The sequence below is a fragment of the Arthrobacter sp. B10-11 genome (assembly GCF_033142195.1).
In the GTDB taxonomy this organism is placed as follows: domain Bacteria; phylum Actinomycetota; class Actinomycetes; order Actinomycetales; family Micrococcaceae; genus Arthrobacter; species Arthrobacter oryzae_C.
The window spans coordinates 56,027-107,450 of sequence record NZ_JAWMTH010000008.1; the positions used below are offsets into that span (position 1 = coordinate 56,027).

Below are 51,424 nucleotides of genomic sequence, written 5' to 3' on the forward strand. Positions count from 1 at the left end.
AGGGTTTCGTGGTGGGACTCGGTGACGTCCAGGGCGGTGATGGCTGCTCCGGCGGCTCCGACGGCGGCGGCCAGCTCGCTTGTCGCGGTGAAGCTGGACGGCGCTTCCACGCGCAGGGTGATCGAATTTCCGGGGCTCGGGTTCGCCATTGAATGTTCCTCCTGGTCGGGCCCGGGACGCGCAGCGCCTCCGGACGTGGTGCTCAATCAAATGTTTTCGTATTATGGATATTATTATCTACTTTGTGGAAACACAAGCCCTGGTTGAACATCGACGGAGAACGATGCGTGCTGTATCTTGGGTCTTCTAAGCAATTTTTTTCACGATGTGGATAAGAGTTGTCGGAATCAATACCGCAGGAGACCACGGTTATGGCTGAAAAAGCCCCGGGAGGCGTGCAGTCCGTTGAGCGCGTCTTCGAACTTTTGGAACTGATCACTGATGCCGGCGGAGACGTCACGCTCAGCGAGCTCTCATCCTCCACCGATCTGCCGCTTCCCACCATCCACCGCCTGCTGCGCACCCTGGTCACGCTGGGCTACATCCGCCAGCTGCCCAACCGGCGCTATGCCCTCGGCCCGCGGCTCATCCGGCTTGGCGAAGGCGCCAACAAGCAGCTCGGCGCACTGGCCCGGCCGCAGCTCAAATCCCTCGTGGACCGGCTGGGGGAGACGTCCAACATGGCCGTGCTGGACTCGGACATGGTCATCTACGTGGCCCAGGTGCCGTCCCTGCATTCCATGCGCATGTTCACCGAGGTGGGCCGCCGCGCGCACACCCATGCCACCGGCGTCGGCAAGGCGATCCTGGCGCAGCTGGATGACGAGACCGTCCGCGGGATCGTCCAGCGCAGCGGCATGCCCACGCCGACGCCCAAGAGCATCGGGGACATCGATTCCCTCCTGCTTGACCTGAAGCTGATCCGGGAACGCGGCTACTCCATCGACGAGGAAGAGCAGGAGATCGGCGTCCGCTGCTTCGCGATGGCCGTCCCCAACGCGCCGACGCCCACCGCCATCTCGGTGTCCGGGCCGGTGTCCCGCGTGGACCAGTCCTTCGCCGAACGCGCCATCCCGCTCCTGCGCGAAGCAGCCCAGGCAATCTCCGACGAGCTCAACCAAAGCTGACCTCCCGCCGTCGAACTCGCGGCCGTGCGTCCAGCGCGAACGGACAGTTAAGCCCCCTCCTCCCAGCGCGAACGGACACTTGCGGGCCGTTTTCCTGACGGAAGTGGGCCGCAAGTGTCCGTTCGCGCCCAGACAACGTGAGGGTTCAGGGTTCGACGGCGGCGGCTGCTACAGCGGGCGGCTGTCGCTGAGCGTCCCGTCGCTGACTGTGCCGCCCCCGGCGGCGGGTTCGAGCGAGATCATCGGGGACCGGCGCTCCAGGGCACGGAAGACGACGAAGCCGAGCGCGCAGCCGAGGAACCAGCTGTAGTTGCCGATCCAGGCGGCGTTCACCGCCGTGGCGCCGGTGTCCAGCAGCATTTTGGGGATCAGCACGGAGGCGATGGAGATGGCGCCGCTGATGGCCACGGCCTTGACGGCGTTCGGGTTGTAGCCGTTCCGGAACCAGTACCGGCCGGTTGACTTCATCGTGTACATGTCGTCCACCCACACTTTCTGGCGGCTCACCACGTAGTACCCGGCGATCAGGATGCCGAACAGCGGGCCGATCAAGGCGCCCAGGACGCCGAGGGTGTAGTGGATGGCGTCGTTGTTGGAGTACCAGTTCCACGGGGTCAGGATGACGGAGCCGACGGCGGCAATCATGCCGCCTGCGCGCCAGCTGATTTTCTGCGGGCTGACGTTGGAGAAGTCGAACGCCGGTGAGATGAAGTTGGCCACGATGTTAATGCCCACGGTGGCGATGACGAAGGTGAGCCCGCCCAGCAGCACGGCGAACACCGTGTCGATTTCCTGGACGGTCTTCACCGGATCCGTGATGAGGCGGCCGAACACGGGAATGGTGGCGGAGGCCGTGATGACTGTCAGGAGCGAGAAGAACAGGAAGTTCACCGGCAGGCCCAGGAAGTTGCCCTTCTTAACGGCCTTGTAGCTTTTGCCGTAGCGGGCGAAGTCGCCGAAGTTGAGCATCGGGCCGGAGAAGTAGGACACCACCAGGGCGATGGCGGAGATCATGACGGGGATGGAGGCCGCGAAGTCCAGGGGCGGCCCGCTGGACAGGTTCAGGCTGATGTTGCCGATGCCCGCTTTGGAGACGAGGTAGATCGCGAGGATCAGCATAACCACGTACACAGCGGGGCCGGCGAAGTCGATGAACTTGCGGATGCTTTCCATGCCGTTCCAGAAGAGGGCGGCCTGGGCCACCCAGAGGATGCCGTAGCAGATCCAGCCCAGGGCGGAGAGGCCCAGGAAGTCGTTCTGTTCGACGTCGTACAGCGGTGCCATGCCGGGGAAGAACTTGAGGAAGACGATGACCAGGGCCTCGGAGGCGAGGAACGTCTGGACGCCGTACCAGGCCACTGCGATGAGCCCGCGGATGATTGCCGGGATGTTGGCGCCCTTGACTCCGAAGACGGCCCGGTTGATGACACGCCTTCAATTAGATGGAACCAATGTTTCAAAGCTGTTTCCGGCGCAACAAATCCTGTTTACTTCGCTGCGACCTACTTCGCCTCGATCTCGCCGAGGGTGTCAAACATGCCCGTGACCTCGCGGACCCGGTCGCGGCCCCTGCGTCCCAGTGCGATAAGTACGCCGTTGGCCAGGACGCTGACCAGGCTCATGGCCGCGGCGTAGCTGTCAAAAGCGTGGGTACCGTCCACCGGGCACTCGAGCCACAGGGTGGCGTCGGCGGCCAGCCGGCGTGCGCTCGGATCACCGATCAGAATGACCGTGGCCCCGGTGGCCGATGCGGCCTGGAGGATCTTGCGGAACCCGGCGGGCCGCCGTCGGAAGCCGAACAGAACCGCCGCGTCCGCGGGTCCCAGTCCGGCCAGTTCTTCGCCCAGGCTCTGGCCCGGCTGCGGCGCCAGGGAAACGCCCGGGCGGCACTGGAGGAGTTGCTGCCGGAAGTGCAGCGCCACGGGATAGCTGTTGCGGAACCCGAGCAGCAGCACCGTTCCGGCGCCGGCGAGTTTGTCGCCGGCTTCCGACAGCTTGTCCTCATCGAGCGATTCAGCCAGCCGGCGCAGGTTTTCCTGCTCCTGCGCCAGGTGGGCGGCCAGGCCGCCGTCGGACGACTGCGGACCCAGCGGCATGCCGCTGGAACGGATGGACCGGGTGTGTTCCTTGACCTCGTTGAAATCCTCGAAGCCGAGCCGCCGGAACAGCCGGCTCATGGTCGCTTTGGAAACACCGCTCAGGCGGGCCAACTCGGCGGCGTTGTAGACTGCGAGGTCGCCGAGGCGGTCCAGGAGCGTATCTGCGGCCTTCTGCTCCTGGGGGCTGAGCTCCGCATACTGCCGTTCGATTCGTTCATCGATCCTCATGAAACAACCGTCTCACAGCCCAGGCCAAGCGCGAACGGACAGTTGCGGCCCTTCGGAAAGGGGCCGCAACTGTCCGCTCGCGCTTTTGTGCCGGTATGCGGGCTTAGTGGTCAGACTTCGACGACGACTCCACCGGGACTTCCTTGCCGTCGCAGTCGATCAGCTTGCCGTCTTCGAAGCGGTCGCCGTGGGCCAGGCACTTGAGGTCCTCTTCACGGACAACGCGGCCCGTGCCGGCCACGAACACCGACTGGTTCTCGGAGTTGCCGGCCTTGAGGTGGTTGAAGAGCAGGTTCAGCAGGATGGCCATGACGGCGGCCGAGCTGATGCCCGAGTGGAAGATGGTGCCGAACCAGGACGGGAAGTTGTCATAGAACGCGGGCGCAGCGATCGGGATCATGCCGAAGCCGATGGACGCCGCCACGATGATCAGGTTCATGTTGTTCTTGTACTCCACTTTGGCCAGTGTCCGGATGCCGCTGGCGGCAACAGTTCCAAAGAGTACGACGCCGGCACCGCCCAGGACGGGAGTCGGCACCGCTGCGACCACCCGGCCAAGAACCGGAAGCAGGCCCAGGATCACCAGGATGAGGCCGCCGGCGCTGACCACGAAGCGGCTCTTGACGCCCGTGATGGCAACCAGGCCCACGTTCTGGGCGAACGCGCTCTGGGTGAAGGAGTTGAACAGGGGTGAGATGGCGCTGGAGAGCATGTCGGCCCGCAGGCCGTCGCCGATGCGCTTGGAGTCAACCTTGGTGCCCACGATCTCGCCCACGGCAATGATGTCGGCGGAGGTCTCGGTGAGCGTCACCAGGATGACGATCAGCATGGAGATGATCGCGGCAATCTCGAAGGTGGGCGGACCGAACGCGAACGGGGTGGGGAACGCGACGATCTCGCCCTGGCCCACCTTGGAGAAATCGGCCATGCCGAAGACGAACGCAATCAGCGTGCCGAGCACCATGGCCAGCAGGATCGAAAGCCGGGAGATTGCGGCGTTGCCCACCTTGCTCAGGAGCAGCACGATCGCCATGGTGGCTGCGGCCAGGCCGATGTTGGCCATGCTGCCGTAGTTCGGTGCCTTGCTGTTGCCGCCCATGGCCCAGTTGGCCGCGACCGGCATCAGGGTGAGGCCGATGGTGGTGATGACGGTACCGGTGACCACCGGCGGGAAGAAGCGGATGATCTTGGAAAACAGCGGGGTGATGAGCAGGCCGATCAAGGAAGCTGCGATGACCGAGCCGAAGACCGCCTGGATTCCGCCGCCGCCGTGGACAATCGCCACCATGGTGGAAACCCCGGCGAAGGAGACGCCCTGGACCAGCGGCAGCTTGGACCCGAAGAATGGAATGCCGATGGTCTGCAGGATGGTGGCCAGGCCGCCGACGAAGAGGCAGGCTGCAATCAGCAGGCCGATGTCCTGCGACGACATTCCGGCGGCTGCGCCGATGATCAGCGGCGGGGCGATGATGCCGCCGTACATGGTGAGGACGTGCTGGAAGCCGTAGGCGAAGGTGCTTCCGAGGGGCAGCCGCTGGTCTTCGGGGCGGTCGGACTGCTTGCGGCCGGTGGCGGCCGATGCAGCAGCCGTTTTCTTCTTGGTGTTCATGGCAGACTTTCTTGGTGTTCATGGCAGACGTCTTTGTCTGGCTAACGGTGTCTGGCTAACAGTTGTGGGTCGATAGGTGTGCTTGTACCGGAGTTTTTGTCCAGATAATGGGCGTTTGAGCGTGCCCAAGCCTCGATATCTGGACAAAAACTCCGGGCGGGGCGGGCGGGCGGGGTGTGGCTGGGGCCCGCTACTGGCCGTTTAGCAGAAGCCGGCGATGCCGGACCAGGCGATGTCTGCCGGGGCGGCGTCCTCGCGCTGGACCGTGGCCTCGATCAGGCCGTACGGGCGGTCTGCGGCAAAGAAGACCTCGTTGGGGTTGTCGAGGCCGAACGGCGAGAGGTCCACCAGGAAGTGGTGCTTGTTGGGCATCGAGAACTTGATCTCGTCGATCTCGCTGTGCGCTTCCAGGACCTTGGCGCCCATGTCGAACAGGGTCTGCTGCAGGGCGTGCGAGTACTTCTCGGTGAAGCCCTCCAGCAGCAGGCTCTTGACGTCTTCGTAGCTCTTGTTGAAGTCGAGCGAGGTGAAGTCCGTGTTGGCGTTGAAGCGCCAGCGTGCGGAGACATCCGTGGCCAGGATGCGGTCCGTGGTTTCCGGCAGGGTGGTGTACTTGTCACGCGGGTAGCCGACGAAGCCGGACTGGGTGGACTTGAGGACGGTAAGGTCCTTAAGGCCCGAGATGAGGTGCGTTGCCGCGCCGTCGCGGACCAGCACCGCAGTGCGGACTTCCTGGCCTTTGCGCACGAAGGAATGGTCGTGCTCGGCGCCGTGCGCCTGGATCCGGTCCCAGCTGTAGGACTCGGCTTCCCAGCGGCCCCCGGTGACCCAGTCGAAGCTGGACGTGAAGTGCTCGCCCAGCCGCAGGAGGAAGGCCTCCGGGGAGCCGACGCCTTCCCGGGCAAACGCGTAGATGGTGTTCTTCTGCGTGTCCGTGGCCACGACGTGGCTGTTGTCGCCTTCGAGGTGGGCGGCGGCGAAGTCACCGCGGAGCTGCGAGGTGACGTTCAGGTCTTCGATCTCGTGGCGGTCGGTGTCGCGGGTGATCTTGACGACCCGGACTTCGGCCTTGCCGTACTGGTTCTGGCCGAGGATGATTTTGCTGCTCATGGTCTGTTCCCAACTTCCGTGATGTGGAACCAAGGTTCCATCATTGAAATTAAGCGCGTGTTACACACGCGTTTCTGATGGAGCCGACCCAACAAAAAAAGAGCCGGCATCCAATGACGCCAGCTCATTACGACCCTGCCTGCTGCTCCCAGGTTACGTGACCTACGCCACGAGTTGTTTTAAAGCGTAGCCGAGCTTCGCCGTGGTGTACATCACTTGTTGAAAAATCCGACTGTGACCGGAGGTCTTCTGAACCATTGACGAACAGTCAGGCCGGGCTCTACGCTATTTCACATAGCAAAAGTTATTTTCCATTTTGCGGAATCTTGAGAGCGTGACCAACCACCTCGGAGGAGGATCAGATGTACCAGCAGGACACAACGCCGGTTGCACCGGCACAAACGGCGGCACCTTCAGTCCAGGAGTTCTACCTCCCCCTCGGAGGCGGAACGGATCCGGACTTCTACCTGCCCGCAGACCGGGAGCACGTCCCGGGCCGTTTCTCGCGCTGGGTCCACGGCCTGCCGGGCTTCGGCGGCCAACGTTCGTCGCGAGGCTGACGACGCGCATCTGCGCTGACGACACGCAAAAGGCCTGCCGACACCGGAATCCTGGTGTCGCCAGGCCTTTTGTGTGTCGACGGGCACTCTGCGTGTCCCCGGGATCAGGACCCCGGACGCCCCGGCCACTCCTTGCCGGCCCACGGGTCATAGTCGGCGAGCAGCTCCTCCTGCGGCGGACGCTCCGCTTCGGGGATGTGCTGCAGGTTCACGCGTACCCGGTACCAGAGTGAGCTCGATCCGCGCATTCCGTCGACGAGCACATCGGCGGGGTGCAGGGCCGGGACCAGGTCCGCATGCCGGGTCTTCCACTCCTCGAGCGCCGCCAGCGCCTCTGGCTTGGTCCTGGTGCGGGCCACCTCGATGAGCGGCATCACTGACTGCCGGCGGCCGGAGCCGTCACCGCTGCGCGGCGGTTTCTCGGCGGGTCCGAGGTCGGCCGCCAGTGCGAGGAGTCCGTCGAGGGAGCCCGCCGCGTCGTCGATCCCGGTGTGGGGGTCGCCCACCTCCGCGAAGCGCGAGGGCACCGTCAGTACCGTGAACTGTTCCGGCCGGGTGGAGCGGACCTCGTCCCAGGCCAGGGGCGTCGAGACCCGGGCATCGGGCAGGGGCCGGATCGAATACGCCGAGGCCACGGTGCGGTCCTTGGCGTTCTGGTTGAAGTCGACAAACACACTCTCGCCGCGCTCCTCCTTCCACCACCGCGCCGTGGCGAGGCCGGGGGCGCGGTTCTCCACCTCGCGGGCCAGGGTCTCTGCGGCCAGCCGCACGTCGCGGTATGACCACTGCGGCGCGATGCGCACCAGGATGTGGAGCCCGCGCGACCCGCTGGTCTTCGGCCACCCCACCAGTCCGACGTCGTCGAGCACCTCCCGCGCGACATAGGCGACGTCGACGATCTGGGACCAGTCGACCCCCGGCATCGGATCGAGGTCCACCCGGAGCTCGTCGGGATGCTCGAGGTCCTCGGCGCGCACGGGGTGCGGGTTGAGGTCGAGGCAGCCAAGGTTCACCACCCACGCCAGGCCGGCGGCGTCCCGGATGACGGCCTCTTCGGCCGACGTACCGGACGCGTAGTGCAGTGTTGCTGTGTCGATGAAGCCGGGGTGGTTTTCGGGCACGCGTTTCTGGAAGAACGGCTCGGCGTCGATGCCCTTCGGGAAGCGTTTGAGCACCATCGGCCGGCCGCCGGCGCCGCGCAGTGCGCCGTCCGCCACCGCGAGGTAGTAGCGCACCAGGTCCAGCTTCGTCAGGCCGGGCTCGGGGAACACCACCTTGTCCGGACTCGAGATGCGAACCTCGGTGCCGTCAATGGTGAGGATCTCGGCCGGGGCCTTCGACGGGCTCATTCCGCCACGCTAGCAACGATCGGTTACCGCGGCATAGCCCCGCGGCCCTAGCCGTTCACCAGCTTCCGGGCCGCAGCCGAATGCTCCGCGATGAGACCGGCAACGTCCAGCCCCGGAATCTGTCCGTCCACCACCCGCCACTGCCCGCCCACCATCACCCGGTCGGCCCGGTCCGCTCCGCACAGCAGGAGCGCGGCGAGGGGATCATGGCTGCCCGAGAACCGCAGCTCGTCCAGCCTGAACAGCGCCAGGTCAGCCTGCATCCCTGGTGCCAGCTGGCCAAGGTCGGAGCGGCCAAGCACGGCCGCCGACCCCCGCGTCGCCCAGCCCAGCGCCCGTTCCACCGGCACCTGCGCGCCATAGCGCAGGCGCTGCAGGTACAGCGCCTGCCGCGCCTCCAGGATCATGTTCGAGGCATCGTTCGACGCCGACCCGTCCACTCCCAGCCCCACGGGCACTCCCGCGTCTTCCAATTCGAGCACGCGGGCGGTGCCCGAAGCCAGCCGCATGTTGGACGTGGGGCAATGCGCGACGGCGGTGCCCGCGGCTCCCAGCGCGGCGATCTCGGCGTCGCTGAAGTGGATGCCGTGGCCCAGCCAGGTCCGGTTGCCCAGCCATCCCACGCTGTCCAGGTATTCCACCGTGCGCAGCCCGAACATTTCGCGGCAGAAGTCCTCCTCGTCCAGGGTTTCGGCGAGGTGCGTGTGCAGCCGGACGTCATGCCTGTCAGCCAAAACAGCGCTTTCGGCCATGATCTCCGTGGTCACCGAAAACGGCGAACACGGTGCCAGCGCGATCTGGATGACGGCGCCGTCGCCCCGCTCGTGGTACTCGCGGATCAGCCGTTCGCTGTCCGCCAGGATCACGTCCGGCGGCTGGACGGTGGACTGCGGCGGCAGCCCGCCGTCGTCCTGTCCGAGCGTCATGGAACCGCGGGTCAGCGTGGCGCGCATACCCAGTTCCCGCACTGCCCGGACCTCGATGTCGATGGCGTCCTCCATGCCTGCCGGGAAGAGGTAGTGGTGGTCCGCCGCGGTGGTGCAGCCGGAAAGCAGCAGTTCCGCGAGGGCAACCGTGGTGGCCAGCTCCAGGTCCCGCGGCGTGAGCCGGGCCCAGACGGGGTACAGGTTCTGCAGCCACGGGAACAACGGGGCGTTGGCCACCGGACCCCAGGCGCGCGTGAGCGTCTGGTAGAAGTGGTGGTGGGTGTTGATCAGGCCGGGCAGCAGGACGTGGCTGCCGGCGTCGAACGTTTCCCGGCAGGGTGCGGAGGGCAGCTGGCCGGCGGCGAGCACTTCCGTGATGACGCCGCCGCTCACCACGATTCCGCCGGCGGCGTCCAGCGCATTAGCGGTGAAAGCCGCGAGTGGATTACGGATCCAGAGCCGGGAATCGGCAGGGTGGTTGGTCATGGGGCGGGCTCCTGTCTGAGCGTGCAGAGGAAATGCCAGCTCAGTGAGGGCCTGTCTGCTGATCCAGGCGTCCCCGCGGAGGAAAGGTGCGCCGCCGGGTGGGCATCAGCGTAAGGCGCCAGGAAGTGCCGCGTCAACGCACCGTTTGTGACCGTCCGCATGGACCGCAGGGAATCAGTCAAATTTCACATCTCGAAATTAACTTTCCGAAAATCTATGGCGCAGCTCACGTTCCGGTGCTAATCTCGATCTTGCCAAAGGCGGGCCCCCGGACTCCGGGGAAGCTATCTACCAGGCGCAACTTAACCTTCAAAAGCACATGCTGAAGCCTGGTAACCGTCGCAACTGGCCCTTTCGTCCCACCTCGGCGTACCGGCTTCCCAGCAAAGGGAGTCGCATCATGAGTACCACCGTCACGGCCCAGGAATTCCTGGCCAGATCCATCGAGTTGGCCACTGCCAACGTCCTCAACAGCGGCGGTCCGTTCGGTGCCGTCATTGTCACGGCAGACGGACAAGCGTTCGACGGCGTCAACCGCGTCACCGCCACCAACGATCCCACTGCCCACGCCGAAGTCACGGCCATCCGCCGCGCCTGCAGCGAACTCGGCACCTTCGACCTCACCGGCGCCACCCTCTACACCAGCTGCGAGCCGTGCCCCATGTGCCTGGCCTCGGCGCTGTGGGCTCGGGTGGAGCGCGTGGTGTTCGCGGCGGACCGGCACGACGCCGCCTCCGTGGGCTTCGACGACGCCGTGTTCTACGAGTACTTCGAAAACGACCAGCGTGATGCGCTCATGCCTGTGGCCAGGCTGGACCTCGAGGACCCCCAGGCGCCGCCCGTCCTCGAACCGTTCACCACCTGGAACACGCTTGAATCCAGGATTGACTACTAGGGCCGGTGGCTGAGATGACAATCCTGGACACCACCTCCGAAGGGCATCCGCAGCACGGCGGGCAACAGCAGCCGGCAGCCCCCCAGCGCCCGAAGCCGTCGAATGCTTTCCTGGACCGCTTCTTCGAGATCACCAAGCGCGGCTCCACCGTGGCCCGCGAAGTGCGCGGCGGCCTGGTCACCTTCTTCACCATGGCATACATCGTTATCCTGAATCCGCTGATCCTGGGCGGCTTCAGCGCGGACAATGCCCCCACCGACGTTGCCGGGGGCTGGCTGTCCGCCGCGCAGGTGGGTGCGGTCACCGGCCTCACCGCCGGCGTCATGACCATCCTGTTCGGCCTGATCGCCAACCTGCCGTTCGGGCTGGCCGCGGGCCTGGGCATCAACTCCTTCCTGGCCGTGGCCGTGATCCAGGAAGTCACCTGGGCCGAGGCCATGGGCCTGGTGGTCATCAACGGCATCCTGATCGTCCTCTTCGGCGTCACCGGTGCCCGGACAGCCATCTTCCGGGCCGTGCCCAAGGAGCTCAAGGCCGCCATTACGGTGGGCATCGGCCTGTTCATCGCCTTCATCGGATTCGTTGACTCGGGCTTTGTCCGGGCCACGACGGCGGGGCCTCCGGTCCAGCTGGGCGACAACGGGTCCATCACCTCGGTTCCCACCCTGGTGTTCATCGTGGGCCTGCTGGTCATGGGCATCCTCGTGGCCCGCAAGGTCCAGGGCGGCCTGCTGATCGGCATCGTTGCCACCACCGTGCTGGCGGCAGTGGTGGAGGCGGTCATGAAGATCGGGCCCGGCAGCGCAAGCAACCCCGGCGGCTGGCACCTGAACACGCCGGTCCTCTCCGGCCAGCTTGTCTCCGCCCCGGACCTGTCCCTGGTGGGGCAATTCGACCTCTTCGGCTCCTTCGGCCGGATCGGCGCCCTGGCTGCGGTGATGCTGGTGTTCACCCTGGTGTTCACCAACTTCTTTGACGCCATGGGCACCATGACCGGCCTGGCCAAGAGCGCCGGCGTGGCGCACAAGGACGGCACGTTCCCGCGGCTGAAGTCGGCCTTCATCGTCGAAGGCCTGGGAGCCGTGGCCGGCGGCGCCACCTCCGGTTCATCCAACACTGTGTACATCGATTCCGCGGCGGGCATCGGGGAAGGCGCCCGCACGGGCCTGGCCTCCGTGGTCACCGGCGTGCTGTTCCTGGGTTCGATGTTCCTGACCCCGCTCACCTCCGTGGTGCCGCTCGAAGTCGCGGCAGCCGCCCTGGTGGTGGTGGGCGCCATGATGATGGCCCAGATCCGCGAGATCAAGTTCAGCAAGTTCTCCGTGGCGCTGCCGGCGTTCCTGACCATCGTCACCATGCCGCTGAGCTACTCCATTGCCAACGGCATCGGCGTTGGTTTCATCTCCTGGGCGGTCATCAGTGCCTGCTCGGGGAAGATCCGGAAGGTGCACCCGCTGATGTGGGTGGTCACGGCCGGCTTCCTGGTGTATTTCGCCCGCGGTCCCATCAACGCGCTGCTGGGCGCGTAGGGACCCGGGCGAAGGAACACCCTTAGACCGGACCGGGGCAGGCAGATGGGGCCGGCCCCGGTCCACCAGACCGCTGATCGACTCAGCTGCGACGAAAAAACTGCAATGAAACAGACGCAGGCGCCACAACCGCCGGTGCTTCCCCCGGCGCAGGATAGGAACGAGAATATGGACACCATCGCCGCACAGGAAAAGGGAGTGCAGCAATGTTGGATCTGATGCCTTCACTGAAGGAATGGCAGCCCGCCGTCTCCGGCAGGCGCTGCGCCGTGGCCACGGTGGTGGGTGCCGGCGGATCCGTGCCGAGGCCGCTGGGCACCTCCATGCTGGTGTCCGAATCCGGCGAGGTCCTGGGGAGCCTGTCCGGCGGCTGCGTTGAAGGCGCCGTCGTGGAGGCGGCGCTGGAGGCAATGCACGACGGCGGCATGCGCCGTGAGTTTTTCGGCTACAGCACCGAGGACGCGTTCGCCGTCGGGCTCACCTGCGGCGGGGAGCTGGAGGTCCATATCGAGCCGCTCGGCACAGCGCCCGGGGGGCTCCGGCTGGAGAACCTGCGAACCCTTGCCGGGAATGGAGCTGCCAGCGCCCTCGCACTGATCCGGCGGGTTGACGCCCACGGGGGCGGCGCCGTCGTGATTCCGGACCCGGCAACGTTTCTCCCCGGGCAATCAGCGGAACTGGCAGTACTTCTGGGCCTGCATGGCGCCAACGGGCCGGAAGCCCGCCGGCTGCTGCGGGCTGCCGCTGCCCAGCTGGAACCGCTGCTGCGCGGCGGCCGGACCGGCCTTGTCCGGCTCGCCCCGCCGGAGGGCTGCCTTTCCGATGCGGAATCAGGCGCCGGTGCCGGAGCCCGCCCGGGCACGGACGCCGGCCTGCCAGGAAACGCGGCCATCAGTCCGGAGCCCATCACCCTGCTCGTGGAGAGCCGGCTGCCACCGGCCCGGCTGCTGATCTTCGGTGCCAACGACTTCGGTGCCGCCCTGCTGCCAGCCGCCCAGCTGCTGGGGTACCACGTGACCCTGTGCGACGCCCGGCCGGCCTTCGCGGGCCAGGCACGGTTCGCCGGCGCGGACCAGGTGGTCACCGCCTGGCCGCACCGCTACCTGGCCGAGGAAGCCGCGGCCGGGCGGATCGACACCCGGACCGTGGCCTGCGTCCTGACCCATGACCCCAAGTTCGACATCCCCCTGCTGCAGGCGGCCCTCGGCCTGGACCTGGCCTATGTGGGCGCGATGGGCTCCCGGCGCAGCCACCGGCAGCGGGTCGATTCCCTGCTTGCCGCGGGAGTCAGCGCCGAGGACCTGATCCGGTTGCATTCGCCCATCGGGCTGGACCTCGGCGCCGTCACACCGGCCGAGGTGGCCGTGTCCATCACGGCCGAACTCGTGGCCGCCCGCAACCGCCGCGCAGGCTCCTCCGTGCAGGCAGCGTCCCTGAAGGACGGTGCCGGCCCCATCCACGGCACCGGCCCTCTTCACGGCACCTTTTCCAACGCCACCACCCCGCAACACCAGGAGACCCCATGGACATGAACACCATCGAGGCCGTGGTCCGCACCGAGGACCCGGCCGAATGGCGCGACGGGGATGCCTGGCTCGCCGGCGGAACGGTCCTCTTCTCCTACGGCAGCCTCGCCTTCGGAAAAGAACCGCTTCGGCGGCTGCTGGACCTCGGCGCCGCCGGCTGGCCCGCCGTCACAATGACCGATGACGGCATCGAGCTTGCAGCAACCTGCACCGTCGCGGAGCTCTATGCGCTGCCTGCCTCCGACACTCTGGCGGAACACGCAGCCGCCTGGCCGGCCCTGGACCTCATCCGGCCCTGCTGCGACTCCTTCGTGGCGTCTTTCAAGGTGTGGAACATGTCCACCGTGGGCGGCAACCTCTGCACCTCCCTGCCCGCCGGTCCCATGATTTCGCTCTGCGCCGCGCTCGACGCCGGGGCCACCATCCACGGTCCCGGCGGCTCCCGCCGCACCGTGCCGGTGGCCGATTTCGTCACGGGGGACGGCAAAAACTGCCTGGTCCCCGGTGAACTCCTGCGCAGCATCCACCTCCCGGCGTCGGCGCTCGCATCCCGCGTGGCGTTCCGCAGGCTGTCCCTCAGCAACCTGGGACGGTCGGGAGTACTGCTGATCGGAAGGCTCGACGCCGACGGCACCCTGGTCCTCACCGTCACCGCCGCCACCCGGCGCCCCGTGCAACTGCGCTTTCCGGCACCGGCGGAGGATGCCGGGCCCGGCGCGGATGCCCGGCCCGGCGCCCCGACGTCGGCGGCTGCCCTCGTTGAGGCACTCGACGCCGCCATTCCGGCCGAGCTCTATCACGACGACATCCACGGCCTGCCCGCGTGGCGGAAAGACATGACGTACCGGCTGGCGGAGGAAATCAGGGCCGAACTGGCAGCCCCTGCCGGGGTTCCGCCCGCCCGCGTCTCCGGGGACTTCTGGCCGCCGCAGCGCAACGCACAGCACACAGCTTCACCGCAGGCTTCGCCTCAGCAGGAAGGGGCCTGAGCATGGCCAACACCACCACCCGCACCATCGACATCAACGGCGTCCCCGCCTCGGCCGAACCGCGCCCCGGCCAGTGCCTGCGCACGTTCCTGCGGGAGCAGGGCAACTTCGGCGTCAAGAAAGGCTGCGACGGCGGCGACTGCGGTGCCTGCACGGTCCATGTGGACGGCACGCCCGTGCACAGCTGCATCTACCCGGCTGTCCGGGCGGAAGGCCACGCCGTCACCACCGTCGAGGGCCTCGCAGACACCTGCGGCAGTTCCGAAGACGCCGGGGCCCTCCACCCGATGCAGCAGCAGTTCCTGGACCGCCAGGGATTCCAGTGCGGATTCTGCACGGCCGGCATGGTGATGACGGCCGCCACGTTCACCGAGGAGCAGAAGGAAAACCTGCCACGGAACCTCAAAGGCAACCTCTGCCGCTGTACCGGCTACCGGGCCATCGACGATGCCGTCTGCGGCCGCGAAGGACACCCGGACCCCAAGGGCCCCGGTTCGGGGATCGGCGGCGAAGGCCAGCCCGAGCCGAAACCGGGCCAGCTGGGAGACGACGTGCCCGCCCCTGCCAGCCTCGCCGTCGTGACGGGGAAGGCGCGCTACACCCTGGACGTGCCCGCGGAGGAACTGCCCGGCCTGCTGCATTTGAAGCTGCTGCGGTCGCCGCACGCCCACGCCCGGGTCATCTCCATCGACTCAACCGCCGCCCTCCAGGTACCCGGTGTGGTGGCCGTCTTCACCCACGAGGACGCCCCGGCGCAGCTGTTCTCCACCGCCCAGCACGAGCTCTACACGGACGATCCGGATGACACGCGCGTCCTGGATGACGTGGTGCGGTTCATCGGACAGAAGGTCGCCGCCGTCGTCGCGGAGTCCGTGGCTGCGGCGGAGGCCGGCGTCCGCGCCCTCAACGTCGAATACGAGGTGCTGGACGCGGTCTTCACGCCCGAGGAAGCGATGCGCCCGGGAGCTCCGGCGGTCCACGGGGAAAAGGACGCCGCCACGGCGCGCATCAGCCGGCCCGAACAGAACGTTGTGGCGGAGCTGCATTCGGAACTGGGCAGCGTGGCCGCCGGGTTTGCCGAAGCCGACTTTATCCATGAACAGACCTACCGGACCCACCGCGTGCAGCACACGGCGCTGGAAACGCACGCCGCCATCGCCTCCGTGGACCAGGATGGCCGGCTCCAGGTCCGCACCTCCAGCCAGGTCCCGTTCCTGGTCCGCCGCACCCTGTCCCGGGTCTTTGACATGCCCGAGGAGCAGATCCGCGTGGTGGCCGGCCGGGTGGGGGGCGGCTTCGGCGGCAAGCAGGAGGTGCTCACGGAGGACGTCGTTGCCCTCGCCGCGATGAAGCTGAAGCGTCCCGTGCAGCTCGAATTCACCCGGACGGAGCAGTTCACGTCCGCCACCACCCGGCACCCGTTCACCATCCACCTCAAGGCCGGAGCCAGCAAAGACGGCAGGCTGACGGCGCTGCAGCTGGACGTCCTCACCAACACCGGCGCGTACGGCAACCATGCCCCCGGCGTGATGTTCCACGGCTGCGGCGAATCCCTGGGCGTGTACAAGTGCGCCAACAAGAAGGTGGACGCGCATGCCGTGTACACCAACACCGTGCCGTCCGGGGCGTTCCGCGGCTACGGCCTGAGCCAGATGATCTTCGCCATCGAGTCCGGCATCGACGAGCTGGCCACCGGCATCGGGATGGATCCGCTGGAGTTCCGCCGCCGCAACATGGTCCTCGAGGGCGACGACATGCTCTCCACGCACTCCGAGCCGGAAGAGGACGTGCACTACGGCAGCTACGGCCTGGACCAGTGCACCAGCCTGGTGCAGGACGCCTTGGCCCGGGGGCTCGAACGGTACCGGGCCGCCGGGCTGGACGACCTGGGCCCGGACTGGGTCACGGGGGAGGGGACGGCGCTGTCCATGATCGACACCGTCCCGCCGCGCGGCCACTTTGCCCACTCCAGGCTCCGGCTCCTTCCGGACGGCACGTACGCCGCCGACGTCGGGACCGCCGAATTCGGCAACGGCACCACCACTGTCCACGCGCAGCTCGCGGCCACCGCGCTGTCCACGACGGCGGGGCGCGTCACCGTGCGCCAGTCGGATACGGACCTGGTGCAGCACGACACCGGCGCCTTTGGGTCGGCCGGAACCGTGGTGGCGGGCAAGGCCACCCTCGCCGCGGCGGAAGAGCTCGCGGTCCGGATCCGCGCGTTCGCCGCCGGCATCCGGCAGGTCCAGTCCTCCGGCTGCGTGCTGGAGGAAGACGCCGTCGTGTGCGAGGGAACCCGCGTGCCGCTGGCGGAAATCTACGACGCCGCCGAAGCGGCCGGCGTCGAGCTTGCCACTGAGGGGCACTGGGGCGGGACGCCGCGGTCGGTCGCGTTCAACGTCCAAGGCTTCCGCGTGGCCGTCAACACCGGCACCGGCGAGCTGAAGATCCTGCAGAGCGTCCAGGCGGCGGACGCGGGCGTGGTGGTCAACCCGCGGCAGTGCCGCGGGCAGATCGAAGGCGGGATCGCGCAGGCCCTCGGCGCAGCGCTGTACGAGGAAGTGAAAGTGGACGACGGCGGGAAAGTCACCACGGACATCCTGCGGCAGTACCACATCCCCACCTTCGCGGACGTGCCACGCAGCGAGGTGTACTTCGCTGAAACCAGCGACAAGCTGGGCCCAATGGGGGCGAAGTCGATGAGCGAAAGCCCCTTCAACCCGGTGGCACCGGCGCTCGCGAATGCGATCCGCAACGCCACTGGTGTGAGGTTCGCAGAACTGCCCATTGCCCGGGACAAGATCTACCTGGGGCTTAAGGAAGCGGGGCTCGCCTCTGACCGTGAGAGCGCTAACGGCCTATAGTCGGATGATGGAAAAGCGAATGTTGGGCAAGACCGGACGGAACGTCTCCATCGTCGGACTGGGGACCTGGCAGCTTGGCGCGGACTGGGGCAGCGTGGACCCCGCCCAGGCGCAGGCCATCCTGGCGGCGTCGGTGGAAGAGGGCGTCACGTTCTTTGACACCGCGGACGTCTACGGCGACGGCCGCAGCGAGCAGGCCATCGGCGCCTTCCTGGCGGACAACCCGGGCCTGGACATCATGGTGGCCACCAAGATGGGCCGCCGGATGGACCAGCAGCCGGAGAACTACAACCTCGCCAACTTCCGCGAGTGGACGGACCGGTCCCGGCGCAACTTGGGCACCGACCAGTTGGACCTGGTCCAGCTGCATTGCCCGCCCACCGCCGTCTACAGCAACGCCGAAATGTACGACGCCTTGGACACCCTGGTGGCCGAGGGCGCCATCCGGAACTACGGCGTCAGCGTGGAGCGGACGGACGAAGCCCTTGAGGCCATCCGCCACGACGGCACGGCCACGGTGCAGATCATCCTCAACGCCTTCCGACTGAAGCCGCTGGACGAAGTGCTGCCTGCGGCCGAGGCCGCCGGTGTGGGCATCATCGCCCGCGTCCCGCTCGCCTCGGGCCTGCTCTCCGGCAAGTACACCTCCGATACCGCCTTCGCGGAGAACGACCACCGGAACTATAACCGCACCGGCTCGTCGTTCGACGTCGGGGAGACGTTTTCCGGCGTGGATTTCGAGCAGGGCCTCAAAGCGGTGGCCGAATTCGAGGAACTGGTGCCCGACGGCGTCAGCACCGCCCAGGCGGCCATCGCCTGGATTGCCGCGCAGGACGGCGTCAGCACGGTGATCCCGGGCGCCCGGAATGTGGAGCAGGCCCGCTCCAATGCCGCGGCCGCGGCGGTCAGCGGCATTGACGCAACGTTCGACGTCGGCGTCCATGAAATCTACGACCGCTACTTCCGCGAGACGATCCACCCGCGCTGGTAGCCGGGCCCTCTTAGCGCGAACGGGCAGTTAGGGCCCTTAGTCGGGGCATCTGAGGTTCTTATCTGCCCGTTCGCGCTTCGAACCTAGGGGGAGTTGTGTGAGTACGCCATCCATCAGCGCCTTTGTTGACCGGCTCGCTGCTGTGGCCACAGGGCCGGGGTGCAACAACTTCTTTAACCACGCCGTCCCGGCCAATGCCCAGCGACAGCGGAACCTGGGAATCTACCTGCAGGAAATGCTGGACCGCTCCCCGAAGGTGCTGCTGGTGGGGGAGGCCCCCGGCTTCAGGGGCATGAGGATCACGGGTGTCCCTTTCACCAACCGCACCATGTTCGAGGGGCCCGCGAACAGCTTCGGGCTCTTCGGGCCGGGAAAGGGCTACGTCCTGCCGGCGGAAGCTGCAGGCATTCCGTCCGAGCCCACCGCAACGGTGATGTGGCAGGTCCTCTCCGAGCTGGAATTCCTGCCCTTGCTGTGGAGTGCCTGCCCGTGGCATACCCATGTGCCGGGGCGGCCGCTGTCCAACCGCACCCCGAAGCCGGCCGAAGCAGCCCTCGGAACTCCCTTTTGGCAGGCGTTGACTCAGCTCTTTCCGATCGAATCCGTGGTGGCCGTGGGCAATGTGGCGCACCGCAGCCTGCAACGGAGCGGCTTCGACGTGCCGAAGATCAGGCATCCGGCCCATGGCGGCCGGGCCGGCTTCAAGCGGGGACTGGAGGAGCTGATGGAAGCGGGGATGCAGCCCTGACTGGTTATCCGAGCAGTCCCAGCTGGTCCGGTGTGTCCAGGTCTTCGCCGCCGGACTGGTCCGTGCAGTCCACCAGGTCGATGAGTTCCGGGTGGGCCTGCAGGAAATGCCGGGCACCGGCGTCGCCCGTTGCTGATTCCGCCGCGTCGGCACGGAGGATGGCGTCCAGCAGCAGCGGGTGGCCGCGCTGCAGAGTGCCGTCCGGTCCGCGGTAGGCGGCGGCCGTTACGCGGCCCGGACGGTGGAGTGCCAGGAGCCGGCCCACCGTTTCCGGGGTCAGGCCGGGCTGGTCCACCAGCGCCACCAGTACGTGGTCCCCGGCCGGCGCGGCCGCAACCCCCGCCTGGAACGAGCCGCCCATGCCGTCCTGCCAGCCTTCGTTGTCGATCACGGTGTACGCGGACAAGTCGGCCGTTTCAGCGACCCTCGCAGCCCCGGCACCGGTGACGACCACGACGCCCCGGCACCCGCCGTCGAGCAGCACCCCGGCGAGGACTTCCACCAGGGTGCGGCCACGGAAGGGGAGCAGGGCCTTGGGCCCTAGCCCCAGGCGGGACCCGGAACCTGCGGCGAGGAGCACCGCCGTCGTGCTCCGTTCCCCTAAGTCAGCCATCGCCCCAGCCTACGCACCCAGGTGGCAGTTGACGGCAGTCCCGGGGCGGAACACTGCCGTCAACTGCCCACTCGATGGCGTCAGGCTTCGCCGCCTGCTCCTCCGGTGGTGCCGGCGTTGACGTCCAGGAGCTTGTAGCGGTCCATGGCGTACGACGGCGCGCCCTCCTCGACGTCGCCCCTCGCCGCGAGCATTTGCAGCGTCTTCACCACGATGGAGTGGGTGTCGTTCTTGAAGAAGCGCCGTGCGGCTGCGCGGGTGTCGGAGAAGCCGAAGCCGTCGGCACCGAGCGAGGCGAACTCGTTCGGGAGGAACTGGCGGATCTGGTCCGGGACGGCCTTCATGTAGTCCGAGACTGCCACGATGGGGCCGGTGGCACCTTCGAGCTGAGCCGTGACGAACGGCACGCGTGCCGGTTCGCCCGGGTTCAGGAAGGCCTCCTCCTCGGCGGCCAGGCCGTCGCGGCGCAGTTCGTTCCAGGACGTGACGGACCAGACGTCCGCGGAGACGCCCCAGTCCTCGGCCAGGATCCGCTGGGCTTCGAGGGCCCAGGGGACGGAGACACCCGAGGCCAGGATCTGGCTCTTGGGACCTGCAGCCTCCGACGCCGACACCCGGTAGATGCCTTTCAGCACACCGTTGACGTCGAGGTTCTCGGGTTCGTTGGGCTGGGTGATGGGTTCGTTGTAGACGGTGATGTAGTACATCAGGTTACGGTCGGCCGCGGAACCGGCCGGACCGCCGTCGGGATGTTCCCCGTACATGCGCTCGATGCCGTCGCGGACGATGTGGCCCATTTCGTAGCCGTAGGCGGGGTCGTAGGTGACCACTGCCGGGTTGGTGGCGGCGAGGATGGGGGAGTGTCCGTCGGCGTGCTGGAGGCCTTCGCCGGTGAGGGTGGTCCGTCCTGCGGTGGCGCCGATGATGAAGCCGCGGGTCATTTGGTCCGCTGCTGCCCAGAAGGCGTCGCCGGTGCGCTGGAAGCCGAACATGGAGTAGAACACGTAGACCGGGATCAGCGGGACGCCGTGGGTGGCGTAGGCGGTGCCGGCGGCGGTGAAGGCTGCGACGGCGCCGGCTTCGTTGATGCCGGGGTGGATGAGCTGGCCCTGGGCGGATTCCTTGTAGGCCAGGACCAGGTCCCGGTCCACGGACAGGTAGTTCTGGCCGCCCGGGTTGTAGATCTTGGCGGTCGGGAAGAACGCGTCCATGCCGAAGGTTCGTGATTCGTCCGGGACGATGGGAACGATCCGGTGCCCGAATTTCTTGTCGCGGAGCAGGTCCTTGAGGAGCCTGACAAAGGCCATGGTGGTGGCTGCCTGCTGCTTGCCGGTGCCCCGCTTGGCGACGTCGAACGTCTTGGCTTCGGGCAGTTCAATGGCCGCGTGGTTGGGACGGCGCTCGGGCGTATAGCCGCCGAGTTCCGCGCGGCGTTCGAGGAGGTAGGCGATCTCGGGCGCGTCTGCTCCGGGGTGGAAGTAAGGCGGGCTGTACGGGTCCTCCTCGAGCTGGGCGTCGGTAATGGGAATTCGGAGGTAGTCCCTGAACTCCTTGAGGTCGTCGAGGGTGAGTTTCTTCATCTGGTGGGTGGCGTTGCGGCCTTCGAAGTGCGGGCCGAGTCCGTAGCCCTTGACCGTTTTGGCCAGGATCACGGTGGGCTTGCCCTTGAATTCGGTCGCTGCCTTGTACGCGGCGTAGACCTTGCGGTAGTCGTGGCCGCCGCGCTTGAGGTTCCAGATCTGGTCATCGGTCAGGTCCGCGACCATGTCCTTGGTCTGCGGGGTCTTGCCGAAGAAGTGTTCGCGGACGAACCCGCCGGATTCGGCCTTGTAGGTCTGGTAGTCCCCGTCCGGGGTCTCGTTCATGATCTTCACCAGCGACCCGTCGGAGTCCTTGGAGAGCAGCGCGTCCCATTCCCGGCCCCAGACGACCTTGATGACGTTCCAGCCCGCGCCGCGGAAGAACGCCTCGAGTTCCTGCATGATCTTGCCGTTGCCGCGCACCGGCCCGTCCAGGCGCTGGAGGTTGCAGTTGATCACGAAGTTCAGGTTGTCCAGGTTCTCGTTCGCGGCGAGCTGGAGCAGGCCGCGGGACTCGGGCTCGTCCATTTCCCCGTCGCCCAGGAACGCCCAGACCTGCTGGTCCGAGGTGTCTTTCAGGCCGCGGTTGTGCAGGTACCGGTTGGACTGCGCCTGGTAGATCGCGTTCATCGGCCCGATGCCCATGGACACGGTGGGGAATTCCCAGAACTCCGGCATCAGCCGCGGGTGCGGGTAGGAGGACAGGGCGTGCCCGGCCTTGGACTTTTCCTGCCGGAACCCGTCCAGGTCCTCCTCGGTCAGCCGGCCTTCCATGAACGCGCGGGCGTACATGCCGGGGGAGGCGTGGCCCTGGAAGAAGACCTGGTCCCCGCCGCCGGGGTGGTCCTTGCCGCGGAAGAAGTGGTTGAAGCCGACCTCGTACAGGGTCGCGGCGCCGGCGTAGGTGGAGATGTGCCCGCCCACGCCGATGTTCGGCCGCTGGGACCGGTGCACCATCACCGCGGCGTTCCAGCGCATGTAGGCCCGGTAGCGGCGTTCGTATTCCTCGTTGCCCGGGAACTCAGCTTCCTGGTCCGCCGGGATGGTGTTCACATAGTCCGTGGTGGTGACCATCGGAACCCCGACGCTCTGGGCGCCGGCACGCTGCAGGAGACTGCGCATGATGTACTGGGCACGCTCGGTGCCCTGTTCCCTGATCAGCGTATCCAGGGACTCAATCCATTCGGCGGTCTCTTCCGGATCACGATCAGGCAGCTGGTTAGTCAACCCGCTGAGGATATGGGAGGTATCTTCTCCTGCAGTCATGGCAGCCTCTTTTCATCGTTGAATGTGGGGGCTTTTGGTTTCGTATTGTGAGAAAACATTCTTGCCATTCGAGATTATGCAGAAGCGGCCAGGCGGTCAAGGCGGCGAGGTGTCATCCGCCCCCGGGTGGCAACCCTGCCCCCTGTGGACGGAATGTGACAGTCCGGCGGAGTGTGGCTTCCTTGACCGCGAGGTGATCCACGTCATAAAGTTATTCCACTCCTCAAAACCAACTTTCCACTTTATGGAATATTGCCGGAAGTGCGAACTTCCGCCCCTACCCGTCCCCTAGAACTGGAGATCCAGATGCAGACGACCCCATCAGTCGGCGTCGAAACCGCTCCCGGCCCGACAGCGTCGTCGGGCCAGCCGGTCCATCACGCAACGGGCATCGACGCCCTGTGCGAATCAGCAAGCGCCGCGTCCGGGCGCACCATCAGCCCCAGCCTGTACAACATCGACCTTGCCCCGACGAAGCGGGAAGGCAGGCGTTGGACGAGCTACAGCATCTTCACCCTGTGGGCCAACGACGTCCACAGCCTCGGAAACTATGCCTTTGCCATCGGGCTCTTCGCACTGGGCCTCGGCGGCTGGCAGATCCTCCTGGCCCTCGGCGTGGGCGCCATCCTGCTCTTCGCTTTGCTGAGCTTCTCGGGCTTTATGGGCGTCAAGACCGGTGTGCCTTTTCCCGTGATGAGCCGGATCAGCTTCGGTATCAGGGGTGCCCAGATTGCCAGCCTCCTGCGCGGTGCGGTGGCGGTGGCCTGGTTCGGCATCCAGACCTACCTGGCGTCGGTGGTGCTCCGCGTCATGCTGGTGGCCATGGTCCCTTCACTGCGTGAGCTGGACACCAACTCCGTCCTCGGCCTCTCCACGCTGGGCTGGGCCTCCTTTGTGTTCCTCTGGATCGTCCAGCTGGTCATCGTCAGCTTCGGCATGGAAATGATCCGAAAGTATGAGGCGTTTGCGGGCCCCGTCATCCTGGTGACCATGGCGGCCATTGCCATCTGGATCTTCGTGGAGGCCGGCGGTTCCATTGCCTGGGCTTCGGACAACGCCCTCGAAGGCGCGGAGATGTGGCGCACCATCTTCGCCGGCGGTGCGCTCTGGGTGGCCATCTACGGAACGTTCGTCCTGAACTTCTGCGACTTCACCCGGTCCGCCGTCTCCAAGAAGGCAGTGGTGCGCGGCAACTTCTGGGGCATCCCCATCAACATGCTCCTCTTCGGCGCCATCGTGGTGGTCATGGCCGGCGGCCAGTTCAAGATCAACGGCACAGTCATCCAGAGCCCGTCGGACATCGTCCAGACCATCCCGAACACGCTGTTCCTGGTCCTGGCCTGCCTCGCGCTGCTGATCCTGACCATCGCCGTGAACCTGATGGCCAACTTCGTGGCTCCGGTCTACGCCCTGACCAACCTCTTCCCGAAGCACCTGAACTTCCGCAAGGCGGCCTGGGTCAGCGGCACCATCGGACTCATCATCCTGCCGTGGAACATGTACAACAACCCGCTGGTGATCGTGTACTTCTTGGGCGGCCTCGGTGCCCTGCTCGGCCCGTTGTTCGGCGTCGTGATGGCCGACTACTGGCTGCTGCGGCGCGGCCGGGTCAACGTCCTTGAGCTGTACACGGAAGATCCTGCCGGAGCGTACTACTACAAGAAGGGCTTCAACCCCCGGGCGATCATCGCCATGGTCCCGGCCGCCGCCGTCGCGCTCCTGATAGCGTTCGTTCCGGCGCTCGAGGCCGCCGCCCCGTTCGCCTGGTTCTTCGCTGCCGGCATCGCCGCGGTGGTGTACTACGTCATCGCGGACCGCTCGCAGCGGCTCGAAGACGTGGACGGCGAAGCCATCGCCGTGGCGAGCACACACTGACCAGCCCGCATTGACCAGCACCCACTGACCGCCCCGGCCAGCACGACAACGGAAGACCCCACCATGCGCATACTCGTTGCCAACGTGAACACCACCCAGTCCATGACCGACTCCATCGCCGCCCAGGCACGGTCCGTCGCAGCGCCGGGAACGGAGATCGTCGGAATCACGCCGCGGTTCGGCGCGGACTCCTGCGAGGGAAACTTCGAAAGCTACCTCGCCGCGATCGCCGTCATGGACGCCGTGGTCAACTACCCGGAACCGTTCGACGCCGTCATCCAGGCCGGGTACGGCGAGCACGGCCGCGAGGGGCTGCAGGAGCTCCTGGACGTTCCCGTCGTCGACATCACCGAGGCGGCAGCCTCCACGGCGATGTTCCTTGGCCACAAATATTCCGTGGTCACCACCCTTGACCGGGCGGTGCCGCTCATCGAGGACCGGCTGAAGCTGGCCGGCCTCGATGCGCGCTGTGCCTCGGTGCGGGCCAGCGGCATGGCCGTCCTGGAGCTGGAGGAGGAACCGGAGCGGGCCGTCGAAGCGATCATCGAACAGTCGCTGATCGCCGTCCGCGACGACAAGGCCGAGGTCATTGTCCTGGGCTGCGGCGGGATGGCAGGCTTGGACGAGGAGATCCGGCGGCGTGCGGGTGTCCCGGTGGTGGATGGAGTGGCGGCGGCTGTGACCATCGCTGAATCCCTGGTGCGGCTGGGGCTGTCCACATCCAAAGTCCGGACCTACGCCAGCCCGCGGCCCAAGTCCGTCATAGGCTGGCCCATAACGGCAGCGGAAGTGCCCGCGGCGCCGTAGCCGCGGTGCGGAACGCCCTGCCACCCACAAGGAGCAACGAATGACTGCAACCCACCGGCCTGTACCACCCCACCGGCCGGGGCCGGTCGCCGTCGTGACCGGTGCGGGTTCCGGGATCGGCCGGGCGGTGGCGCGGCTCATGCTGGCAGACGGCTACCGCGTGGTGCTGGCCGGCCGCCGGGAGGAGCCTTTGCTGGAGTCCGCGGCGGGTCACCGCCAGGCACTCACGGTGCCGTGCGATGTCACGGTGCCCGACGACGTCGAGCGCCTCTTCGCTGCGGCCCTCCAGAGGTGGGGGAGGGTGGATGTCCTGTTCAACAACGCGGGCGTGTTCGGCCCGGCGGCGTCGGTGGACGAGATCAGCGTGGCCGACTGGGACGCGGTGGTGGCGGTGAACCTTACCGGCTCCATGCTGTGCGCTGCCGCCGCGGTGCGGGCCATGAAGGCCCAGGAGCCGCAGGGCGGCCGGATCATCAACAACGGGTCCATCTCCGCGCACTCCCCGCGGCCGCGGACCGTGGCGTACACGGTGACCAAGCACGCCATGACAGGGCTGACCAAGAGCATCGAGCTGGACGGCCGGGGGTTCGGCATCACGTGCGGCCAGATCGACATCGGCAACACGGCCACGGACATCATGGGCACCATCGGAGTGGATTCCGGTGCCCTGCAGGCTGACGGAACCCGGCGGGTGGAGCCCACCTTCCCGGTGCAGGACGCGGCACGTGCCGTACTTCTGATGGCCGGCATGCCGCCCTCGGCCAGCGTCGGCTCGGTGGTGATCACCGCCGCCGGCATGCCGTTCATCGGCCGCGGCTAGGGTCTTCATGGAGTTTTTGTCCAGATAACGCGACTTCAGGCGCCCCCAAGTCCCTCGATGTGGACAAAAACTCGCCTGCCCGAAGGTTTTACTGTGGATAACTCAAGAGGGCCGCCCGCTCAGTGCCTCAATGGAGCATGAGCAGATTGTCACCACTTCCCGAGGGGATCAGCGGTCGGCCGTTCGTCGTTCCTGAGGCGGCTGAAGCGGGTGTGCACGCCAGCCGGCTTCTTGGCGCGGACCTGCACCGTCCCAGCCGCGGTATTCGCGTTCCGAAGGCCTCCCGCCCTGATCTCGCCGCACTGGCCCGGTCCCACACCGAGCTGGATGCCGATACTTTTGCGAGCCTGGTCAGCGCGGCCGAAATCCTCAAGATTCCGCTGCCGCCGTGGGCGGAATTCCGGCCCGACGACGGCGGCCCGGTGACCGCCGTCGTCGAACCTGTTCCGTGGGGGAAAAAGACCGGTCCGCATTTCCGGGGACCCGGCCGCTTCCTGCACCTTTCCCGTCGGGGCGGCGGAACGCTGCCGCGGCGCAAAGGGGTTGCCGGGCACCGGCTCAGGATCCGCGACGGCGACCTCATCGCAATAGACGGTCTCAGGCTGACCTCCGTAGCCCGGACATGGGTGGACCTTGGCTCGGTGCTTCCCGTGGATGATCTTGTGGTGGCTGGCGACGCTATTGTGAGCGCACATGCCAGGCACTTTGGGCCGCCGAAACGGGCCATGGTGCCGCTGGCCGAGCTGCGTGCATTTGTAGGCAAGGCGAACGGCATCCATGGGGTGCGCAAGGCCAGGATTGCGCTGGAGTTGCTGCGGGTCGGCGTCGATTCGCCGCCCGAGAGCAAGCTCCGGCTCATGCTGGACGACGCGGGCCTTCCGGAGTTCACCCCCAACTGCCGGGTGGACGACGTCTTCCGAAGGCCGGTCTGGACAGATCTGGGCTGCGAGAGGTTCCGGACCTGCATCGAGTACGACGGCCTGCACCACCTAAGCCCGGAGCAGCAGGCCCTGGACGCCTACCGGGACCAGCGCGTCGCTGAAGTGGGCTGGCGCCAGGTCAAGGTGAACAGGATCGATATGGAGCGCGGCCCCGAGTGGGTGGCCTCAAGGGTGAAACAGGCGCTCCGCAAGCAGGGCTGGCAGCGCTGAGACTTTTTGTCCAGATAACGCGACTTCAGGCGCCCTGAAGTCCCTCGATGTGGACAAAAACTCTAAAACAGAGACTCCGTAAGGCATTCGCCATCTCCTAACATTTTCCGCATTGTGAAAACTCAATTTCCCCTTGCGGAATAATGTGAGCGGGGTTACTTTGGAAACAGACCCCGATTTCCGGGGCTGTTCCCGATTGATAGGTACAGATCAATGAAGATCCCAGATTCCGCGGCGCTGAAGGCGAGTTCGGCGCCGTCGAAGAAGAAGCCCCTGTATAGGTCGCTCTTCTTCCAAATTCTGATCGCCGTCGTGGCAGGTGTTCTTATCGGACATTTCTGGCCGGACCTCGGTTCGCAGCTGAGGCCTCTCGGTGATGGATTTATCCAGCTCATCAAGATGATCATCGCGCCGCTGATTTTCCTGGTGATCGTCACCGGCATTTCGGCCGTAGGCGACGTCAAGGCGGTCGGAAGGGTCGGAGTCAAAGCCCTTCTCTACTTCACCGCGGCCACGCTGTTCGCGCTGGTCTTCGGCCTGATCGTAGGCAACATCGTCCAGCCCGGTGCCGGGCTGAACATTGATCCCAGCACCTTGTCCCAGGAGGCCCTGGACGCCAAAACGGGCCATGCCGTGCCCAAGGACGCCGCGGCCTTCATCCTGGATGTCATCCCCACCAGCGTCATCGGCGCCTTCGCGAACAACAGTCTCCTGCAGGTCCTGTTCTTCTCGGTGTTTTTCGGCGCGGCCATCGTCGTCATCGGACGCGAGCGCTGCATGCCGGTTGTCAGCCTCATGGAGACCGTCCTGGAGCTCATCTTCAAGATCATGTCCTGGATCATGAAGGTGGCGCCGATCGGTGCTTTCGGCGCTATGGCTTTCATCATCGGCCAGTACGGACTCGACACCCTCAGCACTTACGCGTTGCTCATCGCCGCCTGCTACGGCGCGGCAATCGTCTTCATCGGCCTGCTGTTCCTCGTGGCCTGGGGGTTTGCCCGCGTTCCGCTGTGGCAATTCCTGAAGTACACCCGCGAGGAGTTCCTTCTGGCGCTCGGCACCGCCTCCACCGAGGCTGTGATGCCGCGCATCATGACCAAGCTGACCAACGCCGGCTGCTCCCGTGCAACCACCGGCCTGGTGGTCCCCACCGGCTATTCATTCAACCTCGACGGGGCCGCGATCTACCTTTCGATCTCTCTGCTCTTCCTGGCACAGGCCTTCGGGCACAACCTGGATCTCGGCCAGCAATTGGCCGCGCTCGGCGTCCTGCTGCTGACGTCCAAGGGCATGGCAGGCGTTCCCGGTTCATCATTCCTGGCGCTGTCCGCCACCGCCGCCGCACTGGGGATCTTCCCGGTTGCCGGCGTAGCGCTGCTGCTCGGCGCGGACCGGCTGATGGACTCCATGAGGGTTGTGGTCAACCTGCTGGGCAACTGCGTGGCCACGTTCGTGGTCTCCAAGTGGGAGGGCCAGTTCGACCGCAGCGTGATGGTCCGTGCGTTCCGGGGCGAAATCACCAACCATGACTCGGCTATCATGCTCGGCGTCGAGGATGACTTCGAGGACCAGGAACTTGCCCGAATCAGCGGCGGCGAAGCACCGTCGCCCAAGTTCCGCGGCGGTCCCGATCCCAAGGACATCCCCGGATTCCAAATGAGCCGGCCCGGCGGCCATACCGGCCCGCCGGAACGCAGCTCGGCCGCGATCAACCACGAATAGCGCAGCGCCCGCAAACAGGCGTCCCGCACAACAGCAGCCGAACCGCACCTCAGCAGCCCCGCCCCTGGAAATGACAGGGACGGGGCTGCGCGTTGTCCATAACCAGCCCCGGAGAACGTCGGCTCATCGCCGGCCGCAGAGTTTTTGTCCAGATAACGTGACTTCAGGCGCCCTCAAGTCCCTCGATGTGGACAAAAACCCCAAAAGGAGGTGGCGGGCCTACAGCTAGAGCGGCAGCAGCTCCGACAGGTCCGCCCGGAGGCCTGATGCAGCGACCTTCCCGGAGGCGACGGCGTCTGCCCAGCTCAACTGGCCGGTGGCCATCGCCAGCCAGGTGGCGGCGTCGCACTCAATCACGTTCGGGGGAGTGCCACGCGTGTGCCGCGGGCCCTCCACGCACTGCGTGACGCCGAACGGCGGAACGCGCACTTCCACGGAATTGCCCGGTGCCCTCGCCGTGACTTCCTCCAGCGTGTAGCGCACCGCGGTCGCGGTCACCGCACGCGGAACGCCCGACGCCGGAGCGCCCGACGCCGGAACGCCCGACGCCGGGACGCTGGCTTCCAGCCACGCGGACAGGGCTGCGCGGCCTTCCTCTATGTCAATGCGTCGTCGTGAAACGGCCATGTCAGTCCAACAACGCCGAGACGGCGTGGCCCAGCCGGATTTTGCCCACGGGGCGGCCGCCGCCGAGCACGGGCTCCACCACTTTTTCGAGGACGCTGGAGACCCCCGGGATGTCCACTGCACCGGAGGCGGCAAGCAGGGTAAGGCCCACCAGGGTGGTGGCGCGCAGGTTTCCGTCCAGCACCTTGATGGCCACCGAAACGCCGGTGGTGGTGGCCATCGCCAGGACGCCTTCGGCGCCGATCTTGGCGATGATCTCCAGTTCGTCCATCACGATGGTGTTGGGTTCGCCCTTGCCCTGGACGGCCCAGGGGTAGTCGAGCATGGACGTGGCGATGGTGGCGGCGCGGGCATTGGAGTTCTTGTCGCCGGGGGCCTTGGCCAGCCGTGAGTATGCCCGTGCCAGCCCGGTCAGGGAGATGGCCGCCACCGGAGCGCCGCAGCCGTCAATGCCCAGGTGCGCGATCCGCTCACCGGAGTATTCTTCGATTGCCGAGCGGACACGCTGCTGCAGCGGGTGGTTGGGCTCAAGATAGCTGTGGGTGTCCCAGCCGTTTTCGGTGCAGGCCCAGAGGAAAGCAGCGTGTTTTCCCGAGCAGTTGAACGCCAGTTTGGACCTGCCCTGTTCGGACCGGATGAGCCAGTGGCGGGCGTTCTCGTCCTGCGGCCACGCCGTGGGGCATTGCAGCTGCTCTTCCTTGACTCCCGCGGCCTTCAGCATCCCCTCCACCACATCCATGTGGTCCAGGGAACCGGTGTGGCTGGCGCAGGCGAGGGCAACCTGGGCGCCGCGCAACGGGACGCCGGCCTGCATGGCCGCCAGGGCCTGCAGTGGCTTGAGCGCAGAGCGGGCGTAGATGGGGGTGGTGATGTCGCCGAGTTGCGTGACTACCGTTCCGTCGGCGGCAAGAACCACGGCCGAGCCGATGTGCCGGGATTCAACGAAACCGCTTCGTTCCACGACTGCCAGTTCGACGGCGGACTCCACTGTGAATGTGGCATGCGGATTTTCTGGCATGGCTAAAGTCTATGGTGCCGTTGCCGGAAACCCGGGAAATCCGGGCTGTTGCCCGCCCCCGCCCGGACCTCCTCCGGGGCCATGGCCGGCTATTGCACGGTCACCATGACCGACTGCCAGCCGGAGGCGCCGTCGGGTACGGGATCGGCGCGCTTGTCCGTCTGGACCTCACCGGTACCGTCGGTGGCGCGGGCCTTGATGTAGTGCGGACCCGGCGTGGCGTCCCATTCGAAGGACCACTGGCGCCACGTCACCACGGAGGCTTCCGTGGACAGCACGGCTTCGGTCCAGGGCCCGTTGTCGATCTGCACTTCCACCTTGGTGATACCTCGGGTCTGCGCCCAGGCTGTGCCGCCGATGGCCACTTTCCCGGCCGGGACCTGTGCGAAGGACTTGGGCACCTCCACCCGGGCCATGGTCTTGATGGGGCCGCGTTCGGACCAGCCGCGGTCCGTCCAGTACGCCCTGCTGTCCGCGAAGCGGGTGACTTCCAGGTCAACAACCCATTTGGTGGCGGACACAAAGCCGTACAGGCCCGGAACCACCATGCGCACGGGGTAGCCGTGTTCCAGGGGCAGGGGCTCGCCGTTCATGCCGATCGCCAGCATGGCGTCCCGGTCGTCCTGCAGCACTTCGAGCGGGGTCGAGGCGCTGAAACCGTCCTCGGAGGTGGAGAGCACCATGTCCGCGCCGTCCTTGGGGCGCGCCATCTTGAGGACCTCGCGCAGGGGAAAGCCCAGCCATTTGGCGTTGCCGGCCAGGTTTCCGCCCACCGGGTTCGACACACAGGTGAGGGTCACGTGGGACTCGATCAGGTCGGCGTCGAGCAGGTCCTGGAAGGTGAGCGTGACTTCCTGTTCCACCAGCCCGTGGACGCGGAGCTCCCAATCCTCGGCGTTGATCTCCGGCACGCTCAAGGCGGTGTCGATCCGGTAGAACTCGCCGTTGGGGGTGATCCAGGGCGTGACTCCCGGGGCGGCGGACTGCACGCCCGCCGGGACAGCGGGGGCTGCCTTGGCCGGCGAGGGCAGCTGGAGCGATTCGCGGGCCTGGGCAATGTTGCTCCGGGCTGCGCTGAGCAGCCGTCCGCCGGTGGCTGCGACGGCAGCAGCTGCCGCAGTGATTGCGGTGGCGGCGACGAAACCGCGTCGCGTCGTGGCCGGACGTTCGGTGTCCTTGGCGGCCACGTCCGCGGCCACACCCGGCCAGGGGCGCATTTGCCACAGCCGCTTCATCAGCAGGCGCAGCACCACCAGGCCGGCAGCGGTGCCGATGAGCGAGGGGATGGCGTCCAGCGGGTCCACACCGGCCCGGGTGACCACGCTGGCAACAATCACCGCACCCATCAGGAGAACGCCGGCAGCGCCCAGCGCCCACTTCCGGTAGGCCACCACGCCCAGCACGCAGGCAAGCAGGAAGATGGTCAGCCCCATGCCCGCGAACAAAGCGGCCTTGTCATTGGTGCCGAACGTCGCGATGGCAAAGTCCTTCAGCCATGGCGGCGTGAAGTCGATGAACGTGGAGCCGAGGGCAATGAGCGGCGTTGCCCGCGCCGTGAAGAAGGCGCCGATCAGTTCCGCAACGGAAAGTACGACGGCGGCCGCGGCCACGCCTGCCAGCGCCGCCAGCGCGGTGGGACCCTTGAGCCAATTCGTGAGCTTCTTCATGCCGGGGGTTCGTAGCTGCCGGCGTTAAGGATTGACCGGGGCGGGTCACGGCTTAGGACCGGACCGGGTGCACAAAGTACCCTTGGAGACTGTGAAGGTACTCGTCATTGGCCCTGGTGGCCGCGAACACGCCATTGTCCGCTCCCTGCTTGCAGACCCCAACGTTTCCGAAGTCCACGCGGCTCCGGGCAACGCGGGCATCGGCAAACTGGTCCCCACCCACAACATTGACGGCAATGATCCGGCCGCCGTAGCCGCCCTGGCCACCAAGCTGACCGTGGACCTGGTCGTGGTGGGCCCCGAAGCGCCCCTGGCCGCAGGTGTTTCCGATGCTGTCCGTGCCGCCGGGATCCCGGTGTTCGGGCCCAGCAAGGCCGCGGCCCAGCTGGAGGCGTCCAAGGCTTTTGCCAAGCAGGTCATGGCCGAGGCCGGTGTGCCCACCGCCATGGCGCGGGTCGCCAGCACCGCCGAGGAAGCCGCGGATGCGCTGGACACTTTCGGCGCCCCCTACGTGGTCAAGGACGACGGCCTGGCTGCCGGCAAGGGCGTGGTGGTCACCAACAACCGGGACGAAGCCCTGGCCCACGCGCAGACCTGCTTCGACGCCGGCGGCTCCGTGGTGATCGAGGAGTTCCTGGACGGTCCCGAGGTTTCCGTGTTCGTGCTGTGCGACGGCCGCAATACCGTGGCGCTCTCGCCGGCGCAGGACTTCAAGCGCATCTTCGACAACGACGAAGGCCCCAACACGGGCGGCATGGGCGCCTATACCCCGCTGGAATGGGCCCCGGAAGGCCTGGTCCAGGAAGTCATCGACCGCGTGGCGCAGCCCACTGTCAACGAGATGGCACAGCGCGGTACCCCGTTCGTGGGCGTGCTGTTCGTGGGCCTTGCCCTGACCTCCCGCGGCACCCGCGTCATCGAGTTCAATGTCCGCTTCGGAGACCCCGAAACCCAGGCCGTCCTGGCCCGGCTCAAGACCCCGCTCGGCTCGCTGCTGTTGGCAGCCGCCAAGGGCGAACTGGACAAGGCGGAAGAGCTGCGCTGGTCCAAGGACACGGCGGTCGCCGTCGTCATCGCCTCCGAAAACTACCCCGACACCCCGCGCACCGGCGACCGCATCCGCGGGCTCAAGAAGGTGGACGAGCTGGAAGGCGTGCACATCATCCACGCCGGCACCAAGCTGGACGAGGAAGGCAAAGTGGTCTCCGCCGGCGGCCGCGTGCTCGCCGTGGTGGCGCTGGGAACCGACCTCGTGGAGGCCCGCGAACGGGCGTACGACGGCGTGGAGCTGGTTCAGCTGGAAGGCGGACAGTTCCGCACGGACATCGGGCGCAAGGCGGCCCGCGGCGAAATCAAGGTCTCGTCCGGCGCAACAGGTTCGCTGCCCGTAACGAAGACAAAGGCATAGCATGACTGAGAATTCCCCCCTCGAGGCCGCCCCCAAGGCAGGCCTGGACACCGCTACGCTGGACCTGCCGGGATGGCGCCACGTGTACTCCGGTAAGGTCCGGGACCTTTACGTTCCCGCGGACGAATCCCTCGTGGAACAGTTTGGCCAGGAGTGCGTCCTGGTGGTGGCGAGTGACCGCATCAGCGCTTACGACCACGTGCTTTCCAGCGAGATCCCGGACAAGGGCCGCATCCTCACCCAGCTGAGCCTCTGGTGGTTCGACCAGCTCGAGGTGGAGCACCACGTGCTCGCATCCACCGTGGCGGGCGGGGTTCCGGCAGCGGTCGAGGGCCGGGCCATGATCTGCAAGAAGCTGGATATGTTCCCGGTGGAATGCATCGCCCGGGGCTACCTCACCGGCTCCGGACTCGTGGAATACCAGCAGTCCCGGACCGTCTGCAGCATTCCGTTGCCGGAGGGCCTGGTGGACGGTTCCCGCCTGGACGAAGCCATCTTCACCCCGTCGGCCAAGGCGGAGGTCGGGGAACACGACGAAAACATCACCTATGGCGCCGTGGTGGCCCTGGTGGGCGAGGACGTTGCCGCCCGGCTGCGGGAGCTGACGCTGACGATCTATACCAAGGCCGAGGAAATCGCCCGCGGGCGCGGCATCATCCTGGCGGACACGAAGGTGGAGTTCGGCTTCGATGTGGCCACCGGTGTCATTACCCTGGGCGATGAGGTCCTAACCCCGGACTCCTCGCGGTTCTGGGACGCCGCCACGTACGAGCCGGGCAAGTCCCAGCCGTCCTATGACAAGCAATACGTCCGGGACTGGCTGACGTCCGCGGAGTCCGGCTGGGACCGTGCTTCGGATACACCGCCCCCGGCACTGCCGGAGGACGTGGTGAGCCGGACCCGCGGCCGCTACGTTGAGGCCTACGAAAAGCTCACCGGCGAAAAGTTCGTTTAGCTGGCCTCTGCCGCGGCCTTGGCGGCCGCGGCGCGCCGCTGGGCGAGCTTGATCTCCAGCACGGCGTCCATGGCCTGCTGGACACGGTCGGAAGCGCCGGCGGCGCTGAACTCCTGCTGGGCTTCTTCGAGGAGCACCAGGGCTTCGTCGGATTCCCCGGCGGCCTTGAGGGATTTGCCCAGCAGGAGTGAGACTTCGCCGGCCGTGTGGCGGGCGAGGGCCTTCCGCTCGGCGTGGATCTCGCGGAGCTTGTCCACTGCCGCAGGGATGTCGCCGGTGAGGTACAGCCAGCGCGCCCGGATGAACGCGACTTCCAGCTGGTCCGTCTTGTTTCCGCCCACGATGGACAGGGCCAGTTCGGCGCGCTCGATGGCGGAGAGGGTTTCGGGTTCCACGATGCCGGAAGAGAGCCTGACAGCCGCGGAGGCCTTGTTGAAGCGGGCCCACAGCTCGATGTCGTTGGCCGGGGAGAGCAGTTTGGCGGCACGTTCGTGGTACTTGATGCCCTCGGGGTAGTCATGCCGCATGAAGGCAACGTTGCCGATCACCCAGGCCACTTCGCCTGCGAGCTGGGAGATGGACTGGTCATCCATTTGGTCGTTCATGGCCTGGCAGTAGGTCCAGGCTTCGTCCAGCCGGCCGCTTTCGGCCAGGGCGCCGATCAGCGCACGCAGGGCCCCGATGATCAGCGTGGACCCCTTGGGCAGCTGCGAGCACAGTTCCACGGCCTTCTGGGCATGCTCGACGGCGGTGGCCAGCTGGCCCTGCCCGTGGCACACTGCGGCGAGCATCTGCCGGGCGCGGACTCCCAGGCCGGCGGACTCGGTGGCCATGGGGTGTTCCAGGAGGTGCAGCATGATGTTCTGGCATTCCTGCAGCTGGCCCTGCTTCATGAGGCATTCCGCCTGCATGTAGGTCATGTTCCACCATGCGCTGGTGTTCTTGCCCTCGAGCGCTATCTGGGCGGCGGTTGCGGCGTGGGCCGCCGCGAGCGGGTAGTCCCGGAGGTCCCAGGCCTGGCGGGCGTAGAGCCCGGCCAGCACGTACTCGGCGTCGCTGACCGAGATGGGCTGGCTCCAGGCTTCCAAGGCTTTGGGGGCCAGTTCGAGCCGGCGGGCTAACTCTTCGATAACATCGGCGGTAGGTTCACGCCGGCCTGTTTCCAAGAGGGAGATGTAGCTGGGAGAATAGAGGTCCTTTCCCAGTTCTGCTTGCGTCAACCCACGTTCGAGTCGTTCGGCGCGGAGCTTCTCCCCGAATCCGTTCCCCACGGGTTTCCTCCTTATTCCGGACAGTCTTTATACCAAATGCTTGACAGTCTCTGTGGAAAACATTTTACAATGTATGTCAACAAGGGCAGTGCTGACTTTGTAACGAATCCGACTCGTATTGAGGAAACCTAATGTTGAAGAAGATTGCAGCCGCCGCCGCACTGGCTGGCGCACTGGCATTTTCAGCCGCAGCCCCCGCAGTGTTGTCTGCAGGTCCTATCGGCAATTGGGCGGATCAGCTGGGAAGCACCATCGCTATCGGTAACTGGCCCGATCCCATGCAGGTTGCCCAGGCCATCGGCAACTGGCCGGACCCCATGGCTTTCCCGTCATACATCGGTAACTGGCCGGACCCGATGTAAAACGGTTGATGTACTTCCCGCAAGGGAACACAGGCTCCGGGACATGCGCGAACCATGTCCCGGAGCTATTTTTTTGGCCAAACGACGCAAGGGGAGTGTCATGAACCGCAGCGAAGCGAATGACTTGAAGCGTGCCTATGCCGCGTGGACCATAGCAGGGACCTCCCTGATCGTGGCCGCCGTAGCGGGGTCGGCAATAATCGCCGTGTTGGACGGAACGGCCGATGGCGGAACGCTGGCGTGGGGGATCGTAGGCATTGCGTCGCTGCTGGAGGCGCTGGTGCTCTTTGCCTACGGACTCCGGCTTCGGCACCGGTACGTGAACCAGGTCCGGACCTATGAGAGCCGCGGAGACTACCGGGAGGACGACGGCTCCGGGCGGCCACGGGTTCCACTATTGGGCGACGGCCAGGCCAGCCAACGATCCACGTTCGAGGGCCTCTGACTCACGGGGCGGCCCCTGTCAGGGTAGGAACAGCCGGTACAAAAGCAAGAGGGCCTTCCGAATGGAAGACCCTCTTACTTTTTGGTCGGGATGACAGGATTTGAACCTGCGACCTCGTCGTCCCGAACGACGCGCGCTACCAAGCTGCGCCACATCCCGATCCGTTGCTTCAAAAGCAACTTCACAAGAGTATCCGATTCCGGCCCCCATGTGAAATCGGCGCCCTGAAGCTACACAAGAGCTAGACCAGCGAGTCCTTCCACGCCCCGTGCAGCTCGGCGAACCGCCCGCCGCCGCCGATCAGTTCCTCCGGTGTGCCGTCCTCCACGACGCGTCCGTCATGGACCACCAGGACGCGGTCTGCGGTCTCCACGGTGGACAGCCGGTGTGCGATGATCAGGGCCGTCCGCCCGGCGTCGTGCCCTGCAACGCCCTCCAGGAGGCTCGCGAGCCCGCTTTGAACCAGGCGCTCCGAGGGGATGTCCAGCGAGGACGTGGCTTCGTCGAGGATGAGTACGGCCGGGCGGGCCAGGAACGCCCGGGCAAAGCTGATGAGCTGGCGCTGGCCGGCCGAGACGCGTCCGCCGCGCTTGTTGACGTCGGTGTCGAAGCCCTCGGGGAGTTCCATGATGAATTCGTGGGCGCCCACGGCCCGCGCGGCTTCCTCGATTTCCTCGCGGGATGCTTCCGGGCGGCCGAGGGCGATGTTGTCCGCCACGGAGCCGCTGAACAGGAAGGCCTCCTGGGTGACCATCACCACGTTCCTCCGCAGGTCCGGTGTGGCGAGGCTCCGCAGGTCCACGCCGTCCAGGGTCACGGAACCTTCGGACACGTCATAGAAGCGGGCGATCAGCTTCGCCAGCGTGGACTTGCCGGCGCCGGTCTGACCCACCAGGGCAACGATCTGTCCGGCGGGGATGTGCAGGTCCAGCTTCGGAATGATCAGGGGCCCGTCGCCGTACCGGAACTCCACGCCGTTGAAGTCGATGGTGCCGCGGGCGTCACGGAGCGCTACGGGGCTCTTCGGGGGCCGCACGGTGGGAACCTCCTCGAGCAGCCCGGAGACCTTCTCCAAGGCAGCCTGGGCGCTCTGGAACGAGTTGTAGAACATCGCCATCTGGTCCACCGGCTGGAAGAAGCGCTTGGTGGACAGGATCAGGGCCAGCAGGACACCCACGGCGAGGTCCCCGCCCAGCACCCGGAAACCGCCGAACAGCAGCACGACGGCAACGCAGACGTTCCCGATCAGCACCAGCCCGGGCTGGAAGACGCCGTTGAGGTTGATCGAACGGACGGTCACCCTGCGGTAGTCCTCGGAGAGTTCGCCGTAGCGCTCGGCGTTTTCGCGTTCCTTGCGGAAGGCCTTCACCGCGCGGATGCCGGTCATGGTCTCAACGAAGTGCACGATCAGGCGTGCGGAGACCACCCGGGATTCGCGGAAGGCAATCTGGGAGTGCTTCTGGTACCAGCGGGCCAGGAAGTACATGGGAACCCCTGCGGCCAGCACAATCAGGCCGCTGCGCCAGTCCAGTGCGAACACCGTGATGGCGGTGAACACCATGAAGAGCAGCCCCGAGGCCAGCGAGCTGACGCCGGAGTCCAGGAGTTCGCGGAGTGCTTCAAGGTCGGACGTCTGCCGGGCGATGATGCGCCCGGACGTGTACTTCTCGTGGAACTCGAGGCTGAGCCGCTGCGTGTGCCGGAAGACGCGGACGCGCAGGTCGAGCAGCATCGCCTGGCTCAACCTGGCCGTGGATGTCACGTACAGTGCAGTCAGGCCGGCAGTGGCGATTGCCGCGGCAAGGTAGGCGACGCCGGTGAGGACCAGCGGCATGTTGTCCCCGGCCCGGAGCGCCGGCAGTGCATGGTCGATGCCGAAGGCGATCAGTGCCGGGCCGGCCACCCGGGCGGCCTGCGAGAGGACCACCATGGTGATGGTCAGCCAGAACCGCAGCCGGACGGGACGGATCAGGGACCCCAGCAAGGCGAGCGACCGCCGTCGTACGGTTTTGCTTTCGCTCTTGCTCAGGCGGGTGTTGTCCTCGTTGGCGGTTCCGAAGGAAGCGGTGCTCATCGGGAAATCTCCTCGGACTCGTCCTCTAATTCTGAGAGGTCGGACAGTTCGGAATCCAGGTCCCGGGGCTCCGTTTCAAGGCTGGCGATCACGTAGCGGTAGTGCTCGTTATGAGCCAGCAGCTCGGTATGCGTCCCGACGGCGGCGATCCGCCCTTCCTCGAGCAGCGCCACCCGGTCCGCCAGTGCCACGGTGGACGGCCGGTGGGCGACGATCAGTGTGGTGGTGTCGGCAAGGACCTCGCGCAGCCGGGTTTCCACCAGTTCCTCGGTGTTGACGTCCAGTGCGGACAAAGGGTCGTCCAGCACCAGCACTTTGGGCTTCGCGGCGATGGCACGGGCCAGGGCGATGCGTTGCCGCTGGCCGCCGGACAGGCTGAGGCCTTCCTCGCCGATCAGCGTTTCCAGGCCGTCGGGGAGCGAGTAGACGAAGTGCGCCTGGGCCACGTCGAGGGCTTCCTCCAGCGCCGCCTGGCTCCGCTCCTTGGCCCCGAGCAGGACGTTGTCCCGGACGGAATTGGAGAACAGCGTGGTGTCCTCGAAGGCAACGCCAACCACGGTGCGCAGGTCCTCCACGGAGAACTCGCGCAGGTCCACGCCGTCGATGGTGATGGAGCCCGCGGTGACGTCGTAGAGGCGGGGGACCAGCTGGAGGAGCGCGCTTTTGCCGCTGCCGGTGATGCCCACAAGGGCCATGGTCTCGCCGGGGCGGATCTGCAGGCTGACGTTCTTGAGGATCGGCTTGTCCGGGGCGTCCTCAAAGGCGAACGTCGCGGCGTTGAAGCTGAGGGCTCCGTTGAGCTGCACAGGTTTGCGTGGCTGCTTCGGGCTGGTGATGGTGTTAGCCGCGTCCATGACCTCGAAATGCCGGTCGATGGCTGTTTTGGCGGTCAGCGCCATGGCCAGCAGCATGCCGCAGAATTCCACCGGTGCGGCGATGACGGCCGCCGTGGCGAAGAATGCCACCAGGGCGCCGATGCTGAGCTGTCCGTCCGCGGCCAGCATGATGCCCACCACCAGGCCCGCACCCAGCGCCAGTTCGGGCAGGAGGGTGACCACCATGCTGAACGTGGCAAGGTGTTTGGCTTTGGCGATCTCGGTCTGCCGAAGTTCCTCGGCCTGTTCGTTGAAGTTTTCCAGGGCCTCGCGGCTGCGGCCGAACGCCTTGAGCACGCGGATGCCGTGGACCGATTCCTCCACGGTGGTGGCGAGGTCGCCGGCCTGGTCCTGGCTGCGGCGGGCCACTTTGCTGAAGCGGGTCCGGAACCGGAATCCGTAGACCATGATGGGCACGGCCGCGGCCAGGAAGATCAGCGCCAGCTGCCAGCTCATGGAGAACATGACGACGACGCCGATCACCACCGTCAGCGTGGTCACCACCAGCATGATGGCACCGAACGCCATCCAGCGCCGCAGGAAGTTCAGGTCCGTCATGGCCCTGGAGAGCAGCTGCCCGGATCCCCAGCGGTCGTGGAAGGAGACCGTCAGGTCCTGGAGATGCCCGTAGAGCGACACCCGCATCCGGGTTTCCACGGTGGTTGCAGGGTTGATGACGAACTGGCGGCGGAGGGCAACCAGCCCTGCTTCGGCGACGCCCAGGCCCAGGATGATCAGGGACGCGGTCCACACAGCGTCGGTGGCTCCGCCCGGCCGCAGCGAGTCATTGACGAGCACCCGCAGGACCTGGGGGATGGCCAGCGCCACGATGCTAGCCAGGAGGGCGCACAGGAGTCCCATTATTAGCCGCGGGATGATCGGCTTTACATGGGGGTAGAGTCGGCTGATTGACGTGAAGAATGGAGTCTGCTGCTTGGCCATGCCCGCTTCTTAAAGCTCAACTGCGAATGTAGTTTCCTTTAGCAACTACCCTATGCCATGGAGTGACGCCGTTCATAGGATTCCGCACGCCGCGGGAATCTTGCCCAGTCATTGCGGTTCGTAATGGACCGGCTGCTTAGCGCTCCGTCAAGGTCAGCAGGACGGCCTCCGGCCGGCAGGCGATGCGCACCGGTGCGAAGCGTGAGGTGCCGATCCCGCCCGACACATTCACCGGCGTCGTGCGTCCGTTGCTTTGCCAGTCGTTGAGGCCCTTAGCCCGCCACGTGGGGATATCGCAGTTGGCCACCAGGGCGCCGTAGCCGGGCAGGCAGATCTGGCCGCCGTGGGTGTGGCCGGCGAGCAGGAGGTCCGCGCCGTCCTCGGTGAAGTGGTCCAGCACGCGCTGGTAGGGGGCGTGGATGACCGCCACCCGGAGATGGGGAGTGCTGTCCTGGCCCTTGGTCCCTCGCGGCCAGCCGGCGTAGCGCTCCAGTTTTAAGTGGGGATCGTCGACGCCGGAGAAGTCAAAGCGCAGGCCTTTGAGGACCACGGACTGGTTGCGGTTGGTCAGGTCCACCCAGCCGGACATCCCGAAGTAGGAGCGCAGCCGGGGCCAGTCGAGCTCCACGGGCTTCTCATGTGCCTTCGAAGGCCCCATGAAGTACGACGCCGGATTCTTGAGTTTGGGTGCGAAGTAGTCGTTGGAGCCAGGCACAAAAACGCCCGGATATTCCATGAGCGGCGTCAGCGCTTTCAGCAGCGGATCGATCGCCTTGACGTGGCTGAGGTTGTCTCCGGTGTTCACCACCAGGTCCGGCTCCAGGTCAGCCAGCGAGGCCAGCCACTGTGCCTTCCGGTTCTGTCCCGGGACGAAGTGGATATCGCTCAGGTGGAGGACCCGGAACGGACCGAACCCCGGGGGAAGGATGGGCAGCGTTTCCTCACGAAGGACGAACTGGTTCTTCTCCCACAGGCCGTATCCGGCCGCGGCCAGGCCGGCTGCAGCACCGGCAGCTGCCGTGACGGCAAAGCCGCGTCCGATGCTCCGGGCGCGGCTTGCCAGCGACGTTGCGTCCACCATCGGGGCCCTTACCCGTTGCCCTTGCCGTTGTCCTTGGTGGGCTCCGGGGCTGCAGTGGTGGGCGCGGGTGCAGGCGCCGTGCTCTGCGTCGTCGGGGTGGTCTGCCGCGTGGGCGTCCCGCTGATCATGTTGGACGGCGGTGCCGTGAACGGGTTGGTGCCGTACGCCGGCGCCACCTGTGTCATGAAGTTGGAGAACATCGGACCGGCGATCATGTAGCCGTCGATGCCCTTGTAGAACTTGCCGTTGACGGTGACGTTCTGGCCTGCGCGCTGCTGCGACCCGAGCGCGTCGCCGAACCACGATGCGGTGGCCAGACCGGTGGTGTGGCCCACCACCCAGGTGGACCCGTTGTTGTTGGAGGTACCGGTCTTGGCAGCGATCGGGAAGCTGGTCCTGGTGGAGATCCGGGGCTGGATGAGCGAGCCGGAACCCCGGTTGAGGACCTCCTGCAGGGCATAGTTCACGCCACGGGCGACTTCCGGCTTGAGTGCATCGCGGCAGTTCGTGGACTGGGCCGGCAGCTGTGCGCCGGTCTGGTCGGTCACCGACGTGATGGCGATCGGGGCGCAGTATTTGCCGTCGTTCGCGAAGGTAGCGAAAGCGCTGGCCATGGACAGCGGCGACGTCTGCCTGGAGCCGAGGAGGTTACCCAGCGTCGTCATGGTGATGGGCGGCTGGGCGTTGACCATCTTTCCCGTGTCGTCCCTCTGGGGAAGGCCTTCGTGGAGGCCTACTGCGTCTACGACCTTCTGGATTCCACACAGATCCACCTTGGCCGCGGTGGCAAACGTCATGGTGTTGATGGAGTTGGCGAGACCGTCGAGAACCGTCATCGAACGGTAGTAGCCTTCCTCGGCGTTCTGCAGGTCCTTGGATTCGCCGTTGGTGCTGTCGTACCAGCCGACGGTCGGGGTCTGGCACGTGTTCTTCCACGGGAAGTTCTGCGGATAGCGGCGCACCGCGCCGTTCAGGACCGCGTTCATCGAATTGCCCTCGTTGAGCCACTGGGCAAACGTGAAGGGCTTCATGGTTGAACCGGGTTGCGCACCGCCGAGGCCGTTGAGGTCGTTGCCGTTGGCATCGTACTGGTCGACGTTGAAGTTGAGCTGGCTGTCGAACTTGCCGTCACCGGCGAACCACACGGTGTTCTGGGCCATGTTGATGATCTTGCCGGTGTTCGGCTGGACCGACACCAACGCAGCGCCCCACTTGTCCGGGTTGGCGCCCGCGGACGCGTCCACCTGGGCCTGCGCCGCGTTCTGGGCGTTGGGGTCAAGGGTGGTGGTGATGGTCAGGCCGCCACGGAAGACCTTGCGCTCACGCTCGGTGGCGTCCGCGCCGTAGGCGGGATCGTTCAGCAGGAGGTGCAGGACGTAGTCGCAGAAGTACGGGGCCGTGGAAGCGTAGGCGCAACCCTGGCGGGCAGGGGTGACCTTGGTTTCCACCGGGGTGGCCACGGCGGCCTCGTAGTCCGCCTGCTGGATCTTGCCCTGGGTGTACATGGCATTCAGCACCTGGTCGCGGCGGTTCTTCGCGTTGTCAGGGTTGTTGATGGGGTCGTAGAACGACGGGCTGTTCACCAGTCCGGCAAGCAACGCGGCCTGGGGGAGTGTCAGGTCCTTGGCGGAGCTGCTGAAGAAGAACTTGGACGCGGCTTCGATGCCGTAGGCGTCCCGGTTGAAGAACACGATATTGAGGTAGCCCTCGAGGATCTGCTCTTTGGTGAACTTCTTCTCCAAGGCGATGGCCAGCTTCATCTCGCGGAGTTTGTCGCCCACGCCCTTGTTGACGCCGTTGAGCTTGATGTCCTCGGTGTTGCCTTCAGCCTCGAGCGAGGCGTTGATGACGTTGTTCACGTACTGCTGCGTGATGGTGGAGGCGCCCTGCTTGTTACCGCGGGCTGTACTGACCAGCGCGCGCATGATGCCGGTGGTGTCCACGCCGCCGTGCTCATAGAAGCGGCTGTCCTCGATGGCGATCACTGCGTCCTTGATGAATGGCGACATCTGGTCCAGTGAAACGCGGGTGCGGTTTTCGGCATAGAGGTTGGCGATCAGGCTGCCGTCAGCTGCAAGGATCTTGGTGGACTGGCTGGGCGGGTCCACCTGCAGCTCCGCCGGGAGAGTGTCGAAGAATTCGATGGATCCGCTGGCCGTGCTGCCGGAAACAGCGGCCGCCGGGACCAGCAGGCCCGCCACCAGGACACCACAAATAGCGCTCACGCCAAGGAAGGCAAGGATCTTTCCGAGGGTGGTGGCCGTGTCGAATAAAGGGTTCTTACCAGTCGCCATGTTTTCCACTTTACCGGCAAGGACTAGTCTTTAGCTCATGACCAAATGGGAGTACGCCACGATTCCGCTCATTATTCACGCCACGAAGCAGATTCTGGACCAGTGGGGAGAGGACGGCTGGGAGCTCGTCCAGGTAGTTCCCGGTCCCGACGGCAACGGCCTCGTTGCCTACCTTAAGAGGGAGAAGCAGTAGTTATGACAACCCCTACAGGTACGGCGCCGGAAACCCCGGCCCACGCCCAGAATCCGGCCTCCGGGGCGGCAAGCGGAGCCCCGGTTTCCGCCGTCGAACAGCGGCTGGCGGAGCTGGGACTGGCCCTTCCGGACGTTGCGGCCCCGGTGGCCGCCTACGTTCCGGCCGTCATCTCCGGCAACCATGTTTACACCTCCGGGCAGCTGCCCTTTATTAACGGCAAACTCGAAGCTACGGGCAAGGTGTCCACGGGCACCGAAGGCTTTGCGGACGAACCCACCGTGTCTCCCGAAGACGCAAAGCGCTTCGCCGCGGTCTGCGCCGTCAACGCACTGGCAGCGGTCAAAAGCGTGATCGGCGACCTCGACCGCATCACCAGGATCGTCAAGGTTGTTGGCTTCGTCTCCTCCGATCCGTCCTTCACCGGCCAGCCGGGAGTCATCAACGGCGCGTCGGAACTCCTGGGCAAGGTCCTCGGCGACGCCGGCCAGCACGCACGGTCCGCCGTCGGTGTGTCGGTCCTGCCGCTGGACTCGCCGGTGGAAGTCGAACTGATCGCCGAATTCAGCTAAAGGCCGGTCACTTCCCTTGCCCCAGTTAGCCCGTCGCCTGTTTGTGCTGCCTCCCGAACTCGAGGGGGCAGCACAAAGCTGGCTCGAACACGGCGAGCGGACACCGCGTGCCGCCCGTCCCGCGTCCTCCGTGGTCCTGCTCCGTGACGCTCCCACCGGACTTGAAACCTGGCTGGGCTACCGTCCGGGTTCCTCCCCGCTCGGCGTCCTCGCTTTTCCGGGTGGTTCCCTGGAGTCGTCCGACGAAGACGCCGTCGGCTGGCTCGGCCCCACACCGCAGCATTGGGCGCACCAGATGGGAACGTCCGACGTCGGGCTGGCGCGCCGCCACGTGGTGGGTGCCATCCGCGAACTCTTTGAAGAAACCGGTGTGCTCCTCGCCGGTCCGGATCTGTCCACTACGGTGGAAGCCACCTCCACACCCGAATGGATGCGCGCCAGGATCGCCGTTGCCGAACAGGAGAAATCCTTCACCGATGTCCTCGCCAAGCGCGGACTGTCCATCCGCACGGACCTGTTGAAACCGCTGGTCAACTGGCTGAGCCCTGACTTTGCGCACCGCCGTTTCAACACCCGGTACTTCGCCGCCACTGTGCCGGTGAACCAGCAGCCCACATTGCTGCAAAGCAAAGGTGTGTGGGGCCGCTGGGTCTGTGCCAGCAAGGTGATCGCCGAACGTGACACCACAGCGTTGGGCGACGAAGTGGGCCAGGAAAACACCGTGGGACTCACGCTTGGCCAGCTGCTGGTGCCCGGCTCCGAGATCATGCTCGAAAAGATGGCGGCCGCCAACGGGTGCATTGCCTACCTCAGCTACAAGCGCAAGGCCCACGTCTACCAGCCGAAGCTGGTTGAAGAAGACGGAAAGCTGATGCTTGAAGTCGAGGCCGCCAAGACCGTCGCCGGAGAACCCCAGCGCGAGCGCTAACGACACACAAACATCCTGGCGACACAGAAAATGCCTGGCGACACCGGAATCCGGGTGTCGCCAGGCATTTTCTGTGTCGCGGGATCGCGGATAAACCTAGCGGGAGCGCTGGCGGAGGCGCTGCATGTCCAGGATCACGACGGCGCGGGCTTCGAGCCGGAGCCAGCCGCGCTGCACGAACTCGGCCAGGGCCTTGTTCACGGTTTCGCGGGAGGCACCCACCAGCTGGGCCAGCTCTTCCTGCGTGAGCTCGTGGGCCACCAGGACGCCGTCGGTTGCCGGGCGGCCGAAGCGGTCGGCCAGGTCCAGCAGTGCCTTGGCCACGCGGCCCGGAACGTCGGAGAACACGAGGTCGGACAGGGAGTCGTTGGTGCGGCGCAGGCGGCGGGCCAGGGCCTGCAGGAGCTGGGCCGAGACCTCCGGGCGGGTGCGCAGCAGGGCGTTGAGGCTTTCGTTCTTCAGGCCGGCCAGGCGGGTCTCCGAAACGGCGGTCGCGGTGGCAGTGCGGGGGCTTGGATCGAAAAGCGCCATTTCGCCGAAGAGTTCGCCCGGGCCGAGGATGGCCAGCAGGGACTCGCGGCCATCGGGGGACGTGCGGCCCAGCTTAACCTTGCCGGAGACGATGAAGTACAGCTGATCACCCTGGTCGCCTTCGCGGAAGACCGAGGCTCCGCGCGACAGGTCCACCTCCGTGAGCTCGTCCGTGAGTAGACGGAATGCCTCGTCGTCGAGCGTGGCGAATAGGGGTGCGCGGCGCAATACCTCGATGTCCATGAAATCTCCTGAGTAAATGTGTCGGCTGGGGCGCTTCAGCCATTGTTTCAGAATTTTCAAGGTTCTGTGACGTACTTGGCACCCGAAACGCCTGAAACGGGGCCTTTGAGCCCGTTGCGGGGCCCTGTGGGGGAAATATTGCGACGGCGCTGCTCCGGTTTGCGCAGCATTTTGCCGGTTATTCGGGGCGACCGCACGTCACGGCAAACTGTCAGGGTCCGCACTTAGAATTGGGACTTACCTGTTTCTGTGAGGAGCCCCTGTGTTCGGCTTGACCATCCTGGACCTGGCCTTGATCCTGACGCTGCTGTCCTATTTGATCTACGGCCTGCGCAACGGCTTCCTGGTGACCCTCGGCGGCATAGCCGGGTTCATTGTCGGCGCCGTGGCCGCATTTGTTTCCGTACCCATCGTCAGCGACCTCGTGGAGGACAGCGGCTGGCGGCTGACCGCGATCGTGGGCGCCGCCGTCGTGCTCATTGTCCTGGGCCATGCGCTGGGAACCATGATCGGCCGCAAAATCCGCAGTGCGGTGCGGATCCAGCCGCTGCGGGCCATGGACCGCGTGGTGGGCGGCGCAGTCAACGTGGTGGTGTCGGCGCTGGTCATGTCCATGCTCGCCTTCAGCATCAGCGCGCTGGGCGTCCCGTTCGTTTCCCAGCAGCTGGCGGAGTCCAAAGTCATCCGCTTCATCGACGGCCTCACGCCCGTGCCGGTGAAAACTGCCGTGGCGCAGCTGCGCTCCACCGTGATCGGGGATGGCATACCCACCCTCATCGAGGGGCTCGGGCAGGGCCAGCAAGTGGCCATTCCCAACGCCAGCACGGACACGCCGGCCCTGAACCGCGCGGCGGAATCGGTCTTGAAAATTGCGGGCACCGCGTACCAGTGCGGCCAGAACCAGACCGGAAGCGGCTTTGTGGTGTCGCCCGGACGCGTTGTGACGAACGCCCATGTGGTGGCGGGCGTGTCGCAGCCGGTGGTGGAGATTCCCGGCGGCGGAGCCATGCCCGGCCGGGTGGTCTACTTCGACGGCCAGCATGACCTTGCCGTCCTGGCCGTGGACGGACTGCCGTCGTCACCGCTCCCGCTGAGTGCGGACCTGCCCGCCGGAAGCGCGGCCGCTTTCGCCGGCTACCCGCACGGCGGTCCGTTCCAGTCCAAACCGGCAACAGTGCAGGATATCGCCTCCGTCCTGGTTCCGGATATTTATGGCGGGAATCCGGCACCCGAAGACGTCTACCGGCTCGCCGGCGACGTCCAGCCGGGCAACTCCGGCGGGCCGCTCCTGACCACCGAGGGCCAGGTTGCCGGTGTGATCTTCGCCAAGGCAACATCGGACTCCGACATGGGCTTCGCCATCACCATGGACGACCTCGGTCCGGTCGCCGCCCAGGCGCCGGGACTCAGCAGCCCCGTTTCATCCGGGCAGTGCATCCAGAAGTAGCTGCAGGGCAGCCGACGGGGCGGCCCCGGATGTCCCCGGCCACCTAGAGCCATTCCAGGCTTTGGCCGTGCGGTCCGGCGATGGCCATGGGGACACCGTCCTGGAGCAGGAGGAACCGGCCCCGCAGCCGGGCGTCATCCATTTCCGGCACCACCACGGAGCCGTCCGCCTGGGCAAGCACCGTGTGGCCCTCGTTGGACAGCCAATGGCAGCCGCGCTCGGCCGCAAGGGTGCCGATCGTGGCCCGGAAGGCTTCCCGCTGCCCGGAGTTCAAGTACGCCATCACCGCGCTGTGGAACACTACAAGGGTTGCGTCCGGCGGGGCCTGGTCCGCCAGCGGGACCAGCTGCTCGTTGAGGTCTCCGGCCACCAGCAGCGGCGGCTCCTGCCGTGCGATGGCGATGGCCCGGCGCAGCCTCTCGCGGCGGAATTCCTGCTCCGGCCAGATGAGCGCTTCCAGCCACGCGACGTCGTCGGAGTTGTTGATGTCCAGGGGGTTCAGGTCTATCCCGGCCCGCCACACCACGCGGGGGAGCTCGGCGGGAAGCGGGACGGACCCTTCCACCGTGCATCGGAGAACGGGAGGTCCATCCGCCGGGGACCCGGCCACGTCCGGTTGCGGGAGCAGCCGCGTGACTGATGCGCCGTCGTCGTACTCATAGGCGTACTTGTCCGGGAACAGGGCCAGGCCGGCAGAGGCGCCCACTTCGATCAGGGCCAGGGGACGGCCGGTTGAAGCGGCGATGGCGGCGAGGGACGGCAGCAGCGTGGCGCACCTGCCTGTCTCGTTGGTCTGGGTGGCGCGGGCCAGCACAATCCGGGAGACGTCGTCCCAGCGGGCCAGGAGGAACTCCCGGAACTCGGGGTACGGGGTGATGCCCGCCCCAAGGAAGCGCGCGGCGGCCAGAATCAGCAGGGGCTGGCGTTTGATATGCGGCCACTGCCCAATGCGGCGGATAAGTTCAGGATCGTCGGCGATTCCCAGGGACCACTCCGCGTAGCACGGCGAGGAAGCCGGCGCATCGACAAGGCCGAAGTTCCGGTACCAGTCCGCCGTGCCCGCCGGTCTCGTGCCCGCCCCCATGCCGGCCCTGCCCATGATTAGGCCCTGCCCATGATTAGGCCTTGCCGGCGTTCAGCTCCGCGAGGTACTCGACCGCGAACCGGTAGCCCATTACTCCCGCGCCGGCGATCACGGCCTTGCTGATGTCCGAAAGGTAGGAGTGGTGCCGGAATTCCTCGCGGGCATGGACGTTGGTGATGTGGACCTCGACGGCGGGAACCTGCACCGCGGAGATGGCATCGCGGATGGCCACAGACGTGTGGGTGTAAGCACCGGCGTTGAGCACGATGCCCACCGCCTTGCCGCGCGCGGCGTGGATGGCGTCCACCAGTGCGCCCTCGTGGTTCGACTGGAAGCATTCGACGTCCAGGCCGTACCCGGAAGCAGTATCCTTGGCGAGCTGTTCGACGTCGGCCAGCGTGGCCGTGCCGTACTTCTCCGGTTCCCGCGTTCCCAGCAGGTTCAGGTTGGGGCCGTTCAGGACCAGGATGGTGCCGCGGCCGGCTTCGGTGGCGGGGGAGGCTTCAGTCATGGGAGCCAATCTATCGCTTAGCGGGCAGCGTTCGCGGTTTTTTACGGCGGGCTGACGGGCTGACGGGTGATACGGGCGATGCGCCGAAGGGCCGCCGCGCAGACGGGAAGGTACGCCGGCGCCCACCACGGAACGGTGAACGTGACCCGGCAGCCGTCGTCCTCCGGAACCACACGGTGCCCGGTGGCGCGGATGCCGGCCACTGACCAGGACCAGGAGCGGCCCTCACGGAATTCCGTCACCGTGAACGGCAGGGTGGCGCCGGCTGCCGTTCGAACGCGTCCGGTGCTGCCGGCGGTGAAGCCGGCGGAATCCAGTTCCGCGCCCCGCACGGAGGGCCCCCACTCCGGCCAGCGTCCGACGTCGGTGAGCAGCCCCCACACGGCCCCGGCGGGCGCCTCGATATGCCGTGAGACGGCGAACCGCACGCGGCTACCCGAAGTCCGGGCGCAGGACGGCCTGTGCTGCGCGGTGGCCGCTTTCGAGGGCACCCTGGATGGACGCGGTGGAGCGGTGGTCGCCGCAAACGAAGACACCCGGTGAGATTTCCGCCGGCCCCGGGGGCCGGAGCGGTGGCGGCTGGGCGGGCAAGGCGTCCGGAACTTCGTGCCTGGCCACCAGTTCCCAACCGGAGGCATCCGCCCCGAAGATTTCGGCTGCGTGCCGGCGGACCTCATCATCGCCGGGCACAGGCCGCCCCGGTCCGAGCAGTGCCGACGCCTGCACGAGGTGGCGCCCGGCGGGGGCGTAGGCAGGGGCTGCGTTCGAAACGACGGCGGTATTGACCAAGGGGCCGCCGGGCCGCTTCCGGGCGTCAACGCAGAGCAGATTGAGCCGGGATGGAGGCTCACTCGCCGCGAACCAGTGCGTCAGCACGCCCTTCATGGCGGACACACCGCTTCCCGTTGCGCCGCCGCCATGGTTTCCGAATGCCAGGGTTTCGGCGCTGGCCGGGTCCGTGGCCACCACCACCTGTTCGGCCCGGAGCTCGCCGGCGGAGGCGCGGACCAGCATGGAGCCGGCCTCCCGCGCAACGGACTCCACCCGGGTCCCGGTACGGACCGGCGCTGCGAGGGACGCCGCCAGCTGCCGCGGCAGCGCCTGCATGCCCAGGCGCGGCAGTCCGGGCACTCCCAGTGCGAAGGTGCGCAGCAGGAGCAGCGCGAAGTCATTGGAGGTGCTGCCATCGTCCTCCAAAAGCACCCCGGCGAAGAACTGTTCCACCACCCGGCGGAGTTCTCCCGCCAGCCCGGCGTCGTCCAGCGCGTGCCGCAGAGTGACGTCGCGCCCGGGCCGCCGGCCGGGGCGACGCCCGTCGTCGTCACGCCCCCAGGACCGGACGACGGCCGGAGCCGCCCAGCGCAGGAGGGCCGCTGCATCGTGCGGCGTCGCGATGCCGCTGCCCACGGTCCCGGCAATCAGCCGCGGTTCGCGCAGGGGGTGGGCAAGTACGGCGAGCCCTTCGTCACGCCGGACCCCGAGGCCGGCGCCGAAGCGCTGCAGGTCAAGTGCACCGACGTCCACCCAGCGGCGAACAGCCGGGTAGGCGGGATTCAGCACCTGGAATCCGCGGTCCACCAGGAAACCGTCCACCTGCTCCGTCCGGATCCGGCCCCCGATGTCGTCGGCTGCCTCCCACACCTGCACGTCACGTCCGGCGGCCTGCAGCTCGCGGGCGCATTGAAGCCCCGCGAGCCCGGCACCGACCACCAGAACTTCACACGAATCGGTCATGGTTCATCTTGGCACGCCCGCGCGGAGCGTTGCCGGGAGGCGGGCGCGTGCGGCCGGTCCACGCCTCCCTGTTGCCTCATGTGAAAAGGTCCGGTTCAGTGAGGGGTTGAACCAGGTGTTGATCTTGTAGTCCCGGGGTGCGGCTTTGGCTTGGGTCAGGGTCTCGAGCTGACCGGTCAGGGCCAGGATCTGCCGCGACAAGGTTGCGGGTTTGAGGCGTTTGAACTGGGCGTTCATGGCAATCACGGGACGTTTACGGATGCCCGGGTCCCTGCCTGCGCGCTGATGCGGG

At 66.5% G+C, this 51,424-nt stretch carries 44 protein-coding genes, 1 tRNA gene and 1 pseudogene (1 of these 46 only partly in view); 22 read left to right on the forward strand and 24 right to left on the reverse strand.

Annotated elements, in window-relative coordinates; genetic code table 11:
- On the reverse strand, positions 1–149 hold the beginning of the coding sequence (locus RW112_RS20050; RefSeq protein WP_317783442.1) for an NAD-dependent malic enzyme. 1,294 nt of this gene lie to the left of the window's left edge; the window shows 149 of its 1,443 coding nt (coding positions 1–149); its start codon is at positions 147–149; the stop codon falls past the left edge of the window.
- Between the two features lie 222 nt (positions 150–371).
- Between RW112_RS20050 and RW112_RS20055 the strand changes: the two genes are divergently transcribed.
- On the forward strand, positions 372–1,127 hold the full coding sequence (locus RW112_RS20055) for an IclR family transcriptional regulator (RefSeq protein WP_317783443.1): 756 nt from the start codon (positions 372–374) through the stop codon (positions 1,125–1,127).
- 168 nt (positions 1,128–1,295) lie between these two features.
- Here the strand turns inward: RW112_RS20055 and RW112_RS20060 are convergent, their stop codons facing one another.
- The 4 genes from RW112_RS20060 to pucL all read right to left on the reverse strand — a co-directional run bounded on the left by RW112_RS20060 (position 1,296) and on the right by pucL (position 6,173).
- Positions 1,296–2,552, reverse strand: coding sequence for an NCS1 family nucleobase:cation symporter-1 (locus RW112_RS20060; RefSeq protein WP_317783483.1), 1,257 nt, complete (start codon positions 2,550–2,552; stop codon positions 1,296–1,298).
- Between the two features lie 77 nt (positions 2,553–2,629).
- Entirely contained in the window at positions 2,630–3,454 is an 825-nt protein-coding gene (locus RW112_RS20065; RefSeq protein ID WP_317783444.1) for a MurR/RpiR family transcriptional regulator, read from the reverse strand.
- Positions 3,455–3,557: 103 nt separating this feature from the next.
- A complete protein-coding gene (locus RW112_RS20070) occupies positions 3,558–5,063 on the reverse strand; it encodes a nucleobase:cation symporter-2 family protein (RefSeq protein WP_317783445.1) in 1,506 nt (501 codons plus the stop codon).
- 201 nt (positions 5,064–5,264) lie between these two features.
- Positions 5,265–6,173 carry a factor-independent urate hydroxylase gene (pucL, locus tag RW112_RS20075; protein ID WP_317783446.1) on the reverse strand — a complete coding sequence of 303 codons (909 nt, stop codon included), beginning with the start codon at positions 6,171–6,173 and terminating at the stop codon, positions 5,265–5,267.
- A 362-nt stretch (positions 6,174–6,535) separates the two neighbouring features.
- Here pucL and RW112_RS20080 point away from each other — a divergent pair, with 362 nt between their 5' ends.
- Complete coding sequence (locus RW112_RS20080) at positions 6,536–6,733, forward strand: hypothetical protein (RefSeq protein ID WP_305942221.1); 198 nt, start codon at positions 6,536–6,538, stop codon at positions 6,731–6,733.
- Between the two features lie 104 nt (positions 6,734–6,837).
- Here the strand turns inward: RW112_RS20080 and ligD are convergent, their stop codons facing one another.
- Together ligD and RW112_RS20090 are read right to left on the reverse strand one after the other, a co-directional pair.
- Positions 6,838–8,082 (reverse strand): non-homologous end-joining DNA ligase, encoded by a 1,245-nt coding sequence (ligD, locus tag RW112_RS20085; RefSeq protein ID WP_317783447.1) that lies wholly within the window; start codon positions 8,080–8,082, stop codon positions 6,838–6,840.
- Positions 8,083–8,129: 47 nt separating this feature from the next.
- Positions 8,130–9,494 (reverse strand): 8-oxoguanine deaminase, encoded by a 1,365-nt coding sequence (locus tag RW112_RS20090; protein WP_317783448.1) that lies wholly within the window; start codon positions 9,492–9,494, stop codon positions 8,130–8,132.
- Between the two features lie 400 nt (positions 9,495–9,894).
- On the opposite strand from RW112_RS20090, the gene RW112_RS20095 reads away from it, so the two are divergent.
- From RW112_RS20095 to RW112_RS20125, 7 genes are all read left to right on the forward strand, one after another.
- Complete coding sequence (locus RW112_RS20095; protein WP_317783449.1) at positions 9,895–10,389, forward strand: nucleoside deaminase; 495 nt, start codon at positions 9,895–9,897, stop codon at positions 10,387–10,389.
- Between the two features lie 14 nt (positions 10,390–10,403).
- The gene (locus RW112_RS20100; protein ID WP_317783484.1) at positions 10,404–11,918 is read left to right on the forward strand and encodes an NCS2 family permease; all 1,515 of its coding nucleotides are present in this window, start codon (positions 10,404–10,406) and stop codon (positions 11,916–11,918) included.
- Positions 11,919–12,124: 206 nt separating this feature from the next.
- Positions 12,125–13,450: an XdhC family protein gene (locus tag RW112_RS20105; RefSeq protein WP_317783450.1), complete on the forward strand. Its 1,326-nt coding sequence runs from the start codon at positions 12,125–12,127 to the stop codon at positions 13,448–13,450.
- Positions 13,441–14,433, forward strand: a complete 993-nt coding sequence (locus RW112_RS20110; protein ID WP_317783451.1) for an FAD binding domain-containing protein — start codon at positions 13,441–13,443, stop codon at positions 14,431–14,433. The genes RW112_RS20105 and RW112_RS20110 overlap by 10 nt, the downstream gene beginning before the upstream one ends.
- Before the next feature lie 2 nt (positions 14,434–14,435).
- Positions 14,436–17,297 (forward strand): molybdopterin-dependent oxidoreductase, encoded by a 2,862-nt coding sequence (locus RW112_RS20115; protein WP_317783452.1) that lies wholly within the window; start codon positions 14,436–14,438, stop codon positions 17,295–17,297.
- Between the two features lie 7 nt (positions 17,298–17,304).
- Positions 17,305–18,288, forward strand: coding sequence for an aldo/keto reductase (locus tag RW112_RS20120; RefSeq protein WP_317783453.1), 984 nt, complete (start codon positions 17,305–17,307; stop codon positions 18,286–18,288).
- Between the two features lie 97 nt (positions 18,289–18,385).
- A complete protein-coding gene (locus RW112_RS20125) occupies positions 18,386–19,036 on the forward strand; it encodes a uracil-DNA glycosylase (RefSeq protein WP_317783454.1) in 651 nt (216 codons plus the stop codon).
- Between the two features lie 4 nt (positions 19,037–19,040).
- Here the strand turns inward: RW112_RS20125 and nboR are convergent, their stop codons facing one another.
- Both nboR and aceE read right to left on the reverse strand, forming a co-directional pair.
- Positions 19,041–19,649: a nicotine blue oxidoreductase gene (nboR, locus tag RW112_RS20130; protein ID WP_317783455.1), complete on the reverse strand. Its 609-nt coding sequence runs from the start codon at positions 19,647–19,649 to the stop codon at positions 19,041–19,043.
- An 80-nt stretch (positions 19,650–19,729) separates the two neighbouring features.
- Positions 19,730–22,495 (reverse strand): pyruvate dehydrogenase (acetyl-transferring), homodimeric type, encoded by a 2,766-nt coding sequence (aceE, locus tag RW112_RS20135; protein WP_317783456.1) that lies wholly within the window; start codon positions 22,493–22,495, stop codon positions 19,730–19,732.
- Positions 22,496–22,801: 306 nt separating this feature from the next.
- On the opposite strand from aceE, the gene RW112_RS20140 reads away from it, so the two are divergent.
- From RW112_RS20140 to RW112_RS20160, 5 genes are all read left to right on the forward strand, one after another.
- Complete coding sequence (locus RW112_RS20140) at positions 22,802–24,370, forward strand: NCS1 family nucleobase:cation symporter-1 (RefSeq protein WP_317783457.1); 1,569 nt, start codon at positions 22,802–22,804, stop codon at positions 24,368–24,370.
- A 63-nt stretch (positions 24,371–24,433) separates the two neighbouring features.
- On the forward strand, positions 24,434–25,177 hold the full coding sequence (locus RW112_RS20145) for an aspartate/glutamate racemase family protein (protein ID WP_317783458.1): 744 nt from the start codon (positions 24,434–24,436) through the stop codon (positions 25,175–25,177).
- 40 nt (positions 25,178–25,217) lie between these two features.
- Positions 25,218–25,997: an SDR family oxidoreductase gene (locus RW112_RS20150; RefSeq protein WP_317783459.1), complete on the forward strand. Its 780-nt coding sequence runs from the start codon at positions 25,218–25,220 to the stop codon at positions 25,995–25,997.
- 137 nt (positions 25,998–26,134) lie between these two features.
- The gene (locus RW112_RS20155) at positions 26,135–27,148 is read left to right on the forward strand and encodes a hypothetical protein (protein ID WP_317783460.1); all 1,014 of its coding nucleotides are present in this window, start codon (positions 26,135–26,137) and stop codon (positions 27,146–27,148) included.
- A gap of 213 nt (positions 27,149–27,361) precedes the next feature.
- Positions 27,362–28,870: a cation:dicarboxylate symporter family transporter gene (locus RW112_RS20160; protein ID WP_317783461.1), complete on the forward strand. Its 1,509-nt coding sequence runs from the start codon at positions 27,362–27,364 to the stop codon at positions 28,868–28,870.
- Between the two features lie 225 nt (positions 28,871–29,095).
- On the opposite strand, the gene RW112_RS20165 is transcribed toward RW112_RS20160, so the two are convergent.
- The 3 genes from RW112_RS20165 to RW112_RS20175 all read right to left on the reverse strand — a co-directional run bounded on the left by RW112_RS20165 (position 29,096) and on the right by RW112_RS20175 (position 32,182).
- Positions 29,096–29,497 (reverse strand): sterol carrier family protein, encoded by a 402-nt coding sequence (locus RW112_RS20165; protein ID WP_317783462.1) that lies wholly within the window; start codon positions 29,495–29,497, stop codon positions 29,096–29,098.
- A 1-nt stretch (position 29,498) separates the two neighbouring features.
- A complete protein-coding gene (locus tag RW112_RS20170; protein ID WP_317783463.1) occupies positions 29,499–30,515 on the reverse strand; it encodes an asparaginase in 1,017 nt (338 codons plus the stop codon).
- A gap of 89 nt (positions 30,516–30,604) precedes the next feature.
- Positions 30,605–32,182 (reverse strand): molybdopterin-dependent oxidoreductase, encoded by a 1,578-nt coding sequence (locus tag RW112_RS20175; protein WP_317783464.1) that lies wholly within the window; start codon positions 32,180–32,182, stop codon positions 30,605–30,607.
- A gap of 91 nt (positions 32,183–32,273) precedes the next feature.
- Between RW112_RS20175 and purD the strand changes: the two genes are divergently transcribed.
- On the forward strand, positions 32,274–33,590 hold the full coding sequence (gene purD / locus RW112_RS20180) for a phosphoribosylamine--glycine ligase (protein WP_317783485.1): 1,317 nt from the start codon (positions 32,274–32,276) through the stop codon (positions 33,588–33,590).
- Between the two features lies 1 nt (position 33,591).
- Complete coding sequence (locus RW112_RS20185) at positions 33,592–34,545, forward strand: phosphoribosylaminoimidazolesuccinocarboxamide synthase (protein ID WP_317783465.1); 954 nt, start codon at positions 33,592–33,594, stop codon at positions 34,543–34,545.
- On the opposite strand, the gene RW112_RS20190 is transcribed toward RW112_RS20185, so the two are convergent.
- Positions 34,542–35,816, reverse strand: coding sequence for a helix-turn-helix domain-containing protein (locus RW112_RS20190; RefSeq protein WP_305942201.1), 1,275 nt, complete (start codon positions 35,814–35,816; stop codon positions 34,542–34,544). The genes RW112_RS20185 and RW112_RS20190 overlap by 4 nt on opposite strands.
- A 131-nt stretch (positions 35,817–35,947) precedes the next feature.
- Here RW112_RS20190 and RW112_RS20195 point away from each other — a divergent pair, with 131 nt between their 5' ends.
- Complete coding sequence (locus tag RW112_RS20195; protein ID WP_317783466.1) at positions 35,948–36,178, forward strand: hypothetical protein; 231 nt, start codon at positions 35,948–35,950, stop codon at positions 36,176–36,178.
- A 100-nt stretch (positions 36,179–36,278) separates the two neighbouring features.
- Positions 36,279–36,623 (forward strand): hypothetical protein, encoded by a 345-nt coding sequence (locus RW112_RS20200; protein WP_317783467.1) that lies wholly within the window; start codon positions 36,279–36,281, stop codon positions 36,621–36,623.
- Positions 36,624–36,705: 82 nt separating this feature from the next.
- On the opposite strand, the gene RW112_RS20205 is transcribed toward RW112_RS20200, so the two are convergent.
- The 5 genes from RW112_RS20205 to RW112_RS20225 form a co-directional block, all read right to left on the reverse strand.
- A tRNA-Pro gene (locus RW112_RS20205) sits at positions 36,706–36,782 on the reverse strand.
- 82 nt (positions 36,783–36,864) lie between these two features.
- On the reverse strand, positions 36,865–38,697 hold the full coding sequence (locus tag RW112_RS20210) for an ABC transporter ATP-binding protein (protein ID WP_317783468.1): 1,833 nt from the start codon (positions 38,695–38,697) through the stop codon (positions 36,865–36,867).
- Positions 38,694–40,514 (reverse strand): ABC transporter ATP-binding protein, encoded by a 1,821-nt coding sequence (locus RW112_RS20215; protein WP_317783469.1) that lies wholly within the window; start codon positions 40,512–40,514, stop codon positions 38,694–38,696. Before RW112_RS20215 ends, RW112_RS20210 begins: the two co-directional genes overlap by 4 nt.
- Positions 40,515–40,650: 136 nt before the next feature.
- Positions 40,651–41,595, reverse strand: a complete 945-nt coding sequence (locus tag RW112_RS20220) for a metallophosphoesterase (protein WP_317783470.1) — start codon at positions 41,593–41,595, stop codon at positions 40,651–40,653.
- An 8-nt stretch (positions 41,596–41,603) separates the two neighbouring features.
- On the reverse strand, positions 41,604–43,889 hold the full coding sequence (locus tag RW112_RS20225) for a transglycosylase domain-containing protein (RefSeq protein WP_317783471.1): 2,286 nt from the start codon (positions 43,887–43,889) through the stop codon (positions 41,604–41,606).
- Between the two features lie 37 nt (positions 43,890–43,926).
- On the opposite strand from RW112_RS20225, the gene RW112_RS20230 reads away from it, so the two are divergent.
- Genes RW112_RS20230 through RW112_RS20240 form a run of 3 tightly spaced genes read left to right on the forward strand, consistent with a single transcriptional unit; the run spans position 43,927 to position 45,582 of the window.
- The gene (locus tag RW112_RS20230; protein ID WP_009359196.1) at positions 43,927–44,082 is read left to right on the forward strand and encodes a DUF4177 domain-containing protein; all 156 of its coding nucleotides are present in this window, start codon (positions 43,927–43,929) and stop codon (positions 44,080–44,082) included.
- Positions 44,083–44,084: 2 nt separating this feature from the next.
- A complete protein-coding gene (locus RW112_RS20235; protein WP_317783472.1) occupies positions 44,085–44,654 on the forward strand; it encodes a RidA family protein in 570 nt (189 codons plus the stop codon).
- Positions 44,655–44,670: 16 nt separating this feature from the next.
- Positions 44,671–45,582, forward strand: a complete 912-nt coding sequence (locus RW112_RS20240; protein ID WP_317783473.1) for an NUDIX hydrolase — start codon at positions 44,671–44,673, stop codon at positions 45,580–45,582.
- Between the two features lie 96 nt (positions 45,583–45,678).
- On the opposite strand, the gene RW112_RS20245 is transcribed toward RW112_RS20240, so the two are convergent.
- Positions 45,679–46,356: a Crp/Fnr family transcriptional regulator gene (locus RW112_RS20245; protein WP_011693220.1), complete on the reverse strand. Its 678-nt coding sequence runs from the start codon at positions 46,354–46,356 to the stop codon at positions 45,679–45,681.
- Positions 46,357–46,618: 262 nt separating this feature from the next.
- On the opposite strand from RW112_RS20245, the gene RW112_RS20250 reads away from it, so the two are divergent.
- Positions 46,619–47,803 carry a MarP family serine protease gene (locus RW112_RS20250; protein ID WP_317783474.1) on the forward strand — a complete coding sequence of 395 codons (1,185 nt, stop codon included), beginning with the start codon at positions 46,619–46,621 and terminating at the stop codon, positions 47,801–47,803.
- 43 nt (positions 47,804–47,846) lie between these two features.
- On the opposite strand, the gene RW112_RS20255 is transcribed toward RW112_RS20250, so the two are convergent.
- The 5 genes and pseudogenes from RW112_RS20255 to RW112_RS20275 form a co-directional block, all read right to left on the reverse strand.
- Positions 47,847–48,902, reverse strand: a complete 1,056-nt coding sequence (locus RW112_RS20255) for a DUF2332 domain-containing protein (RefSeq protein ID WP_317783476.1) — start codon at positions 48,900–48,902, stop codon at positions 47,847–47,849.
- A 19-nt stretch (positions 48,903–48,921) separates the two neighbouring features.
- Positions 48,922–49,398 (reverse strand): type II 3-dehydroquinate dehydratase, encoded by a 477-nt coding sequence (gene aroQ / locus RW112_RS20260; protein ID WP_317783477.1) that lies wholly within the window; start codon positions 49,396–49,398, stop codon positions 48,922–48,924.
- 41 nt (positions 49,399–49,439) lie between these two features.
- The gene (locus RW112_RS20265) at positions 49,440–49,826 is read right to left on the reverse strand and encodes an SRPBCC family protein (RefSeq protein WP_317783478.1); all 387 of its coding nucleotides are present in this window, start codon (positions 49,824–49,826) and stop codon (positions 49,440–49,442) included.
- A 4-nt stretch (positions 49,827–49,830) separates the two neighbouring features.
- The gene (locus tag RW112_RS20270; RefSeq protein ID WP_317783479.1) at positions 49,831–51,132 is read right to left on the reverse strand and encodes an NAD(P)/FAD-dependent oxidoreductase; all 1,302 of its coding nucleotides are present in this window, start codon (positions 51,130–51,132) and stop codon (positions 49,831–49,833) included.
- Between the two features lie 3 nt (positions 51,133–51,135).
- A pseudogene (locus tag RW112_RS20275) lies at positions 51,136–51,424 on the reverse strand (hypothetical protein); the annotation flags it as partial.

What these genes read in the sequence shown, in the direction of transcription:
- RW112_RS20055 (WP_317783443.1), top strand. Translation starts at nt 372, where the DNA reads ATGGCTGAAAAAGCCCCGGGAGGCGTGCAGTCCGTTGAGCGCGTCTTC.
- RW112_RS20065 (WP_317783444.1), bottom strand. Translation starts at nt 3,454, where the DNA reads ATGAGGATCGATGAACGAATCGAACGGCAGTATGCGGAGCTCAGCCCC.
- RW112_RS20070 (WP_317783445.1), bottom strand. Translation starts at nt 5,063, where the DNA reads ATGAACACCAAGAAGAAAACGGCTGCTGCATCGGCCGCCACCGGCCGC.
- pucL (WP_317783446.1), bottom strand. Translation starts at nt 6,173, where the DNA reads ATGAGCAGCAAAATCATCCTCGGCCAGAACCAGTACGGCAAGGCCGAA.
- RW112_RS20080 (WP_305942221.1), top strand. Translation starts at nt 6,536, where the DNA reads ATGTACCAGCAGGACACAACGCCGGTTGCACCGGCACAAACGGCGGCA.
- ligD (WP_317783447.1), bottom strand. Translation starts at nt 8,082, where the DNA reads ATGAGCCCGTCGAAGGCCCCGGCCGAGATCCTCACCATTGACGGCACC.
- RW112_RS20090 (WP_317783448.1), bottom strand. Translation starts at nt 9,494, where the DNA reads ATGACCAACCACCCTGCCGATTCCCGGCTCTGGATCCGTAATCCACTC.
- RW112_RS20095 (WP_317783449.1), top strand. Translation starts at nt 9,895, where the DNA reads ATGAGTACCACCGTCACGGCCCAGGAATTCCTGGCCAGATCCATCGAG.
- RW112_RS20100 (WP_317783484.1), top strand. Translation starts at nt 10,404, where the DNA reads ATGACAATCCTGGACACCACCTCCGAAGGGCATCCGCAGCACGGCGGG.
- RW112_RS20105 (WP_317783450.1), top strand. Translation starts at nt 12,125, where the DNA reads ATGTTGGATCTGATGCCTTCACTGAAGGAATGGCAGCCCGCCGTCTCC.
- RW112_RS20110 (WP_317783451.1), top strand. Translation starts at nt 13,441, where the DNA reads ATGGACATGAACACCATCGAGGCCGTGGTCCGCACCGAGGACCCGGCC.
- RW112_RS20115 (WP_317783452.1), top strand. Translation starts at nt 14,436, where the DNA reads ATGGCCAACACCACCACCCGCACCATCGACATCAACGGCGTCCCCGCC.
- RW112_RS20120 (WP_317783453.1), top strand. Translation starts at nt 17,305, where the DNA reads ATGGAAAAGCGAATGTTGGGCAAGACCGGACGGAACGTCTCCATCGTC.
- nboR (WP_317783455.1), bottom strand. Translation starts at nt 19,649, where the DNA reads ATGGCTGACTTAGGGGAACGGAGCACGACGGCGGTGCTCCTCGCCGCA.
- aceE (WP_317783456.1), bottom strand. Translation starts at nt 22,495, where the DNA reads ATGACTGCAGGAGAAGATACCTCCCATATCCTCAGCGGGTTGACTAAC.
- RW112_RS20140 (WP_317783457.1), top strand. Translation starts at nt 22,802, where the DNA reads ATGCAGACGACCCCATCAGTCGGCGTCGAAACCGCTCCCGGCCCGACA.
- RW112_RS20145 (WP_317783458.1), top strand. Translation starts at nt 24,434, where the DNA reads ATGCGCATACTCGTTGCCAACGTGAACACCACCCAGTCCATGACCGAC.
- RW112_RS20150 (WP_317783459.1), top strand. Translation starts at nt 25,218, where the DNA reads ATGACTGCAACCCACCGGCCTGTACCACCCCACCGGCCGGGGCCGGTC.
- RW112_RS20155 (WP_317783460.1), top strand. Translation starts at nt 26,135, where the DNA reads ATGAGCAGATTGTCACCACTTCCCGAGGGGATCAGCGGTCGGCCGTTC.
- RW112_RS20160 (WP_317783461.1), top strand. Translation starts at nt 27,362, where the DNA reads ATGAAGATCCCAGATTCCGCGGCGCTGAAGGCGAGTTCGGCGCCGTCG.
- RW112_RS20165 (WP_317783462.1), bottom strand. Translation starts at nt 29,497, where the DNA reads ATGGCCGTTTCACGACGACGCATTGACATAGAGGAAGGCCGCGCAGCC.
- RW112_RS20170 (WP_317783463.1), bottom strand. Translation starts at nt 30,515, where the DNA reads ATGCCAGAAAATCCGCATGCCACATTCACAGTGGAGTCCGCCGTCGAA.
- RW112_RS20175 (WP_317783464.1), bottom strand. Translation starts at nt 32,182, where the DNA reads ATGAAGAAGCTCACGAATTGGCTCAAGGGTCCCACCGCGCTGGCGGCG.
- RW112_RS20185 (WP_317783465.1), top strand. Translation starts at nt 33,592, where the DNA reads ATGACTGAGAATTCCCCCCTCGAGGCCGCCCCCAAGGCAGGCCTGGAC.
- RW112_RS20195 (WP_317783466.1), top strand. Translation starts at nt 35,948, where the DNA reads ATGTTGAAGAAGATTGCAGCCGCCGCCGCACTGGCTGGCGCACTGGCA.
- RW112_RS20200 (WP_317783467.1), top strand. Translation starts at nt 36,279, where the DNA reads ATGAACCGCAGCGAAGCGAATGACTTGAAGCGTGCCTATGCCGCGTGG.
- RW112_RS20210 (WP_317783468.1), bottom strand. Translation starts at nt 38,697, where the DNA reads ATGAGCACCGCTTCCTTCGGAACCGCCAACGAGGACAACACCCGCCTG.
- RW112_RS20215 (WP_317783469.1), bottom strand. Translation starts at nt 40,514, where the DNA reads ATGGCCAAGCAGCAGACTCCATTCTTCACGTCAATCAGCCGACTCTAC.
- RW112_RS20220 (WP_317783470.1), bottom strand. Translation starts at nt 41,595, where the DNA reads ATGGTGGACGCAACGTCGCTGGCAAGCCGCGCCCGGAGCATCGGACGC.
- RW112_RS20225 (WP_317783471.1), bottom strand. Translation starts at nt 43,889, where the DNA reads ATGGCGACTGGTAAGAACCCTTTATTCGACACGGCCACCACCCTCGGA.
- RW112_RS20230 (WP_009359196.1), top strand. Translation starts at nt 43,927, where the DNA reads ATGACCAAATGGGAGTACGCCACGATTCCGCTCATTATTCACGCCACG.
- RW112_RS20235 (WP_317783472.1), top strand. Translation starts at nt 44,085, where the DNA reads ATGACAACCCCTACAGGTACGGCGCCGGAAACCCCGGCCCACGCCCAG.
- RW112_RS20245 (WP_011693220.1), bottom strand. Translation starts at nt 46,356, where the DNA reads ATGGACATCGAGGTATTGCGCCGCGCACCCCTATTCGCCACGCTCGAC.
- RW112_RS20255 (WP_317783476.1), bottom strand. Translation starts at nt 48,902, where the DNA reads ATGGGCAGGGCCGGCATGGGGGCGGGCACGAGACCGGCGGGCACGGCG.
- aroQ (WP_317783477.1), bottom strand. Translation starts at nt 49,398, where the DNA reads ATGACTGAAGCCTCCCCCGCCACCGAAGCCGGCCGCGGCACCATCCTG.
- RW112_RS20270 (WP_317783479.1), bottom strand. Translation starts at nt 51,132, where the DNA reads ATGACCGATTCGTGTGAAGTTCTGGTGGTCGGTGCCGGGCTCGCGGGG.